This is a genomic window from Pseudoduganella sp. LjRoot289 (assembly GCF_964252925.1).
Classification (GTDB): domain Bacteria; phylum Pseudomonadota; class Gammaproteobacteria; order Burkholderiales; family Burkholderiaceae_D; genus Rugamonas.
Genome location: NZ_CAXUPN020000002.1, coordinates 114858 through 171430, shown reverse-complemented (window position 1 = coordinate 171430; position 56573 = coordinate 114858). Strand labels below are relative to the sequence as shown.

Genomic DNA, 56573 nt, shown 5'->3' with positions numbered 1-56573 from the left:
ATTTATCGTCGACGACGACCCCTCGGTGCGCGACGCGCTCGGCATGCTGCTGGGCGTGCGCGGCTATCGCACCGCCGTGTTCGGCAGCGGCGAAGCGGTGCTGGAAGCGTGGCGGCCGGAGTGGGCCGGCTGCATGCTGATCGACATCCGCATGCACGGCATGGACGGGCTGGAGCTGCAGCAGCGCCTGGCGCAGCTGGGCAACCGGGTGCCGGTGGTGATCGTCACCGGCCACGGCGACGTGGCGCAGGCGCGCGCCGCCTTCAAGGCGCAGGCGCTGGACTTCCTGGAAAAGCCCTTCGACGACGCCAAGCTGATTGCCGCCATCGACGAGGCTTTCTCGTCGGAAGCGCGGCAGCGGCGCCAGAGCAGCGCGCGTGCGGACACGCGCGAGCTGCTGCGCGAGCTCACGCCGCGCGAACGGGAAGTGATGGAGCTGGTGGTGCTGGGGCGGCACAACCGCGAGATTGCGCCGGCGCTGGGCATCAGCGTGCGCACGGTGGAGGTGCACAAGGCGCGGCTGATGAGCAAGCTGGGCGTGGGCAACGTGGCCGACCTGGTGCGCATCGCCATGCTCGACGCCGGCTGAGATGGCGGCTTAGTTGGCGGCTTAGGCGCAGCGCGCCGGGCTGCTTATCCGGCCTGCGCCTCGCGCTGCACGGCGCGGGTGCGCGCCATGCGCTGCCACAGCTTGACCCTGCGGCTGATGGTTTGCTGCAGATGGAACGCCACGCTGCCCGCCACCGCGCTGCGCACCTGGCGCGCGGTGCGCAGGTCGGCCTTGTGGCTGGTCGAGATCAATTGCCCGTCGCTCATGCTGGCCAGCACCTGCCGCAGGGGCGTAAACAGGCCTGCCAGGAAGGCCTGCGTGGCGTCGCTGCGGGCCAGCTTGCCCTGCGCGGCGGGCAGCTGGTAGGAATTCTTGATGGCGCCGATATAGAAGTGGCAGGCGGCCGCGTCGAACTGGGCGCGCACGGCGGCGCTGGCGCCGGCTTGTTCGAAGTCCTGCTTGGCCGAGGCCAGCGCCGAGGCGAAGTCCACGCACCAGCCGGCGCTGATCACGCGCGTGATGCTGAGCGGATGCTGGCGGTAGGCCAGCAGCACGGCCGGCACGTAGTACAGGCTGGCGCAGCGCAGCAGCAGGCGCGGCACCACGGCCACGTCCTCGAACAGGCGGCCGGACGGGAAGACCGGCGCCGGCAGCTGGGCGTAGATGTCGCGGCGGAATATCTTGCACCACACATACATGTGGCGGTCGGCGAAAAAGGTCGCCATCAGGCCGTCGCGCTCGCGCAGCAGGGTTTCCGGCTGGTAGCTCAGCGCGATGTCGCGGTCCTTGCCCGGCGCGTCCGGGTGCCACATGCGGAAACCGGTGGCGATCACGTCCGGCCGCTCGGCGGCGATCACGCGGTCCAGGTGCGCCAGCGCGCCCGCCTGCAGCTCGTCGTCGCTGTCGATGAACAGGATGTATTCGCCGCTGGCCTGTGCCAGGCCGGCGTTGCGGGCGCCGGAAATGCCCTGGTTGGCCTGCGTCAGCACGCGCGCCGCGCAGTGCGGGTTGGCTTCAAACAGGGCGCGCGCGGCGGCTGCGGTGCCGTCGGTCGAGCCGTCGTCGACCACGATCAGTTCGTGGCGCGCGTCCATCTGCGCCAGCACCGGGCCCAGGCAAGCGGCGATAAAGGCTGCCGCGTTGTAGGCCGGAATGATGATGCTGATGCTGTAGGGGCTGGGCATGGCGGCGCTGACGGGAAGGGCGGACGCGGCGTGGGCAGGCGTGGACGGGAACGCCGGCCGCAGGCCCTGCGCCGCCAGCACGGTCTTGTCGGCGGCGCGCTGCAGCACGATGTGGCGGTTGCGGTCTTCCAGGCTGCGCTCGTTTTCCTTGTGCCACAGGTGGTAGACCTCGGTGGCGAAAGCGCCTTCCTTGCGCATCACGCCGGCGTTGAACAGGCGCACCACCAGGTCGGAGTCCTCGTGGCCCCAGCCCTGGAAACTCTCGTCGAAGCCGTTCACGGTGGCCAGGTCGCTGCGCCACACGCCCAGGTTGCAGCTTTTGATGCGGCGCCAGCTGAAGCGGCGGCTTTCGCGGCCGAAGTCCGGCAGGGTCAGCACGGTCTGCAAGTATTTGTTCAGGTCGCCGGCCAGGCGCAGCTTCAGCTTGTCCCAGCAGGTCAGCCCACGCAGGCTGATGCGCTCGGCCAGCAGGCGCAGCGTGTAGCCGGGGCTGAGCAGCACGCGGCTGCCGGTGACCAGGTAGCCCGGCTTGGCCAGCTTGCGGTGCTGGCTGATGAAGCTCGGCTGCGGCATGCAGTCGCCGTCGAGGAAGATCACATAGTCGCCGCTGGCGGCCAGGATGCCCTGGTTGCGGGCGCGCGCGGCGCGGAAGCCCTCGTCCGGCTGCCACACGTGCAGCAGCGGCACCGGCGAGCGCCGCTTCAGGTTCTCTATGCACTGGCGCGTGTTGTGGGTGGAGCCGTCATCAGCGATAATGATTTCGAAATGATTATCATCCTGGCAGAAGCATGCCTCGAGCACCGCCGCTAGCGCGTCGGGCCGGTTGTAGGTCGTGATAATGACGGAAATTTTTGACGCTTGTTGCATGAAGTGGATGCTGCCTGTGCTGATTTTTGCAAGAATAAGCTCACAAAACATTAATGAATAATACTTTTACAAAAAAAAACATTCTGCAAGACAACGCACTATCTTATCTCATCCACAGCCTGGTCTTCCTGTTGCCCACCCTGGCGCTGGTCACGCGCTTCGGCGTGAGCGCGATGGGATTTGGCTTTTTGCTGGCCGCGGCATTCTGCTGGCGCGCCGCCAAACCCCGGTTTGTGCGCCATCTTACTGAGATCCGCTTCGTTTTAACAGCGTTAGCTTGCAGTTTCGCCTTTGCGCTGGCCGGCATGCTGGTGCACGCGGACATCGGTATCCGCGCGCTGGAGAAGCCCAGCCGTATGTTTTTCTGCGTAACCGTGCTGCTGGCGGTGCTGGCCGTGCGGCCCAGCCGCAAGGCCTTGTGGGCCGGCCTGATCGCCGGCACGGTCGGCGGTGCGGTGTTTATTTGCTATCAGCGCTGGGGACTGCGGATCGACCGCCCCGGCGGCTTTATTAATTCTATAACATTCGGCGACATTGAGCTCTGCATGGGCATGATGTGCCTGGCCGGCGTGCTCGATTTCAAGGGCCGGCAGGCGCTGTGGCCGGCGCTGGGCGCGCTGGCCGGCCTGCTCGGGTCGGTGGCCAGCGGCACCCGGGGCGGCTGGATCGCCATCATTTTCGCCGCGCTGCTGTTCCTCAAATACGGCCATTTCCTGCGCTCGCGCGCTGCCAAGGGCTTGCTGGCGGTGGTGCTGGTGCTGCTGGCCGGCAGCTTCCTGGTCGAGCAGACCGGCGTGCGCCAGCGCCTGCGCCAGGGCGTGAGCGACGTCGACAACTACGTCAAGGGCGGCAACGCCTTCACCAACGTCGGCGTGCGCCTGGAATTGTGGAAGGGCGGCCTGGCGCTGGCCGCCGAGCATCCGTGGCGCATCTCCACCACCAGGGAAATCCACGCCGAGCTGGAGCGCGAAGTGGCGGCGGGGCGCTTGAAACCCTTCGTGCTGGACGCCGAGCATTTTCACAACGACATGATGCACGTGCTGGTGTACGGCGGTATTCCCGGGCTGCTGGTCTACCTGCTGTCCATGCTGGCGCCGTTCCTGTTTTTCCTGCGCATCTTGCGCAACCACGAGTCGGCCAGCCCGGCCGTCATCGCCCCCGCGCTGGCCGGCCTGCTGCTGGTGGTCGGCTATTTCAGCTTCGGCCTGACCGAGGTCATCTTCTGGTCCATCCTGAGCACCATGTTCTACGTACAGATGCTGTTCCTGCTGATGGGCTTTTGCCTGAACGCGCAGGACGAAGGAAAAACCGTATGAGCGACCTGGCAGGCCCGCGCACGCTGGTCATTTCACCGAACTGGATAGGCGACGCCGTGATGGCGCAGCCCCTGCTGCGCCTGCTGCGCGCGGCCCATCCGGAGCGCCCCATCGACGTGCTGGCGCCGCCCTCGGTGGCGCCGGTGTGGCGCCAGATGGCCGAGGTGGACGAGGTGCTGGAAACGCCGTTCCGCCACGGCCCGCTGCAGCTGCGCGAGCGCTGGCGCTACGCGCGCCAGTTGCGCCGGCGCGGCTACGCGGCAGCCTACGTGCTGCCGAACACGCTCAAGTACGCGCTCATCCCCTGGCTGGCCGGCATCCGGCAGCGGGTCGGCTACAAGGGCGAAAGCCGTTACGGCCTGATCAACGTGATGCACTTCGACGACGTGCCGCCGCGCCCCATGGTGCCGTTCTACGCGGCGCTGGCGCAGGCGCCGGACGCGGCGCCGCAGACTGTGCCGCGCCCGGCGCTGCAAGCGAGCGGCGAGCAGATCGCCGCCGCCTGCGCGCGCGCCGGGCTGGACCCGCAGCGCCCCATCGTGGCTTTCGCGCCCGGCGCCGAATTCGGTTCCGCCAAGCGCTGGCCGGCCGGCCATTTCGGCGCCCTGGCGCAAGCCATCGTGGCGGCCGATCCGCAAGCCCAGATCGCGCTGCTCGGCTCGCCCAAGGACAAGGAGGTGTGCGCCGAGGTAGTGCAGGCCGCCGGCCCCGCCGCCGCCGCCGTGCACAACCTGGCCGGGGCCACCAGGCTGGCCGAGGCGGTGGCCCTGATCGCGCAGGCCGGCGCCGTGGTCAGCAACGATTCCGGGCTGCTGCACATCGCCTCGGCGCTGAACCGGCCGGTGATCGCCATCTACGGCCCGACCGATCCCGGCCACGCGCCGCCGTTCTCCGACATCGCCGCCTCGATCTCGCTGCGGCTCGAGTGCGCGCCGTGCCGCCAGCGCGAATGCCCGCTGGGCCACCAGGACTGCATGCAAAAGATCGCGCCGGCGCAGGTCTGGCAGACGCTGCAGCCCATGCTGGCTTCGCCTCGCTGAGTGGGGTATATCGTCTATTCCATCCCGGCGCGCGCAGGCCTGGCGTATGCTTACCCGTATGCTTGATCAATTCCTTAAGCAACTCCCTAAGCGGCTCCCTAAGCGACTCCTTAAGCGGCGGCGTGACCGCTTGCCCGACCGGGCGCCCGGCACCAGGCGGTTTCCCCTCACCTTCTGGGCTGCCGTGTTCGTTGCAGTCGTCTGCCTGTCGCTGGTGGCGATCGACGGCTGGCGCAGCCTGAACGCTCGCGCCGAGCTGCTGGGCGCGTCCGAGCGCAACACGTCCAACCTGGCGCGCGCGATGGCGCAGCACGCGGACGACACCATCACCGCCGCCGACACCTGCCTGGCCGACATCGTCGAGCGCATTGAAAGCGACGCCGCCGCGACCGTCCGCGCCTCCGCCCCGGCCATGGAGCGGCTGCACCGGCTCATGGTGGCGCAGGTGAACCGCCTGCCGCAGCTCAATGGCCTGTTCGTGTACGACGAGGCCGGCAACTGGGTGGTCAATTCGCGCCCGGTCATGAACCTGGCCTATAACAACGCCGACCGCGAATACTTCGTGTTCCACCGCACCCACACCGATGCCGGGCCGCACATCGGCGTGCCGGTGGTGAGCCGCTCCACCGGCAAATGGGTACTGCCGGTGTCGCGCCGCCTGAACCGGCCCGACGGCGGTTTCGCCGGCGTGGCGCTGGCCACCATCGACTTCGACTATTTCACCGCCTTCTACCAGAGCCTGGACATCGGCAAGCACGGCGCGGTGGCGCTGCTGCACAACGAAGGCATGATGCTGGTGCGGCGGCCGTTCGACGAAAACCGCATCGGTTCGAGCATCGTCAACACGCCGATCTACCGGCAGTTCCAGAGCACCAGCCGCACCGGCACCGGTTTTTTCCGTTCCACCCAGGACGGCGAACTGCGCCTGAACAGCTACCGCGCGCTGGAGCGCTACCCGCTGTTCGTGACGGCGGCGCTGTCGCGCGACGAGGTGCTCGAAGGCTGGCGCCGCGACACCATGCTGCATTCCTGCGGCGTGCTGTTGCTGGCGGTGCTGCTGGCGCTGTTCGGCAAGCGGCTGATCCAGCAGATCGAGATGCGGCTGGAGGCCGAGAAGGAATTGCTGAAGGCGCGCGACGCGCTCGAGAGCCTGAACCGCAGCCTGGAGAAGCTGGCGCTGCAGGACGGGCTGACCGGGCTGGCCAACCGGCGCCAGTTCGACGTCACCCTGGGCAGCGAGTTCAGCCGCGCGACACGGGCCGGCACCGAGCTGGCCTTCATCATGATCGACGTCGACAGCTTCAAGCAGTTCAACGACCTGTACGGCCACAGCGCGGGCGACGACTGCCTGCGCACGATCAGCAAGGCGATCCGCACGCAGACGCCGAAGCGGCCGGGCGACCTGGCGGCGCGCTACGGCGGCGAGGAGATCGGCATTTTGCTGCCGCTGACCGACTTGGCCGGGGCGCAGGCGGTGGCCGAGCGCGTGCGCAAGGCCATTTTCGAACTGCGCATCCCGCATGCAGGCAGCGCCTTCGGGGTGGTCACCATCAGTGCCGGCGTGGCCGCCGTGCGGCCGCAGCGCGGCGTCGACGAGCCGGGCGCGCTGATCGAAGCGGCCGACCAGGCCCTGTACGCCGCCAAGGCCGCCGGCCGCAACCGCGTGCACAGCGCGCCGGCAGCGCGCGCGGCCTAAGCTGCGCGCCGCGATCAAGCGCTGTCGTGCCTGCGCCGGTCGGCATACTGGATGGTTGCCGCGCCGGCGAGCTGTGGCTCACTCGGGCGCAAAGCCCCGATAACCGTATTGCTGCAGGATGCGTGCGTGCGTGCCGTCTTTTTGCATGTCGGCACATGCTTTTTCCCACCTGGCGGCGCTGGCATCGTCCATGCGGCGCCCGGCCGCCAGATAAACGTGGACCGGCTGCAGCACCGCGCCCAGGCGCAGGCGCAGTGCGGCGGAGCCCAGCTGGCGCTGCTCGTGCTCGGCGATGCTCTGCGCCACCATCCACACGTCGATGCGTCCCCTGGCCAGCTTGCCCGCATTGGCGGCCGAACTGACCGCAGGCTCCATGCGCGTGAACTCCAGCGCGCGGGCCAGTTCCTCCGACGGGCTGCCCATCACCACGCCCAGCCGCAATGCCCGCGCCTCCTCGACCGTGGCGATGCCCACATCGGTCGCCGCGCTGGCCACCAGCAAGATGCGGTCTTCCCACAGCTTGCACAGCCAGCGGTACTGGTTTTCCAGCAGCGGCGAGCGCGCCAGCGTACCTACCGAATCCGGCGCGCCGCTCAGCAACACCAGTTCGCGGCGCAGCGGCACCGCGATGACCGGGCCGGCATGGCCGGTGCGGCTGCGCAGATCGAGCATCATCTCGTACAGCACGCCGCGCGGCACGCCCTTGTCGCGATAAAACAGGGGCGCCACCTCGTAGACGTACATGGCGGACGGCTGGGCGCCCAGCGGCTGGCCGGTCGCCATCAGCAGCGCCGCCAAGGCGGGGAACGTGTGCATGCGTAGCGGCATAAACAGGGAAATTCCGAAGGGATATAACGCCAGCGTAGCACGCCGCGCGATGCTTGCGGCTTAGGCTACGCGGCGCCGCTGCGCGCCGCGTGCGCTGCTATGATGGCGGTAAGCTCTTGACCAACGTCGCCCCGTGCCAAGGTGTGGTGTACGATTTGCTTGCGGCATCGCTCCGGGCTATCATCGCTGCGCGCCTGAGGAGGGCTTCTTTCTTGTACCGGGAAAAAATGTCTAGCTATAAAAAGTTGATCGAAACAATGGCATCGTTGGATTTCAGTAAGTCCACTGCGATGGCGTTCTTGCGGACGATCGACAAGGCTCTCGTTATTGAGGCATTGGCGGATGTCATCGCCAGTGAGGCATTGCTGTCGGCGATTGCGGCGGATTCCTACATTCATCAACTTGAGTTTGAAAAATACGTCATCGGCAAAGTGTCTGCCAACGGATTATGGCTGCGCTTGCATCATTGGCCTTCATCTGTTGTTGAGTCCCGCCAGGATATTCATAGCCATTGCGCATCGTTCGCGTCCCGCGTGCTCAATGGAAGCCTCAGACACGCGCATTATCGGAAGATTCCCGGCGACGGGTATTCCGAGTATCAGTATCGTTTCGATGAATCGACCGGTGTCGGTGGCAGCGTTCTATCGGGCTACACTGGTCTGGAAAAATACTCGTTTGACGAGCATCATGCAGGCAGTGTCTACTGCGTGGATGAAAATCTTTTGCACCAGGTCGTGGCCATAGATGAGGGCACTATTACGCTGTCGCTATGGGCGCGCCGGGCAAAAGATGCGATTGTGCTGAGGCCGAATGGCCCGGACGCGACCAATGCTTCAGCCAAAGCTGGTATCGCTGTCCCGTTACTGCGTTCGAAACTGGACACTATTATAAAAAGACTGGGATGAGTTCATGATTTTGTCCGATGGCGAGATTGCGTTTATTAGTTCGACATTAATCGCCCCGTATTCGGCTGGAAATTTGCGCCGCGCGTCCTATGACTTGACGGTCGGAGCCGAATATCTGATCAGTAAGCCCGGGAACGAAGGCAGCGGAATGCCGCTGGAATCGACGCCACTGCGCGATGGGCAGTCTTTTGATATTCCGCCCCATGCGGTGTGCTATGTGCGATGCAAAGAGAAGATCGCACTGCCGGATGACTTGATCGCCAGAGTATCCCTCAGGATGACCTTTATCAACTCAGGCCTGATGCTGGCGGCTCAGCCGCCATTTGACCCCGGCTACAATGGCTATGTGATTGTGATGTTGCACAACTTGTCCAATCAGCCGTGCCAGCTTCAGGAGGGCTGCCGGATTGTGACGATGGAGTTCAGCAAGGTGACCGGGGTGCTGTGCGGCAACACGGCGCGCTCGAATAATGTCGCGACGTTGGAGCAATCCTTGAAGCGGCGTGTAGTCAGCAGCTTGCAGGATCTGGAGGCCAAGACCAAGCGCACGTGGAAAGTGGTGGTCGGGGCGCTGGGGACGATGCTTGCCGTGACAGCCCTGCTGTTTGCGGTACCGGCGGTCGTTGTGATGACACAGTACGACACGCTGAAAAGCAGAATCGAGTTTGCTGAAGAAAAAGGCAAAAAACAGGAGGATATTCTGGAGGCGCAGAATAAGGCGATTGAAGCGCAAAAGGAGCAACTGGCTGAATTGAAGCGTCAGTTGGATGCCCTGGCGATGCCTTCCCCGAATAAGAAATAGCGTAGCTTGTTTTCGAATTAAAGAGGTCGTATGCCTAGCATGAAATCGATGGGTGAGAAGGAGTTTCTCCGAGGGTTGCTGCCGTCGCTCCGTGTCGACAAAAATTTTGTGAATGGCTTCGGCCATGACGCCAGCATCGTCGACATCGGACTTGAGAAGAACATCGCCTTCAAGATCGACCGTGCCGCCCGCCCGGTCCTGCGTGGCCGGAATCCGGACTGGTTCAAAGTATGGGGCCGTTTGGCGGTGGTGTCGAATCTCAGCGACTTATTGGCGGTGGGTGCTGAACCGAAGTCGTTCATGGTGTCGATCATCGTGCCCGGCGACTATGATGCGGCCGACATCGCCGACATTGTTGCGGGTTGCCAGGGCGCCTGCGAAGAACATGGCGTCAGCTTTGTGGGCGGCGATACGAAGGAGGGCGCTGATGCCCAGGTGGTCGGGTCGGCGTTCGGCGTGGTTGGGCGTGGCCTGGAACTCGGGCGGGGCCGCGCCAAGCCTGGTGACAAGCTGGTCATTGCCGGCCAGGTCGGTGGATTTATGGGGGCCTACGCCCTGTTGCGTGCCAGCGACGATGTTTGTCACTCCGGAGTGAACGAGCGGCTGTGGCGCTATGTTTCTCATCCCTTGCCCCAGATAGGCACCGCCCGCGCCATGTCGACGATGCAGGTCGCGGCGGCGGCGTGTGACCTGAGCGACGGACTGGCGGATGCGATCGACATTTTTTGCGGCGACAGCGTCGGGATTACGATCCAGGGCGCCGCGCTGCCCTTGCATCCGCTGGCGGCGGAAGCGGGGCGGGCGCTCGGCATGGACGCCGTGAAGCTGGCATTCGGCGTGGGAGATTGGGCGCTTGCGTATGTCCTGCCATCGGAAAAAGTCGCGCAGTTTCTTGCCCAGCGTCCGCCCGATCTGGCCATCGCCATCGTCGGCGAATTTACAGCGGGTACGGAGCGCGTTATCGCCGCGCCAAATGGCACTACCGTACCGGCACCGACCGTCATCAACGAACATTTTCGCGATCGCCTGGAGGATGAGGCATCCCGCTATGCCGAAGCGTTTGCGATCGGCGTAGGCTCAAGCAGCGCTGGATAGCGGCGCTATCAGCCTCTTCACATCAGTATCACGTCGTACTGCTCCTGGTGGTAGGAGTTCTCCACCTGCAGCGAGATCTTCTTGCCGATGAAGTCGCCCAGCATCGCCAGGTGCTGGGATTCCTCCTCCAGGAACAGGTCGACCACCTCCTGCGAGGCGAGGATGCGGAATTCGCGCGGGTTGAACTGTTTGGCTTCGCGCAGCAGTTCGCGCAGGATCTCGTAGCAGATCGTGCGCGAGGTCTTCACCTGGCCTTTGCCGGCGCAGGCCGGGCACGGCTCGCACAGGATGTGGGCCAGCGACTCGCGCGTGCGCTTGCGCGTCATTTCCACCAGCCCCAGCGCCGAGAAGCCGCTCACCGACACCTTGGTGCGGTCGCGCGCCAGCGTCTTTTTCAACTCCGTCAGCACCGCGCTGCGGTGCTCGCTGTTCTCCATGTCGATGAAGTCGAGGATGATGATGCCGCCCAGGTTGCGCAGCCGCAGCTGGCGCGCGATGGCGTGCGCCGCCTCCAGGTTGGTCTTGAAGATGGTGTCGGCGAAGTTGCGCCCGCCGACGAAGCCGCCGGTGTTGACGTCGATGGTGGTCATCGCCTCGGTCTGGTCGACGATCAGGTAGCCGCCGGATTTGAGGTCCACGCGCCGGCCCAGCGCGCGCAGGATCTCTTCCTCCACGCCGTACAGGTCGAACAGCGGCCGCTCGCCGGTGTAGTGCTGCAGGCGCGGCAGCACGCTGGGCGTGTAGGTCTGGGCGAAGTCGGTCAGGGCGATGTAGTTCTCGCGCGAGTCGACCTGGATGGTGGCCGTCTCGTCGTGCACGAAGTCGCGCAGCACGCGCTGGGCCAGGCTCAAGTCCTGGTGCAGCAGGCTGGTGGCGGGCAGGGTGCGCCCGCCGTGGCAGATCGCGCCCCAGGTCTTGCGCAGGTAGTCGACGTCGGCGGCCAGGTCGGAATCGGACGCGTCCTCGGCCTGCGTGCGCACGATGTAGCCGCCTTTTTCCTCGGCCGGCAGCAGTTGCTGCAAACGCGTGCGCAGCGATTCGCGCTCGGATTCTTTTTCGATTTTCTGCGACACGCCGATGTGGTTGTCCTGCGGCAGGTAGACCAGCATGCGGCCGGCGATCGAGATCTGCGTCGACAGGCGCGCGCCCTTGGTGCCGATCGGGTCCTTGATCACCTGCACCGTCAGCACCTGGCCGTCGAAGAGGATCTTCTCGATCGGCGTGGGGGCGGCGTTCTGGCCGTCGTGCGGACGGGCTTCCCAGATGTCGGCCACATGCAGGAAGGCGGCCCGTTCCAGGCCGATGTCGATGAAGGCGGACTGCATGCCGGGCAGCACGCGTACCACCTTGCCTGAGTAGACGTTGCCCGCCAGGCCGCGCGTGAGCGTGCGCTCGATGTGCAGTTCCTGCACGGCGCCCTGCAGTATCAGGGCGACCCGGGTCTCTTGCGGGGTGATGTTGATCAGGATGTCTTCGTTCATGGAATGTTGCCGCTATGGTTATGAACGAAGATCATACACGCCCTTAGGGCAACGGCAAACCTGCCTGGCGCAGCAATTGGGCCGTTTCGTACAGCGGCAGGCCCATGATGCCGGAATGGCTGCCTTCGATGTGCTCGACGAACAGCGAGGCCAGGCCCTGGATGCCGTAACCGCCGGCCTTGTCGTAGGGTTCCTGGGTGGCGCAATAGGCTTTGATGGCGCCGGGCGAAAGCGGGCCGAAGCGCACTTCGGACACTTGCGTGAGCTGCAGCGCCAGGTTGTGGTGGTGCACCGCGATGGCCGTCATGACCTGGTGGGTGCGGCCCGACAGCTGTTCCAGCATGGCCACCGCCTCGGCATTGTTGGCCGGCTTGCCGAGGATGGCGCCGTCCACCGTGACGGTGGTGTCGGCCGCCAGCACCGGGCGCGAGACCAGATGGCGCCGCTGCACCAGGTTCCAGGCGAAGGCGGCTTTCTCGGCCGCCACGCGCCCTACGTATTCATAGGCGGTCTCGCCGGGCACCACGGCCTCGGTGACGTCGGCGCCGCGCGGACCGTCGCTGCGCAGCAGCAGCAGTTCGAAATCGATGCCGATCTGGCGCAGCAGTTCACGCCGCCGCGGGCTCTTGGAGGCGAGGTAGATCCGTTTGTCGATCGGTTTCATGGTTTATTCTTTCACCGTTCTACACGCGATGATAAGGGTGGTTCTGCGTGATTGTCCACGCGCGGTACAACTGTTCGGCCAGCATCACGCGCACCATCCCATGGGGGAGCGTCATGCTGGAAATACGGATCAGGCCCTCGGCCCTGGCCTTCAGCGCCGGGTCCAGCCCGTCGGCGCCGCCGATCAGGAAGGCGGTGTCGCGGCCGTCCTGCTGCCACAGCTCCAGCTGCTGGGACAGGCCGACACTGGTCAGGTCCTTGCCGCGTTCGTCAAGCGCAATGATGCGCACCGATTTCGGCAGGGCCGCTTCGATGCGCTCGCGTTCCAGCGCCATGGCGGTGGCGGCCGTCTTGCTGCCCGAGCGCTCCACCGGCTTGATTTCCTTGAGCACGATGCGCAGCTCGGGCGGCATGCGCTTCGTGTACTCGCCGAAGCCGGACTCGATCCAGGCCGGCATCTTGTGTCCGACCGCCGCGATAATGAGCTGCACTGCTTACTCGGCGGCGGCTTTTTTCAGGCGCTTGATGACCGTCTTGGCTGGCGCTTCGGCGGCTGCCTTCAGCTTGGAGGCGACCTTGGCCTTCTCTTCGCGGTTGGCCTTGGTGGAGGCAGTCAGCGATTTGGTCGCGCCCACTTTCACGGTTTTGCCTTCCGGGACCGACGGGTCGATCGGGGTGGCTTTCTTGCGCGGCTTCTTCACTGCCACGTCGTCGCTGGCGGCCGCTTTCGGCTTGGCCTTGGTCACGCCGGGCTTGCGCGCGGCCGGGGCCTTCTTCTCGATGACAGGCTCGGCGGCCTTCTCGGTCTTGCCGGCAGCCAGGTGGCTCGACACTTTCTTGGGCACGCTCGCTTCCGCGCCTTCGGTGGTCGACTTGCGCTTGGCCGCGCCCAGCTTGACCGGCTTGTCGCCCCACAGCTCTTCCAGGCGGTAGTAAGCGCGGATCGGCGCCTGCATGATGTGGACGATCATGTCGCCCAGGTCGACCAGCACCCACTCACCGGTGTCCTCGCCTTCCATGCCGACGACGTCGCCGCCGGCGGCCTTGACCTTGTCGCGCACCGAGGCGGCCAGCGCCTTGGTCTGGCGGTTCGAAGTGCCGGAAACGATGGCGATGCGATCGAACAGGCTGGTCAGGTGGGTGGTGTCGAACAGTGCGATTTCCTGGCCTTTGACATCTTCCAGGGCGTCCACGACGAGGGTTTGCAGTTTTTTAATATCCATTATTTCTTGTAAAGATTATGTTGTTCAATATAGTCTAGCACTACCGGCGGAATAAGTAAGGATAGCGAGCCTGGCTTATTTCCGCGTTGTAATGCCGCACGGATGCCGGTGGCCGACACATCCAGCGCCAGATCGGGCGCCAGACAGGTCAGTCCAGACGGCGTGTTTCTTATCTGCTCGGGCGTAGCCGCGCGCCGGGCGAATTCTTGTGCCACTGCCGGGGGCAGGGCGCCCAGCTCGAAGCCGGGGCGGGCCGCCGCGCACAAGTGCGCCAGCCCGAATAAATCTTGCCAGTCATGCCATGTATCGAGCCGCTGCAGCTGGTCGGCGCCCATCAGGAAAGCGATGGAAGTCTGCGGCCCCAGTTCGGCGCGCAGCTCGCGCAGCGTGTCGACGGTGTAGGTCGGCTGGCCGCGTTGCAGCTCGCGCTTGTCCACCACCACCGGGTAGGGCTGGCCGGCGAAGGCCAGTTCGACCATCTCCGCGCGCTGCTGCGGGCTCGCTGCCAGCGCGGCCTTCTGCCACGGCAGCGCCGGCATCACCCACAGCTCGTCGGCCTGCAGCAGCGCCATGAAATGCGCGCCCAGTGCGACGTGGCCTGCGTGTACCGGATCGAATGTGCCGCCCAGCAGGGCGACGCGGCGTGCCATGGTGTCTTGCATGGGCGCCGGCAAGGTGACGGGCAAGGTGACGGGCACTAAGCCAGCCAGTCCCGGTGCGGCAGGAAGTCGGTGTACAGCGCCGCTTCCGGCGAACCGGGTTCAGGGTGCCAGTCGTAGCGCCATTTCACGACCGGCGGCATCGACATCAGGATGGCCTCGGTGCGTCCGCCCGACTGCAGCCCGAACAGGGTGCCGCGGTCGAACACCAGGTTGAATTCGACGTAGCGGCCGCGCCGGTAAGCCTGGAAATCGCGTTCGCGTTCACCGTATGGGGTGTCCTTGCGGCGCTCCAGCAGCGGCAGGTAGGCGGCCAGGAAGGCGTCGCCCACGCTGCGCACCATGGCGAAGCTTTGCTCGAAACCGGCGGCGTTGAAGTCATCGAAGAAGATGCCGCCCACGCCGCGCGCTTCCTTGCGGTGTTTCAGGTAAAAGTACTCGTCGCACCAGCGCTTGAAGCGCGGGTGCAGTTCGTCGCCGTAGGGCGCCAGCGCGTCGGCGCAGGTCTGGTGGAAATGGCGCGCGTCCTCCTCGAAGCCGTAGTACGGCGTCAGGTCCATGCCGCCGCCGAACCACCACACCGGCGTGCCGTCGGCGGCCGTGGTGCTGAAGAAGCGCACGTTCATGTGCACTGTCGGCGCGTAGGGGTTGCGCGGGTGCAGCACCAGCGAGACGCCGGTCGCCTCCCATGCGCGGCCGCCCAGTTCCGGGCGGGCCGCGGCGGCCGAGGGCGGCAGGGCCGCGCCGGTCACGTGGGAGAAATTGCAGCCGCCGCGCTCGAGCACATTGCCTTCCTCGACCAGGCGCGAAATGCCGCCGCCGCCTTCCGGGCGCTCCCACGCGTCGCGCAGGAAAGGCGTGCCGTCGAGCGTCTCCAGCGCCTGCACGATGCGGTTCTGCAGGTCGAGCAGGTAGTCCTTGACGGCGGCAGGGGAGGGCGAAGACGACATTCGGCGGGAGGGATAAAAAGTGGAAGGACGGGATTGTAGCATGCATGGATTCCCGCTTTCGCGGGAATGACAAGCGGCGTGTCATCCCCGCGCAGGCGGGGATCCATACTTAATGTGCAGTTCGGTTTAGTGCTTGAGCCCGCGCCAGCCGATGTCGCTGCGGTATTGCATGCCGTCGAAGTGGATCTTGTCGACTGTTTCGTAAGCCTGCTTCTGCGCCATCTTGATGCTGTCGCCCAGGCCGACCACGCACAGCACGCGGCCGCCGTTGGTGACCAGCTTGCCGTCCGCGTCGGTGGTGCCGGCGTGGAAGGTGACCGCTTCAGGCGTTTCGGCCGGAATGCCGTCGATGATGTCGCCCTTCTGCGGGCTGTCCGGGTAGCCGCCGGCTGCCAGCACCACGCCCACCGCCGTGCGGCGGTCCCATTCCAGTTCCACCGCGTCCAGCGTGCCGTTGACGGCGTGTTCCATCACCGTCAGCAAGTCCGTCTTCAGGCGCGCCATGATGGGCTGGGTTTCCGGGTCGCCCATGCGGCAGTTGAATTCCAGCGTCTTCGGATTGCCGGCCGCATCGATCATCAGGCCCGCGTACAGGAAGCCGGTGAACGGGATGCCGTCCTTGTGCATGCCTGCGATGGTGGGGTTGATGATCTCGCGCATCACGCGCGCGTGCATGGCCGGGGTGACGATGGGGGCTGGCGAGTAGGCGCCCATGCCGCCGGTGTTCGGGCCCTGGTCGGCGTCCTGCAGGCGCTTGTGGTCCTGCGAAGTGGCCAGCGGCAGGATGTTCTTGCCGTCGCACATGACGATGAAGGACGCTTCCTCGCCGGCCAGGAATTCTTCGATGACGATGCGCGCGCCGGCGTCGCCGAAGCGGTTGTCGGCCAGCATGTGGTCGACCGCCTGGTGCGCTTCTTCCATGGACATCGCCACGACCACGCCCTTGCCGGCGGCCAGGCCGTCGGCCTTGATGACGATGGGCGCGCTCTTGGCGTCCAGGTAGGCGTGCGCCTGCTTGACGTCCGAGAAGGTCTGGTACTCGGCGGTCGGGATGCCGTGGCGCTGCATGAAGGCCTTGGCGAAATCCTTCGACGATTCGAGCTGCGCCGCTTCGCGGGTCGGGCCGAACACCTTCAGGCCGCGTGCGCGGAACAGGTTGACGATGCCGGCCGCCAGCGGCGTTTCCGGACCGACCACGGTCAGCGCGATGTGCTCGTTCTCGCAGAACGCGGCCAGCTCGTGCAGGTCGGTGATGTTGATGTTCTGCAGGCGGCCGTCGCGCGCCGTGCCGCCATTGCCCGGAGCGACGTACACCATCTGCACGCGTTCCGATTGGGCCAATTTCCAGGCCAGTGCGTGTTCGCGGCCGCCTGAGCCGACTACCAAAATTTTCATAGGACCGTTCTCAAATCTAAAACTGGGAGAGCGGCCCTGCGGCCGCCGGGGGAAAGCAAAAAAAAGCGCTGGCCGCGATCAGTCTTCGATCAGGGCGTTGGAGAATACTTCCTGCACGTCGTCCAGGTTTTCCAGCGCGTCGAGCAGCTTTTGCATCTTGGCCGCGTCGTCGCCGGTAAACACCGTTTCGGTGGCGGGCTTCATGATGATCTCGGCCACTTCGGCCTTGAAGCCAGCCGCTTCCAGCGCGTCCTTGACGGTGGAGAAGTCGTGCGGACCGCAGATGACTTCGAAGCCGCCTTCTTCGTCGGCCACCACGTCTTCGGCGCCCGCTTCCAGGGCCGCTTCCATCAGCTTGTCCTCGTTCACGCCGGGCGCGAACAGGAACTGGCCGCAGTGCTTGAACATGAAGGCCACCGAGCCTTCGTTGCCCATGTTGCCGCCGTTCTTGTTGAACACGTTGCGCACTTCGGCCACCGTGCGCACGCGGTTGTCGGTCATGCAGTCGACGATGATGGCCGCGCCGCCGATGCCGTAGCCCTCGTAGCGCACTTCCTCGTAGCTGGCGCCGTCCTCGCCGCCGGTGCCGCGCGTGATCGCGCGTTGCACGTTGTCCTTCGGCATATTGGCGTCGGCCGCCTTGTCCACCGCCAGGCGCAGGCGTGGATTGGAGGTCAGGTCGCCGCCGCCCATGCGGGCCGCAACCGTGATCTCCTTGATCAGGCGGGTCCAGATTTTGCCGCGTTTCGCGTCCGTTGCAGCCTTTTTATGCTTGATATTGGCCCATTTGCTGTGTCCAGCCATGTTCAATCTTCCTTCGACGGTATGCCAGTGAGGCCGATATTTTAACATAAGGCCACCTTCCGGAACCGCCGTGGCGCCGCGGCTGGCTCCGTGGGTCATGTAATTTAGGCCACGCGTGTCACCTTTGTGAAATAAGTTTTTGCTAAGATTTCCGTCCAAACTTTATTACTGGCGGGAACGAAATGGATAGAAGGCAATTTCTGAAATTCGGGGGTTTCATCACCGTCTCGGCGGCGACCGGCGGCCTGGCGGGCTGCGGCGGCAGCGCCGAGTATGTCGAGCCCGGGCTCCCGCCGGCGGCCGGCACGGCCTGGAAATTCCCGCAAAGCGTGGCCTCGGGCGATCCGCGCGCCGATTCCATCCTGCTGTGGACGCGCGTGGTGGCGGCCGCGCTGGATCCGGTGGCCAGCGTCGCCGCCGGCGAGGACGTGGTGCTGCGCCTGCTCGTCAGCAGCGAGGACAACAGCAAGGCCATCGGCAGCAATGCTGCGCTGGCGGGCAGCCTGCTGGTCAACATCAAGGTCGCCGCGCAAGGGCAATACGACAACACCGTGCGCCACAAGCTGACCGGGCTGCAGCCGGGCACCACCTATTACTACCAGTTCGCCGCCGGCGAGGTACGCTCCAACGTGGCGCGCTTCAAGACCGCGCCGGCCGCCTCGGCCAGCGTGGCGCAGCTGCAGTTCGCCTATCTGACCTGCCAGGACTGGAGCATCAACCACTGGGGCGCGCTGGGCCATATCGCCGCCAACGAGACGCTGGACTTCATCGTCCACCTGGGCGACTACATTTACGAGACGGTGGGCGAGGCCTTCCAGGCTGGCGCGGTGGAAAGCCGCCACGACGCGCTCGTGCTGCCGGACGGCACCTTCAAGAGCGGCGCGTCCGGCGTCAAGTACGCCAGTTCGCTGGCCGACTACCGCTACCTGTACAAGAAATACCGCACCGACGCGCGCCTGCAGGCGGTGCACGAGCGCTTCGCCTTCATCGCCATCTGGGACGACCACGAATTCTCGGACGACGCCTGGCAGGACGTGCAGACCTACGAATCCCAGGCCGGTTCGAACGACGTGCGCGCCACGCAGCGGCGCCGCAACGCCAACCAGGCCTGGTTCGAATTCATGCCAGCCGACGTCAGCCTGGATACGGCCGGCAGCGGCTTCCAGAATATCCAGATCTACCGCGATTTCCAGTTCGGCACGCTGATGCAGCTGGTGATGACGGACCAGCGCCTGTACCGCGCCGACCACATGATTCCCGAATCGACGCCGAATCCGGCCACCGGCCAGCCGCTGGGCAGCGTGGGCGCGCGCTACCTGGTGGCGCAGGACCTGTGCAGCGGCGCCGAGGCGCAGAAGATGGCGGCCGCCGTGAAGGCCGGGGCCGATCCGCTGACGCCGGTCAGCATGCTGGGCAACGCGCAGCGCGCCTGGTGGATGGACAAGATGAAGGGCGCCACCGCGACCTGGAAGCTGTGGGGCAATGAAGTATCGTTGCTGCGCATGGGCTTGAACGGCACCGACGCCATCGCCACCCTGCTGGCGCTGAACGCGGTGACGCCGCTGGCCACCTCCATCGTCACGACTGCGCCGCTGGCCGGCGGCAGCCTGCCGGTGGCAGCTGCCATCGTGGCTGCCGCCACGGCCGGTGCGGCGCCCGCGCAGGCGCAGGCCGGCGCCATGGCCATCGCGGGTGCGGCGGCCGCCGCAAAAGACACCAGCGCCCAGCTTACGGCTGCTGTCGCCGCCGGGCTGTCCGCCGGCGCCGCCAGCGTCGCCGTGGCCGCGTTCGGCGCCGCGGTCAATGCGGCGGCGGCCGGCGGGACCGCCGCCGCCGTGGCCGGAGCGGCAGCGCAATACATCGCCTTCGGCTGGATCAAGCCCGACATCATCGCCAAGAAGGTCGAATCGCCGTATGTGACCGCGTCCGGCAAGCAGGCCGCGCTGGCGCCGTACTTCCGCCGTTTCCTGCTCAACTGCGACCAATGGGACGGCTACAACGGCGAGCGCAAGGCGCTGATGGCGCACCTGAAAGCGAACAGCGTGGGCAACGTGGTGGCGCTGACGGGCGACATCCACTCCTTCTTCGCCGGCGCCGTGCACGACGACTTCGACGCGGCCGGCGGCGGCATGCCGGTGATGGTGGACCTGGTGTCGGCCGGCCTCAGCTCGGATTCCTTCTTCACCTATTTGAAGGACGCCGCCGCCAGCCTGGGCGACCTGGCGACGCTGGTGTCGTTCCCGCTGACGCTGCCGGTGCCGGGGCTGGGATCGGTCGGCATCAGCGTCAACCTGCTCGACTACACGATGGGCAAGGCCGCGCCGACGGTGGACAGCCTGCTCGAGCAAGTGCGGGTGCAGCTGCGCGGCGTGCTGGCGCGCAGCCTGCCCGAAGCCCAGCTCGAGGCAACGGTGGCGGCCCTGTTGGCCGGCCTCAAAGCCAACAGCGACTTCAGCGGGCAGCTCCTGCCGCTGGCCCAGCAGCTGGCCGGCCTGGGCAACAACCCCTGGCTCAAGCACGTCAACACCGACGCCCAAGGCTACACGGTGGTGACGCTCACGGCGGAGAAATTGGTCGCGCAATTCAAGCAAGTGAACAAGCTGGTCGGCGGCGCCGCCCCGGCCAGCGTGATCGCCCGCAGCACGACCGCCACGGTAGCGGCCGGCATTCCCGCTGTAACGATAGGCTAGTCCCAAGCAGCCTGAGCCGCACTGGAGGACCCTGCGACACCGTCGGACCCTGATGCCGTTAAGTTAAGCGATTGGCGCCGTGCATTTGGCTCAGTATGGGTTCCCGCCTGCGCGGGAACGACAAGCAAACTGTCGTTCTCGCGGAAGCGGGAACCCATACCTCGCACGCTTTCGAAGTGCGATTGCCCGACTTAATGGCATTAGGGGCCGACGGGGACGGCGGGTACCCCATGCGGCTCAGGCCGCCGCCAGCGGGCTGGGGCGATTCGCTTTACAATCGCATATGGATAAAAGCGCAACCGGCCTGTCTCAACCTCCCTTGCATCGTTCGGCTTACCTCGGCGGCTTGGCCATCGCCGTGGGCGGGGCGGTGCTGTTCTCGACCAAGGCGGTGGTCGCCAAGCTGCTGTACCGCTACCACATCGACGCGGTCACCTTGATCGCTTTCCGCATGATTTTCTCGCTGCCGGTGTTCGCCGCCGTGGCGCTGTGGAAGATGCGCACCGAGGCGCCGCTGTCGAACGCGGACCGCTGGCGCCTGGTCGGCCTGGGCCTGATCGGCTATTACCTGTCCAGCTTCCTCGACTTCCTCGGCCTGCAGTACATCTCGGTCGGCCTGGAGCGTTTGATCCTGTTCCTGACGCCGACCTTCGTGCTGATCATCTCCACCCTGTTCCTCAAGCAGCACATCAGCCGCAGGCAGTGGCTGGCGCTGGCCTTGTCGTACGCGGGCATCGTGCTGGTGTTCCTGCACGACTTGAAGGGCGGCGGGCCGAATATCGGCCTGGGCTCGCTGCTGGTGCTGGGCTCGGCCAGCTCTTACGCGCTCTACCTGCTGTCCTCCGGCGAGATGGTAAAGCGCCTGGGCTCGCTGCGCCTGGTGGCCTACGCGATGTGCGTCTCCAGCGCGGCCTGCATCGCCCAGTTCTTCCTCCTGCGCCCGGCCTCGCTGCTGGTGCAGCCGGCGCCGGTGTACTGGCTGTCGCTGGTGAACGGCATCTTTTGCACGGTGTTGCCGGTGTTTATGACCATGAGCGCGGTGCAACGCATCGGCGCCGGCACCGCCTCGCAGGCCGGCATGATAGGCCCGGTCTCGACCCTGTTCCTCGGCGCGCTCATCCTGGGCGAGCCGGTGACCAACTGGCAACTGGGCGGCACCGCGCTGGTGCTGGCCGGGATTTATATGCTGTCGAAGAAGTAGTATTGTTCCTCCATCCATACGAACGAAAGTCCACATGAAACCCCGCATCGCCCTGATCGCCCACGACAAGAAAAAAGACGACATGATCGCGCTGGCCACCGAATACGCGGCCTTCCTGAAAACCTGCACGCTGACGGCGACCGGCACCACCGGCGGCCGTCTGATCAACGAGGTGGGACTGGCGGTGGACCGCAAGCATTCCGGCCCCTTCGGCGGCGACCTGCAGATCGGCTCCATGCTGGTGGAGGGCGGCATCGACGCGGTGATCTTCCTGCGCGACCCGATGACGCCGCAGCCGCACGAACCGGACATCAACGCGCTGGTCCGCGCCTGCGACGTGCACAATGTGGCTTGCGCCACCAATCTGTCGACGGCGCACCTGGTTCTGTCCCAATTGCAAGCAAAGGAGGCCTCATGAGCAAAGCGATTATCATGACCCGCACCGGCGGGCCGGAGGTGATGGAGTATGTGGACGTGGAGGTCGGCGCGCCCGGCCCCGGCGAGGCGACCGTGCGCCACGCGGCCATCGGCCTCAATTTCATCGACGTGTATTTCCGCACCGGCCTGTATCCGCAGCCGCTGCCGGCCGGCCTGGGCATGGAGGGCGCGGGCGTGGTGGAGGCGGTCGGCGAGGGCGTCACCGAAGTGAAGGTGGGCGACCGCGTGGCTTACGCGGGCCGCCCTAACGGCGCCTACGCGCAGGTGCGCAACATGCCGTCCGAGCAGTTGCTGGTACTGCCGGATAAGATCGACTTCGACACCGCCGCCGCCATGATGCTGCAGGGCCTGACGGTGCAGTATCTGTTCCATCGCACGGTGGCGTTGAAGGCGGGCGACACGGTGCTGTTCCACGCGGCGGCCGGCGGCGTCGGGCTGATCGCCTGCCAGTGGGCCAAGGTGCTGGGTGTGAACCTGATCGGCACCGTCGGCTCGGACGAGAAGGCGGCGCTGGCCATCGAGCACGGCGCGGCGCATGTCATCAACTACAACAAGGAGAACTTCACCGAACGGGTGAAGGAGATCACCGGCGGCAAGGGCGTGTCCGTGGTCTACGATTCGATCGGCAAGGATACCTTCTTCGGCTCGCTGGACTGCCTGGCGCCGCTGGGCATGATGGTCAGTTTCGGCAACGCGTCCGGGCCGGTGCCGCCGTTCAACCTGGGCGAGCTGGCTTCGCGCGGTTCGCTCTACATCACCCGTCCCACCCTGATGGCGCACACCGCCAAGCGTGAGAACCTGGAGGCGATGGCCAAGTCGCTGTTCGGCGTGGTCAGCAGCGGCGAGGTTCAGGTCGCCGTCAAGCAGCGCTATAATCTGGCCGATGTGGCGCAGGCCCACATCGATCTGGAGTCGCGCAAGACCAGCGGCTCGTCCATCCTTATTCCGTGAAACCCATGAACAACAGCGCAGACGACCAGGCCAACGACGACGACGGCTCCCCTAAATTCGGGCGCCTGCTCGTCGTGCTGGTGCTGGCTGTGCTGCTGGTGGTGGCGATTACCTTCGCCTCCGAGGCTTACTTCAGTTGACGGCTGGCGGGTTAGCGGGCTTGGCCCGCGTAACCCGCCACCACGCCTCACTTCAGTTCCAGCTCAACCTGCCTGACCTGCCCGTTCTGCGCCGGGAAGCCGGTGAAGGCGCTTTGCACCAGCGCCGGCATGATTTCCGGGGTGGACTTGCGGCGGCTGGTATTTTGCACCGTCACGTCGTACAGTTTCTGCCCGGTGACGGTGTTGATCGCTACGCGCAGCTGGCGTTCGAAGTTGTGGCGTATGGTTTCGCGCACTTCCAGCGGACCGTGGAACCAGGGGTCATAGTAGGGGCCGAAACCGCCCCAGCGCGAACCCCAGTACGGGCGGTAGTAGCCCCGCCCGAAATAGCCGCGCCCGAAATAGGGCGAACCGGTCATCCAGAACGGGTCGGTGGCCTCGAGCACGCGGGTCGGACGGTCTACCACGCTGACGAAGACGCCTACTTTCAGCTTGGCGCTGTTGGCGTCGGCCGCCGGCGTGAAGCCCAGCTTGGCCAGCTCGTTGCCGACCATGGCCTGGTAGGTGCGCAGCTCGAGCGTGTCGTCCGGCGCGCGTGCCTGGTCGAACACATAGGTCTTCTCCGGCAAGCTGGCGGGCCAGGCCTGGAAGGTGGTGACGTCGCTACGGATGGTGGTGGCGCAACCGCTGAGCAGCAAACTGGCCGCCGCCACCAGTATGGCTATGGATTTCATGGTATTGCTCTCCCGCAATGAAAAAGGCATACGAATGGTAATGCTAATAGTGTAAGGCGGCAGTGAAAGTTGCGCTTAACTATTACAGAATGTTACGGCGGCGGGGAGAGCGGAAAAGAAAGGGCCGAAAGCGCGCGTCGCCCCCGCCTGGTGTTGGTAAAATACCTTTTTTCCCCTAGTCCGATCGAATTCCCATGCGCACCGACAGCCCTCAGACGATCTTCCGCAAAGACTATACCCCTCCCAGCTACCTGGTACATACCGTGGAACTCGGTTTCGATCTCGATCCGGCGCGCACCATCGTGGCCAACCGGATTACGCTGAGCCGCAATCCGGCAAGCAAGAGCAAGGACATCGTGCTGCACGGCGAGGAAATAGAACTGGTGGCGCTGCGCATGAACGGCAAGACGCTGGCGCCGGGGCAGTATCTGCTGGGCTCCCACTCGCTGACCATCCCCAAGGCGCCGGCCGAGGTGACGCTGGAAATCGAGACCCTGTGCGCGCCCGAGCTCAACACCACGCTGTCGGGCCTGTACGTGTCGAACGGCAGCTTCTACACCCAGTGCGAGGCCGAGGGCTTCCGCCGCATCACCTATTTCCCGGACCGCCCGGACGTGATGGCCAAGTACACGGTGATGCTGCGCGCCGACAAGCAGCGCTTCCCCGTGCTGCTGTCGAACGGCAACCTGCTCGAGCAGGGCGACCTGGACGACGGCCGCCACTACGCCAAGTGGGAAGACCCGTTCAAGAAGCCGTCCTATCTGTTCGCGCTGGTGGCCGCGCGCCTGGTGTGCCAGGAGGAGACCTACACCCTGAAGTCGGGCCGCGAGGTGCTGCTGCAGGTGTGGGTGGAGGAGGGCAACCTGGACAAGACCGACTACGCGATGGAGTCGCTGAAGAATTCCATCCGCTGGGACGAGGAGCGTTTCGGCCTGGAGCTGGACCTGGACCGCTTCATGATTGTCGCCGTGGGCGACTTCAACATGGGCGCGATGGAGAACAAGGGCCTGAACATTTTCAACACCAAGTTCGTGCTGGCCAATGCGCGCGTGGCCACCGACATCGACTACGCCGGCATCGAGGCCGTGGTCGGCCACGAGTACTTCCACAACTGGACCGGCAACCGCGTGACGTGCCGCGACTGGTTCCAGCTGTCGCTGAAGGAAGGCCTGACCGTGTTCCGCGACCAGGAGTTCAGCGCCGACATGATAGGCACGGCCAGCGGCCGCGCCGTCACCCGCATCGACCAGGTGCGTACCCTGCGCCAGGCCCAGTTCCCGGAGGACGCGGGCCCGATGGCGCACCCGGTGCGGCCCGACTCCTTCGTCGAGATCAACAACTTCTACACCGTCACCGTGTACGAAAAGGGCGCGGAGGTGGTGCGCATGTACCAGACCTTGCTGGGCCGCGAGGGCTTCCGCAAGGGCATGGACCTGTACTTCGAGCGGCATGACGGCCAGGCCGTCGAGTGCGACGATTTCCGCGCCGCGATGTCCGACGCCAACGGCCGCGACCTGGGCCAGTTCGAGCGCTGGTACAGCCAGGCCGGCACGCCCATCGTCACCGCCAGCACCCGCTACGACGCGCAGGCCCGGACCTACGACATCACGCTGAGCCAGCGCTGCCCGGACACGCCGGGCCAGACCGGCAAGCTGCCCTTCCACATCCCCGTCGCGGTCGGCCTGCTGGGCGCGGACGGCAAGGACATGGGGCTGGCGCTGGACGGCGAAGTGGTGGGCGCCACCACCGCAGTGCTGGAACTGAAAGAGGCGCAGCAGACCTTCCGCTTCACCGGCGTGGCCGAGGAACCGGTGCCGTCCATCCTGCGCGACTTCTCCGCCCCCATCGTGCTGGAGTACCCGTACACCGACGAGGAACTGCTGCACCTGTTCCGCTACGACAGCGACGCCGTGAACCGCTGGGAAGCGGGCCAGCGCCTGGCCATGGAGCGCCTGCTGAAACTGACGGCGGCCGTCGCCGCCGGCGCCGCGCTGGAGCTAGACGACACCTTCATCGCCGCACAGCGCGCCGTGCTGGTGGACGAGACGCTGGACGCGGCCTTCCGCGAACTGGCGCTGGTGCTGCCGTCCGAGACCATCATCGCCGAGCAGATGGAGGTGGTCGACCCGCACGCCATCCACGCCGCGCGCCAGTTCATGCGCCGCACCATCGCGCGCGAGCTTGCGCCCGAGCTGCTGGCGCAGTACCAGGCCAACCAGACGCCCGGCCCGTACAGCCCGGACGCGCAGTCGGCCGGCAAGCGCGGCCTGAAAAACCTGGCGCTGGCCTATCTGCTGATCGACCCGGGTTCTGCCGAATTGAAGCTGGCGCAGCAGCAGTTCAAGCAGGCCACGAACATGACCGACCGCGCCGCGGCGCTGGTGGCCTTGATCCACAGCGGGGAGGATGCACGCACCTATCTGCAAAGCTTCTACGACGATTTCGCCAACGAGGCACTGGTGGTCGACAAGTGGTTCGCCATGCAGGCGGCCGCGCCGCAAACAGGCGTGGCCGCCGTGCGCGAGCTGATGGGCCATCCGGCCTTCACCTTGAAGAACCCGAACCGCGCGCGCAGCCTGATCTTCAGCTTCTGCAACGCCAACCCGTCGCAATTCCACGCCAGGGACGGCAGCGCCTACGAGTTCTGGGCCGAACACGTGATCGCGCTCGACGCGCTCAATCCGCAGGTGGCGGCGCGCCTGGCGCGCAGCATGGACCGCTGGCGCCGTTACGCGCCCGAGCTGCAGGAGCAGATGCGCCGCGCGCTGGAAAGAGTGGCGCGCGCCGCGCCGCTGTCGAACGACGTGATGGAAGTCGTCAGCAAAGCGCTCGCCAACTAATTATTCGCATTAAATTGACTGCTAATTATCTGCATTAACCAAAGGGAACCAATGAAACGCATCAGCTTGACCCAGTACCTGGTCGAAGAACAACGCCTGCACAACACCATTCCGGCCGAACTGCGCCTGCTGATCGAAGTGGTCGCGCGCTCCTGCAAAACCATCGCGCACAGCGTGGGCAAGGGCGCCTTGGGCGACGTGCTGGGCGCGCTGGAGACGGAAAACGTCCAGGGCGAAGTGCAGAAGAAGCTGGACGTGATCTCGAACGAGATCCTGCTCGAAGCGAACGAATGGGGCGGCCATCTGGCGGCGATGGCGTCGGAAGAGATGGAAACCATCCACCCGATCCCGAACCGCTACCCGATGGGCGAATACCTGCTGGTGTTCGACCCGCTGGACGGCTCTTCCAACATCGACGTCAACGTCTCCATCGGCACCATCTTCTCCGTGCTGAAAGCGCCGGAAGGCATGGTTACGCCGTCCGAACAGGACTTCCTGCAGCCGGGCGCGCAGCAAGTGGCGGCAGGCTACGCGGTCTACGGCCCGCAGACGCAGCTGGTGCTGACCACCGGCCAGGGCGTCAACTGCTTCACGCTGGACCGCGAGATGGGTTCCTGGGTGCTGACCCAGCGCGACATGCAGATTCCCGCGACGACCAAGGAATTCGCCATCAACATGTCCAACGCGCGCCACTGGCACGCGCCGGTCACGCGCTACGTCGACGAACTGCTGGCGGGCGACACCGGCCCGCGCGGCAAGAACTTCAACATGCGCTGGATCGCCTCCATGGTGGCCGACGTGCACCGCATCCTGAACCGGGGCGGCGTCTTCATGTACCCGGCCGACACGCGCGACACCTCGATGCCGGGCAAGCTGCGCCTGATGTACGAAGCGAACCCGATGGCCTTCATCGTCGAGCAGGCCGGCGGCGCCGCCACCGACGGCAAGCAGCGCATCATGGAGATCCAGCCGCACAAGCTGCACCAGCGCGTGCCGGTGTTCCTGGGCTCGCGCGACGAGGTGGCGGTGGTCACGGGCTACCACGCGGAGTAAGCTACAACTAAATATTTCAAAAAAGCCCTAGCGCATTACAACTAAATATTGATAGAATGCGATCCTCTTCGCCGTAGCCGGTACACACCGCTACCGGGATGAGAAAGTTTCGCCGCTGTAGCTCAGTTGGTAGAGCAGCGCATTCGTAATGCGAAGGTCGCCAGTTCGATTCCGGCCAGCGGCACCAGTAGGAAGAAAAAGGGTTGTATGCGCGAGCATGCAGCCCTTTTTCCATTTCCTCGCACATAACGAGCCTAAAGGCAGGGCTTCATCTTCGTTTAGACAGCATGCGCTGTACGGGTTCCCGTCTGCAGGGGAACGGCAGTTCGCTTGTCTTTCCCGCGAAAGCGGGAATCCATGCTGAGCCAAACTATGGGTTGCGATCTGCACCGGAGCGGAAGTTTGCTTGTCATTCCCGCGAAAGCGGGAATCCATGCTGAGCCAAAATGAATAGCAACTGCCGCGTCCTGGATCCGCCAACGACTTTCGTCAGTACAGCGCGCAATGATTCGATTTAATTGGATGCGATTAGTGTCCTGCTCAGAACAAGCGCACGCTTGCAGCCAGCAGTACCCCGCTTGCTTCATTGCCAATTGATCTAGCCGTAAAATTGCCGTGTCTCGCTACTCCCCGCCGTGCGTATGGGCAGGTTTGCCGTGGATGCCGTTCGCCAGCGACAAGGAATAGGCGGCGCTTTGCTGGTCGACGCTTTCACCCGTGTTCGTCACTTGGAAATCGCTGCGTATGTCTTCCCCGTAATCGGGAAAAAGCCCATTGCCAATATCAAGCCGCGTGACGTGCTGGCCGCCGTGCAGAAAATGGAAGCGCGAGGTGCCGTCGAGTCCGCACATCGGGTCAAACAAGTCTGCGGCCAGATTTTCCGGTTCGCCGTGGCGCTCGACTTGGTGGAGCGCGATATCACCGCCGACTTGCGTGGTGCCCTCGCGCCGACCGTGAAGGGCAATTTCGCTGCGTTCTCAATGACTCCCGGACGATCTTCTGGTGGCTTGATGAGCGCGGCGCTAAGTCCGCGATCAACTCGTCAAGCATAGCCTTAGCGCGAAACAAAGGCCAGCTGCGACGAGGAGCATGATCGCACGGAACTACACAACTCCCCCCACTTGGCCGCTGTCGATGTATGTTCCATTCTCGCCGCTGATGATATGTTAAATTGCAACGTTTCAGAGCGCTGGAACAGGGGGTGTTGTCACCGGACTTGGTGGGTGGCTGGTGATCGCTGATAGGGACTTGGTCCGGGCAAGCACCGAGACCATCCGTAACGTGGATGCCGAGACCTGCCGCCATACGTCGTTGGCCATTGGAACTTATCGTGGCGGGAGGTCATATGGATGCGATTGAACATGACGATGCCATTGACGTGTTTATCGGCGTCGACGTTGGCAAGGGAGAGCATCACGCGGTTGCGCTTGATCGTTCGGGAAAGCGCCTATTTGACAAGGCACTGCCTAATGATGAGGGCAGGCTTCGGGAGCTTATTTCCGAACTCAAGAAGCATGGCCGGCTCTTGCTGGTCGTTGACCAGCCCTCGACAATCGGTGCCCTACCGGTCACGGTTGCCCGATCCGAAGGCATTCTTGTCGCGTATCTTCCCGGCCTTGCCATGCGCCGGATTGCCGATTTGCATGCTGGCGAAGCCAAGACCGATGCGCGGGATGCCGCATCATCGCCGAAGCGGCGCGCTCCATGCCGCATGCGCTGCGCTCGCTTCGGCTCGACGATGAACAACTCGCCGAATTGACCATGCTGTGCGGGTTTGATGATGACTTGGCCGATCAAATCACACAGACCAGTAACCGCATTCGCGGGCTTCTGACGCAAATTCATCCCGCGCTGGAGCGGGTGCTTGGTCCTCGACTTGACCATCCCGCCGTGCTGGATTTGCTGCAGCGATACCCCTCTCCATCCAGGCTCGCCTCGGTGAGCGAGGCGAGCCTGGCGAATCGGCTCGGCAAGCTTGCACCGCGCCTTGGGAAAACCCTGGCGCACGCCATCGTGCAAGCACTTTCTGCGCAAACTGTCGTGGTGCCCGGAACCAACGCCGCCACCGTCGTACTACCACGCCTGGCCCATCAGCTTGCCGGACTGCGTGGCCAACGGGAGGAAGTCGCGTTGGCGGTTGAAGGCTTGGTGCGCGCCCACCCTCTTCTCGGTCCTGACCAGCAGCATGCCAGGAGTCGGCATCAGGACAGCAGCCCGACTCCTGACTGAAGTCGCGGCCAAGGCTTTCGCCTCATCCGCGCACTTAGCGGCCTACGCGGGATTGGCACCTGTCACGCGCCGGTCCGGCTCTTCAATTCGAGGCGAGCACCCATCCCGGCGTGGAAACAAAGTGCTCAAACGCGCGCTGTTTCTTTCGGCTTTTGCGGCCCTGCGCGATCCAGTTGCACGCGCTTACTATGCCCGCAAAATTTGCCAAGGCAAACGGCACAACCAAGCGCTAATTGCGCTCGCTAGGCGGCGCTGCGATGTGCTGTACGCCATGATGCGCGACGGGACGCTGTATTGCGCTATGCAGATTAAAAACACTTGACGAACTACATAGGGACACCCCCTGGGTACTCCCTCCGTGCCTTGGCAAGGGCCGCCAAGATAGGGTGTTGGCGCTTACCAAAGGGCTCAATTAAAGCGCTTGCAGTGCCGAGCTAGTCGCCAACGACCGTAGCGAACTGCAAAAAAAATGCCCGCACGAGGCGGGCCTGAGGAGTGCGGTACTTGAGTTATTTGGCGCTTACCTTGCGGCGGCGCGCCACGGCGAAGCCGAGGATGCCAAGTCCCAGCAGGGCCGTCGTGCCTGGCTCAGGAACTGCTGCTGCAGCTGTTGCCCTCAAGGAGAAATTGTCGCCCACAAAGTAGCCCTGGCCCGTGTAGTACTGCGGACTACGGCGGTCAATCGTCATTGTGACGGCACCGTCTGGCAGTGCATTGAGCAGTTCAGCAACGTTCAGGCTTACCGTCTGAAGGGGGTGTACGCCGAGCGCACCATCAGGAACGATGTAGGTGTACGCCGTAGCGGAACTTCCTCCGGACGAAAAAATAATCGACAGCGTACGTGCCAAGATCGATGGATTGTTGGTGGAGCCATATTGGCCGTTGGCCACTTGGAATTGGAACGACAGATCGGCCGCAGAAAAATCGCTCGTCTTGGTAAATGTCTGGCTGAGGAAAATGTCGGTCGCGGAGGAGGCAGCGCCGTCAATTCCGCCATCGAAGTCGCCGAATGCCGAGTAACTACCACCGATCTTTGTTAAGCTGCCCGTGCCGGTAGTCGAAACGCCAGTACCTACCGTGAAGCGCCCGTCGCAGCAAAGTGAGCTGCCGGCGGTTTTGGATGCAGTCCACCCAGTCAAATTACCAGTTTCAAAATTACCATTGACCAGCAGCTCGATGGGAGCAGCCTGGGCGCTCGAAAAAATCAGGCCGCTAGCCAGGAAAAGTGCAACATTGCTTAAAAGTTTCATATTTTTCCTAAAGATCATAATTCTTTTTTATAAGCAATATTTATGCCAGTAAATGTTTAGCTAATGGAATCAATGACTTGCAAAAATGCAAGCAAACGCCTGGAGAAGAGTGTAAATATTTTCGACAGTATTGCCCAACACTGTTGAGGCCAAATCATTTCGCTTGATGGCGCGGCTCATGCCGGGCACTGCCCCGTTCCAATAGCTCACCTCGATCCCTCAGTGTCGGTGACGATCGGTCGCGACGCGCTTTTGCCTCACGACGGCGATGGCACGCCCCGCACTTTCAACTATCGTGTGCACGGCCGCACCATCGTTCTTGAAGACTCCGAACGCCCCGTGATCGGCTGGCTTTTATGGACATGCGCATCAACGACACCGTCTTAAATGTAGAGGTTGAACGCGCGCTCGCAGAGGCCGAGGTGTTGACGCTGACCGAAAATTGAGTCACCGGGGCAATATCGGTCGGCCTCAACAATAGGGCAAGCTTGCATCACCAGGCGCATCTGTTCATTGCGCTCCAGGACCGCATCAGGCAGGCCGTAGCGGTCGATCAGGCCCGCCTTGATGACTTCGCCCACCTTGTCGTCCAGCGCGGCGCTAGCGATCTTCTCCAGCACGCGGAAGGCACCACGCCACACGGCATGGATGCCGGGCTTCTGCCAAGCGATGCGCAACGGCGTGTCCAGCGGGCCAATCTTCGGCGACAGGGCAGGGGCGTGGCGGCGCCGCAGCGGATCGGCGCATCCGTTTACAGCTTGTCACCCACCAAGCGGAATGATGGCTTGCCGGCCCCCACCACCACGCCGCCATGCGGATGCATGGTCACGCCTGGCGCCGCGCTCGACGCTAGGGCATCTGCAGCTTCCGCACCAACTTCCGGGCGCGCTGGCATGTCCATGCCGCGGATGAATTAAAACAGGGCCGTTGATGAATAATCGCGGCGCTGGGCGCGATGCTATCCTGACTGCGGACCGCCGGATGCGGCCAACAGCGGACTTCCGTAAGCAAACAATAATCAGGCTCCCTATGAATGAATTGCCAAGCGCACGCACGGCCCACGACGACGCAGCACGAAAAAAAATCGACGCGGCTGTCGCTGCTAGAAACTTGGGATGTGTGTCAAACAACACGCGTTGGGATGAGCTAATCAATCATTTCCGCCGGCTGAGTGGATGGCGCCCGTCGTATCGATCAAAATCAGTCACAGGGCATATTTCGGCATGGGATGTCGAGTGGTTTTACCATTTACCCTTTCCGTTTGCCTCCGTCGAGTGGTTTGATATCGGCTTGTGGGAGGACGTTCCCGCACAGGGCCGACTACTTGCGCCTTCGATCATTGACCATACGGACGAAGTGTCGATAGTCGTTGAACAAATCGGTTTCGAATTTGAAGTGCGCGGCGACGTTCTTCGGATTTGGGGTTACATGCCTAAATCGTACGAGGACTTTCCGCCTGCCTAATTGATTGGCGATGGTCGGCTTTGGGGCGCAAACAGACTGTCGTTTTATCTGTTACCGCTGGGGGGCAAAAGTCGGGCCAGCATCGCCAAGGAGGGCCTGCTTCAAGTCGTAGGTCATCTACCTAAATAAATCGAAGTGACCTGTTCGCGGAAATGCCCCATCTCCGCCGACAACTGTAGCCGCACTGCTTGATCGACAGATTTTCTGGTCGCATCCAGCTGTTTGGACGAGTGCCCGCCGCTCGCCGGGCAGGGCCAGCCGGTCAACTCGGCGTACCGGCGCTGCGCATACTCATGGCGCAGCCCATGCACGCCATGGATGCCGGCCTTGTCGCACTGTGCCCGAAACCGGTTCAACAGGCCCCGATAGCGCATCTCCGCCGGAATCAGGCTGCCTTTTCCCGCCAGCGCCTTGGCCGCATTCAGCACGGCCCGCTGCTGGGCAGTCGTAATCGGCACCTCGCGATACTTGCCGCCTTTGGTCCAGCTATCCTGCAAGCGCAAGAAGGTCCCGCAATCGGCCCACCCAGGCTTGATCTTGATGCTTTCCTCCCGCCGCAATCCAAACGCGGCCTGCAGCTGCAAGGACATCCGGGTATAGGGATCGGTCACGCGGGCGAGCATGTCGGCATCGAGCACCTTGGCCTTCGCACATTGGTGACAAACACCCGCTCCGCGATGCCATACGCGTCGTTGGTGCGCGCAATGATGTTGTCCTTGCCGATCTTCTCGGCCCACCAGCGCAGGGCGCTCATGCGGTTCTTGAGCGTCCCCGTGCCTACGCCGTCCTGCTTCCACTTCTTGAGCAGCGCCGCCACATGCTTCGGCTTCAGGCTGTCCGCGCCCATATGCTGGAAGCCGCGTGCCGCCAGGTCGTTCGCGCACAGGTTCAACAAACGCTCGCGGTCGGCCTGCGTCGCAAAGCTGCCATCGCGGTTGCGGTGACAAAGCTGTTTGAGCTGGTAGTTCAAGTCGCACATGGCAAAGTTCCTCCTTCCGATCTTTGGTTTCAACATCAATGCCGCGTGGTGTGGGTTTGTCAGGTAAGTGTTTCTGGCCTCCCGTACTGCCGCAGCAGGACGAGTTGAACTAGGGCCTCGGGACACCACTCCCGTGTATGCGGTTTCTGATACTGCTTGCCTGCGCCGCATTCGCTTGTGGCACCGCTGCGCGGTCCCGGAGGGAACTGCCGCAGCGGGGACCAATCACCCAGGGTCCATGGAGTGCACCTCGTGCACGGATCAACTTCAACCAATCAGCCCGTAGCGGGCAAAGGACATCGCAAGGACTTGCCTGCGATGCGGGGCGCCTGGCCCCGTCACTGAACACCATCACGCGGAAGTGAGCCGCTTGCCGCCTGAGGCTATGCCGTCGGCGGCGCGTCGTCACTGGCAGCACGCCGCCAGTAACGACGCGCGTGCTCGCATCCGCGACAACCAGCTTTGGTGACGCCGCTATCGCAAGGTGTGCGATGGTCACGGCGATTCGGAAGCGCCTGCGTTGGCGGTTCGTGCGCGATGCCGGCCACCAGCGATACCGCTGCTGGTGCTGCCGGCCGGTCGCGCAGAGTGCAACGCAGGGCTTTGTAGCGGCCCGCAACCACGAGGAGTTCGCGGGCCAATCCAGGCAAGGAGCTTGCCCTTGCCATGTGCGCCGTCTGGCGCTATCGGGAGCGTATGCTTCCCCGATTCTGTGGCGTGAAGCTCAGGCCACGTTGCCGTGCAATGACGGCTTAATTTGCTGGACAACTGGGACGCGCTTGGCGCCCGATACGGAGGCGGGTAACGACCGCAACGCCCATGCTCTGTGCACGGGACCACGCTCGACTGCGTGGGGGCGGGAGCGATTCCCACCACTTGAGAAACTTCATTCTATGCCGGCCGCCGGCATTTACAAGGCGTTCGCCGTGGGCGCCCAGCCTGAAAATTCCGGGCAGGGAGCACCGGCGGATGTGGCGGTATCTTTGGCGGTACTTTTAAAAAAACGGCAGAAATTTCGCTCTGTAGTTGGGTTCCGGCCAGCGCACCAGTAGGAAGAAAAAGGGTTGTATGCGCGAGCATGCAGCCCTTTTTCCATTTTTGGGACAGCTTGTGCGGTATGGGTTTCCGTCTGCACGGGAACGGCAGTTTGCTTGTCGTTTCGCATCGGCGAACCGCCTTGAAAGCGGGAACCCATGCTGAGCCCCATGTACGCCCAGCTTGGCGCCATCTATCTCGCGAGAGGCGAAAGTCGGGGCAGCGCTTTGCGTTCTGTCATCGGCGCACCGAACGAAGTGCCGTAAAATGAAGCAGGAGGAATTCACCATGCTCATCGACACCACAGCGGTTCGGCTCGACGCGGCTATCAGTCCGGAGCTACACGCATTGCTGAAGATGGCGGCCGAGCTACAGGGCCGATCCATCGACGAGTTTGTCGTCGCGGCCCTGGACAGTGCAGCCAGGCAGACGATAGCCTTGACGGACACTCTCCAACTGTCAGCCCGGGATCAGGAAAGTCTCGCCCGTGCGCTGATCGATCCCCCCCCGCTTACACAGGCAATGAAGCGCGCCATTCAGACGCATCGTAAATTGATCCGGTCTGAATGACCTCGCTGGCGTTGCGGGTCGTGCGGCTTGAAAGAGATCACGATCGCCGCCCTTTTTGTTCTGGTTCTCCTGCGTTGGACGAGTATTTCAGACAGCAGGTTGCCCAGGATGTGCGCCGCAGCGTGTTAAATTAAGCAAGACCGCACTTTATTTTTTGACATCGGCCTATCCCGTTTACTGCCCTAAAATGAGGCAGGGCGATTTTTCAGGCCGGCGCCTTTGCTTGTGCTGAAAAGCCTTTCCGTATTATGGGAAATTCGAGTAAATGCTCTAGGCCCTTCCATTCCATTTTTTGAAAATTTGTTCCACATCATGGAATTCACAGCCTAAGTCATTGAAATAAAAGGTGTCGTATATTAGTCCTATGTCTTATATAAGACTTGTATCGCTCCTCAGTTAGGCCTACTATTTAGTCATGCAGTTTGCTTCGAAAACAGACGCAGCAAGGAAACGAAACGATTAATTTTGCCTTACCAACTTAGGAGAGTCACATGTCCCAGTATCAAGACGACATCAAAGCCATCGCCAGCCTGAAAGAAACGCAAGGCAGCGCCTGGAACGCGATCAATCCGGAGTCCGCTGCCCGCATGCGCGCTCAGAACAAGTTCAAGACCGGCCTGGACATCGCCCGCTACACCGCCAAGATCATGCGCGCCGACATGGCGAACTACGACGCCGACTCCTCCAAGTACACCCAGTCGCTGGGCTGCTGGCACGGTTTCATCGGCCAGCAGAAGATGATCTCGATCAAGAAGCACTTCAACAACACCGACCGCCGCTACCTCTACCTGTCGGGCTGGATGGTTGCCGCGCTGCGTTCCGAGTTCGGCCCGCTGCCGGACCAGTCGATGCACGAGAAGACCGCCGTCTCCGCGCTGATCAAAGAGCTGTACACCTTCCTGCGCCAGGCCGACGCGCGTGAACTGGGCGGCCTGTTCCGCCAGCTGGATGCCGCCGACGGCGCCGCCAAGGCAGCCATCCAGGCCCAGATCGACGGCCACGTGACCCACGTCGTGCCTATCATCGCCGACATCGACGCCGGTTTCGGCAACGCCGAAGCGACCTATCTGCTGGCCAAGCAGTTCATCGAAGCGGGCGCTTGCTGCATCCAGATCGAAAACCAGGTGTCCGACGAGAAGCAGTGCGGCCACCAGGACGGCAAAGTCACCGTACCGCACGAAGACTTCCTCGCCAAGATCCGCGCCATCCGCTACGCCTTCCTGGAACTGGGTGTGGACGACGGCATCATCGTCGCACGTACCGACTCGCTGGGCGCCGGCCTGACCAAGCAGATCGCCGTGACCAATGAACCGGGCGACCTGGGCGACAAATACAACTCCTTCCTCGACTGCGAAGAAGTGTCGGCCGACGCGCTGGGCAACGGCGACGTCATCATCAAGCGCGAAGGCAAGCTGCTGCGTCCCAAGCGCCTGCCGAGCAACCTGTTCCAGTTCCGCGAAGGCACCGGCGAAGCGCGCTGCGTGCTCGACTGCATCACCTCGCTGCAGAACGGCGCCGACCTGCTGTGGATCGAAACCGAAAAACCGCATATCGCGCAGATCGGCGGCATGGTCAGCGAAATTCGCAAGGTCATCCCGAACGCCAAGCTGGTGTACAACAACAGCCCGTCGTTCAACTGGACCCTGAACTTCCGCCAACAGGTGTACGACACGATGAAAGCGGCCGGCAAGGACGTTTCCTCGTACGACCGCGCCAAGCTGATGAGCGTCGAGTACGACAGCACCGAACTGGCGGTCACCGCCGACGAGAAGATCCGCACCTTCCAGGCCGACGCGGCCCGCGAAGCCGGCATCTTCCATCACCTGATCACGCTGCCGACCTACCACACCGCCGCGCTGTCGACCGACAACCTGGCCAAGGACTACTTCGGCGAGCAGGGCATGCTGGGCTACGTGGCTGGCGTGCAGCGCAAAGAGATCCGTCAAGGCATCGCTTGCGTCAAGCACCAGAACATGTCCGGCTCGGACCTGGGCGACGACCACAAGGACTACTTCAGCGGCGAAGCTGCGCTGAAGGCGGCCGGTAAAGACAACACCATGAACCAGTTCTAATACCGGACTGCTTCAATGAAAAACCCCAGGAGCCAGCGATGGCTCCTGGGGTTTTTTGCCGTTCAACGCCGGCACCAACGGGACCGGAGATCGTAATCCGTCAGGCTGCTAGCGGAACGCGTAGCTGGCGCTGGCGTAGAAGCGCCGGCCGCGCGGGTCGGTATAGGTCGGGTCGTAGCCGGAGATGAAGTAGTAGGCCTGGTTCGAGTAGGGCGGGCTCTTGTCGAACAGGTTCTGCACGCCCACGCGCAGTTTGAGCTCCTTGCTGAACGCGTAGGCGCCCGACATGTCCCACAGCGAGTACGTTTTCACCCGGTTGGCCGCGACCACGCTGCCGTCATCGATGTTGATGGCGGAGTTCTGGTCTTCGTAGCCGCTGGAGTAGGTGTTCTGCAAATTGGCCGACAGCGCGCCTTGCTCCCAGTCGAAGCTCACCGTGTGGCGCCAGCGCTGCACCACGCTGTCAGTGACGAACTTGTTCAGGTTGCTGACGTAGGCGTCGCCCGGGCTGTTCTGGATCTTCGAGCTGAGCACATAGGTGCCGTTCAGGCGGGCGCCGAATTTGCCCACCGGCGTGGCCATGCCGCGCAGGTCCAGCGCCAGGTCCAGGCCCTTGGCCAGCTGTGCACCGCGGTTCTCCTTGCGCAGTTCGATGTACTCGATCAGGCCGTCCTCGTCGCGGTGCACCAGGCTGCCGTACTTGGCCAGGTTGCCGAGGATGATGTCGTCGCCGATTTCGCTGATCAGGTCCGTGCGCTTGATGTTCCAGTAGTCCAGCGTGACGTTGACGCTGCGGCTGGGCGCGAACGCGGCGCCGAGCGAGAACTGGCGGCTGCGTTCGGGCTTCAGCTTGGCGTTGCTGTAGCGCCGCGTGTCCCAGTTGTCGGCGCAGTCCGAGTAGTTGTTGTCCACCTCGGCGCAGTAGACCGGGTCGGGCAGCGTGGCCGTCATGCTGTAGACGGTGGGGCGGAACAGGTCCGTCATCGACGGCGCGCGGAAGCCGCGTCCGGCCGAGCCGCGCAGCAGCAGCGCGTCGGTCGGGCGGTAGCTCAGTCCCAGCTTGGGACTGGCCGACCCGCCCACCACCTGGTAATGGTCGTAGCGCGCCGACAGCTGCGCTTCCCACTGCTTGCTGAAGGGGACCAGCACTTCGCCGTACACGGCGGCGATGTTGCGCTTGTCGCTGGTGGCCCTGCCGCCTTCTGGCGCGGCGTCGTTGTTGATGTTGTCGCTCAACAGCAGCGCCGACGGCGTGAAGTCGGTGCGCTCGCGGCGCGCCTCGCCGCCCACGGCCAGCGCCAGGTTGCCGCCGGCCATGGGCATCAGCGCGCGCGAGAACTTGAAGTCGAAGGAATCCATGATGCCGCGCGCGTGGCGCACGTCGTCGTTTACCTGGATGCTGTCGAGCAGCGCCACGCCGGCCGCGCCGGAAGGGCCGAATGGGTTGATGCGGCCATCCGCTATGCCTGCCAGCAGTTCGTTGTAGAGCACATAGCCGTGCGTGTCCTTGTCCTTGACGGTGTTGGTGCTGTGGTTCAGCGCCACGTCGTAGTCCCAGCCGCCGACCACGCCGGTCAGGCCGGCCACCACGCGCACGCCGTCGCTGGTCAATTCGCTGGTGCGCCGTCCCGCCTCGTTCAATCGCATGCGCAGCACCAGCTCGCCGGGCACGTCGTCGTCCAGCTGATCGAGCCCGGTGTTGGCCAGTTGCGGCACCTTGCGGTAGTCGATGAAGCCGGTCACGCGTGCCGACGAGCCGACATAGTGCGTTTTCGCGCGGCTCAGCGCCGCCTCGGCGTAGAGCTGGTGGCCGCCGTCCAGTTTCAGCACGCCGCGCGTCAGGAAGCTGGCTTTTTCGGACTTGGGATAGAGCTCGGTGTCGCCCATGTAGTTGTAGGTGCAGGCGTCCACGCCGCCGGTGCCGTTGGGCAGGTAGACATTGGCCGGCGGCGCGCAGCCCGGCACGGACAGGTTGATCTGGCGGTTGTTGATGGGCTTGCCGTTGAGGGTGAAGCCGATGTCCTGCAGGTGGTCGCGCTGGGCCGACGAGAGGCGGATGTTGGCCGGGCTGGTGAAGCTGGACAGCAGATGGCCGAGGCGCTGCTCGATCTGCAGGCCGGGAATGAAGCCGCGCTGCGAAGTGCTGAGCGCGTCGGTGCGCTGGTAATCGAGCACGCCGAACACGTTGTAGCCGTCGCGCGCCAGGTCGCCCGTGCCGGCGCTGATGCTGGCGGTGCGCTTGCCGGCGCCGCCTTCCCTGGCCTTGCCGGCGTAGGCGTTCAGTTCCACGCCCTGGAAATCCTTGCGGGTGATGAAGTTGACCACGCCGCCGATGGCGTCGGTGCCGTACAGCGAGGAGGCGCCGTCCAGCAGCACTTCCACGCGCTGCAGCGCGGCGGCGGGGATGTTGTTCAGGTCGACGCCGCTGTCGTCGCCGGGCGAGGCGAAGTTGGCCATGCGGCGGCCGTTCAGCAAGATCAGCGTGGAGGAGGTGCCGATGCCGCGCAGGTTGGCGCTGTTGAAACCGCGCTGGTCGCCGCCGACGTTGATGCTGGCGCCGTCGGTCAGCCCGCCGACGTTGGCGGACACGCGCGCCATCAGCTCGGCGGCCGTGGTGACGCCGGCCTTTTCGATCTCGGCGCGGGTGATGATCTGCACCGGCAGCGAGGTTTCCGCCTCCAGGCGCTTGATGGCCGAGCCGGTGATTTCCACCGTCGGCATGCCTTGCTGCTGCGCCCACGCGTTGCTGCCGCCCAGCGCGGCGCCGGCCAGTATTACGTTGCGGACCGCTCGCGCGGCCGTTTTCATCCTGATAGTCATTAGCTCTCCATTGGTTTGCCGCCATTGTTGGCTAATTCTTCAGCGGGCACAAGGAGCATGCTGGCAGTGTTGCCAATTTGTATCTTGCGCCAAGGATGACGCCGCTGTTTTAGACTGCGGACATGAGCAGACGCGTGGATGTAACAACGGCGGAGAAAATTTCCGTCGCATTGCTGACCCGGGCCGCCTTCGGGATCGGCACGGCGCTCAACTACGCCGAATTGTCCGGCTTGTCCAAGCCGCTGATCTGCGCGGTGCTGGCGCGGCCGCTGTCCGACGTGCGGACCTATACCGCCTTGCTGACCGGGCAGAACGACCGCCGCGGCCACGCGCGATAGGGACGGAACCTGGCGAAATTTGGAAGGGCCTGGCGCGGCCCCGGCGTCAGGGCCGCAGCACGATCTTGCGGCAGTTGTCTTCCTTCCTGTCGAACATGCGGTAGCCCTCGGCGGCCTGCTCCAGCGCCAGCCGGTGCGAGACGATCACTTCCGGATGCAGCTTTTCCTCCTCGATAAAGCGCAGCAGCTCGGGCATGTAGTGCTGCACGTGGGTCTGGCCGGCGCGCACGCTGAGCCCTTTCTCGAAGATGTCGCCGAACAGGAAGCCGTGGATGAAACCGGAATACACGCCCGGCACGCTGACCGTGCCGCCGCGCCGCACGGCGGCGATGCACTGGCGCAGCGCCTTGCCGCTGCTGCCTTCAAGCTTCAGGTTGGTCAGCGCCGTCTCCAGCGCGCTGCCTTTCGCTTCGAAGCCCACCGCGTCGACCACGCCGTCCACGCCCCGGAAGCTGGTCGCTTCGATGATGGTTTCGGCGGCGTCCACCTCGTCGAAATTGATCGGGATCACGCCGTAGGTGGCGCGCGCGAACTCGAGCCGGTAGGGATGGTGGTCAACCATGAAGATGCGCTCGGCGCCCAGCATGCGCGCGCACGCCGCCGCCATCTGCCCCACCGGCCCGGCGCCGAAAATGGCCACCGTCGCGCCGCGCGTGATGCCCGCGTTGAGCACGGCCTGGTAGCCTGTCGGCAGTATGTCGCTGAGGAAGAGCACCTTCTCGTCGGCCAGCGCGTCCGGGATCTTGATGGGGCCGACGTTGGCCTTGGGCACGCGCACGTACTCGGCCTGGCCGCCCGGCACGCCGCCGTACAGGTGGCTGAAGCCGAACAGCGCCGCGCCGGAGCGCAAGTCCTTCCTGTTCATGATGGCGCCCCGGTCAGGGTTGGTGGTTTCGCACGCGGAGTACAAATGCATGTCGCAAAAGAAGCAGCTGCCGCAGGCGATGACGAAGGGCACCACCACGCGGTCGCCCTTGCGCAGCCTGGTCACGGCCGGCCCGGCCTCGGCCACCACGCCCATGAACTCGTGACCCATGATGTCGCCTTCCTTCATGCCGGGCACCTTGCCCCGGTAGAGATGCAGGTCCGAACCGCAGATGGCGGTGGCGGTGATTTTCAGGATGATGTCGTCCGGCTCCTCGATGATGGGATCGGGGACGGTGTCGACCTGGACGTCGTGGGCGGAGTGGTAGACGAGCGCGCGCATGGGAGTCTCCTGAGCGGTGTAGGCGTTCAGGGTAGTGCGGCTTTTGGAAGGCGGGGAGCGGTGTTCTGCTGAATCCACGGTAGGACTTGACCTACACCGGCTCCCTTGCTGCGGCTGCTCAGTAGCTGGTGACCGGCACAGGCTGCCCGCCCTTGAAGGTGAAGATCGTCACCGGCGATTCCTTCATGTCGCCCTTGGCGTCGAAGGCGTAGGTGCCGGCCACGCCCTTGTAGGCGGTCGACGAGATCACCGCGCCGACCTTGGCCGGATCGATCGAGTTCGCCTTCTGCATCGCTTGCGCATACATCATCGTGGCGTCGTAGTAGGACGCCGCGTAGACGTCGGCGTCGCGGTTGTAGCGCTTCTTGAACGCCGCCTTGAACACCGGACCGCTGGCGGCCTTGTCCAGGATGGCGCCGCCCTGCGAACACAGCACGTTGTCGCCCACGGCGTCGCCGCCGAGTTTGCCCATTTCGGCGGTGCAGATGGTGTCGCCGCCCAGCAGCTTGGCATTGATGCCCAGCTGCTTCATCTGGCGCGCCATCGGTGCGCCCTGCGGCGCGTAGCCGCCGAAGAAGACCGCTTCCACCTTCTTCGCTTTCAGCTTGGTCAGGATGGCGGTGAAGTCGAACGCCTTGTCGGTGGTGAACTCGTGGCCGGCCACGGTCATGCCGGAGGCCTTGGCCTGCTTCTTGAATTCCTCGGCCACGCCCTGGCCGAAGGCGGTGCGGTCGTCGATCACGGCCACGTTCTTCAGCTTGAGTTCCTGCGCGGCGTACATCGCCATCTTCGAGCCGAGCTGGGTGTCGCTGGCGTTCACGCGGTACAGGCCCTTGTAGCCCTGCTGCGTGATCTTCGGGTTGGTGGCGACGGTGGCGAACAGGACGCCGGCGTCGTTGTAGGCGCGCGAGGCGGGTATGGCCACGCCGGAGTTGTAGGGGCCGACCACGTATTTGATGCCGCTGTCGATGAATTTCTGCGCCACCTGCACGCCGGCTTTCGGGTCGCCCTGGTCGTCCTCGGACTGCAGTTCGAATTTGATCTTTTTCCCGCCGACGGTGATCGGCTTGGCGTTGAGTTCCTCGACTGCGAGGCGGGCGCCGTTCTCGTTGTCCTTGCCGGAAAACGCCTGGGCGCCGGACAAGGGGCCGCTATGGCCGATTTTGACGATGGTCTCTTGTGCCGCCGCGCTACCCATGGCGCTTATGGCGCCCAGCAGGGCCAGCGCGCCCGTGGTCAGTTTCAAATTCAATTGCGTCTCCTTGTGGTCGATGTGCGGTTGCATTATCGCCAAGTGGGCGGGGCAGGGCAACTGAAACTTGCCGGGCCGTTTTCCTCAGCGCTGCGCCACTTTACGTTGCCGGGCCAGGGCGCCGTTGATGCGCTCGATCAGGCCGTCGTCATGCGCGCGCGCGACGGCGAAAAACTGGCCGGTGTCCGCATGCAGTGGCTTGGGCCGCACGCTCAGGGTGACGCCGGGCGGCACGGACAGGTCCTTCAGGTAGGGCTGGATGAAGGTTTGCAGCTGGGCTTCGATCTCGGGCTGGCTTTCGCCGCTGGGCTGGTACAGCAGCACGGCGTCCACCCGTTTGAGCAGCAGGCGCTGCAAGCGCGTGGCGCGCGAGGCGATTTCGTCGTCCACCCGGAACAGCTTGTTGCGCTCGCGTTCGAACTCGTCGCCATAGCTGTAGCCGCGCACGGCGCCCAGGGTTTTGCCGCGCAAATCCTGGATGCCCTGGAAGGGGAAGGTGGCGTCGCTGCGGGTCACCAGCCACAGCGTGTTGCTGGATGCGGCGTCGGAGTAGTGCAGTTCGCGCAGGCGGTCGGCGGTTTTCGGCAGGCCGAAAATCAGGCCTGTGCCGTTCAGGGCATTGCGCTCGGCGCGCGGCCAGGGATAGATTTTGATCTCGAAGCGGATGTTCAGCTCCTGCTCCAGATAGTCGAACAGCTTGCGGCGCCAGGGCGGCAGCGGTTTCTGCTTACCCTTGGCGTCGAGCGTGTCGCCCAGTAGCAGCGTCACCGTCTGCGGCGCGGAGTGCGCCGCCGGCAGGCGCATGGCCTGGCTGGCTAGCAGGGCGCAACTCAGCAGGAAAGCGCGTTTGCTGGTATTCGGCATGCGGGGCGCTCGCGTGGTCGATTGAAGGTCAATTGATGGTCGATTATTGCAGAAAACCCCCAGGGTGGTCGATTCGGGCGATGGAGGCGGGCCTTCATCGTTGCGTGCGCGCCGTGTCGCCGCCGCCGATGTCGGCTGGCTGCACGGGCGTGACCGCGCTGGCTGGCGCTACCGGGGCGACGCGGTCGGCACGGAGCTGGGGCGGGCCGGGGTGGGCGCCCGCTGCGGCGGCCATGTTGGCGGCGCCGTAGGCGGCGATGGCGGCGGCGAGAGCCGGATCGGCAGCGTTGGGCGCCTGCGGCCGGTTGGCGGCTTGGGCGGCGGCTGCGCGCTGTTGGGCGGCAAGTTGGGCGGAGGCCTGGGCAGCGGCATCGGCTGCGGCTTCGGCAGCTTCGGCGGACGCGCTGGCGCCCGCTGCCAATGTGGCGGCCTGCTCGGCCTGGGTCCTGAACGCGGCTTGGCGGGTGGCGGGCTGGCCGGGCAGGTTTTGCGCAATAGCAGTCTGGGCACGGGCGGTTTGCTGTTCGGCTGCCAGGCGGGCCTCGGCGGCGCGCTGGGTGGCGGGGGCGGCTGCGTTGGCCTGGTCTTCGGGCAGCGTCGCGCGCGCCTGGCTTTCGGTGGCCAGGCGGTCGGATTCGGTGCGCTGCGCCGAGAGGCGGGCGGCCTCCGTTGCGGTGTCGCGCGGCCGGGTTGCCGCTTGCTGGCGCTGGACGGCAACGCGTTCGTTGTCGAGACGGTCGTTCAGGATGGCCTGCGCCGTGGCGGCGTCCTCGCGCTGTTGGGCCAGCCGTTCGTTCTCCATGCGGTCCGCCAGCGCTGTGGCCGCGAGGTCTTCTTCCACTGTGCTGTTGAGCTGACGCTCTTGCGCCGCGCGGTTCGCGGCCAGCCGCCCGGCCTGCGTTTCGTCGAGCGCACTCCTGCTCTGCTCAGCCAGCGCCTGGCGCGCGGCATCAAGCTGCTGCTGGCGCAGCAGCTCGGTTTGCGTCTGCGCGAGCGTATCAGCTGGCGCCGCGCCGGAACTGGCCGGTTCGGTGGACTGGGCGATGGCGTCACGCAGCGCCTGGTCAGCCAGCCTGGTTTGCGATGCGGCTGTCGCCGGCTGCAGGTCGCCACTCTCGCCGTTGCTCAGCGCAGCTTCCGCAGAGGCGGCGGCTGCGGCGGCTGCAGCTTCGCCATTGGCGGCTATCGCGCTGGCCTGGCGTGCAAGGGTGCTGCCAAGAGCGCTGAACTGGTCGTTGGTGCGCGTCAGCAGGTCCAGCGTCCCTTCCCGGTCGATATTGAAAGCGGCCGCCAGCACCTGCTCGTCCACGTTCAGGATATCGGCGGCCGAAGCCGGCGCCAGCGGATCGAGGGTGATGCCGATTCCGGCCAGCGTGCCCGCCGTCAGCGGGCCGCCGCGGCCTGCGGCGGCGCCTTGCCGGCGCAGCGTGTCGAGCAGGCTCTCGGTCAGCGTGCTGCCGCTGCCGTCAGCATTGGTCAGCAGCGGCGTCAGGTCCGTCGAGGCGGCCGGCAACTGGTTGAATGACAGCCGCAGGTTGCCGGCGGCCTCGCTCAGCAGCAGCAACTGCGCGGCGGTCGGCTCGGGCGCGTCGGGTGTGCCCTGCAGTTCCAGCAGCTGCCTGCGCGTCAGCCCCACGGTGGAGATGAACTGCGCCAGGTCGGAGAACTCGACAGTGGCGGCGGGGGACAGGGAAATGGCGGTGGCTGCGGTAGCCGCGTCGGCGGCATTGGCCGCGTCAACGGCGCTCGCGGCGGCGGCTTGCTGGACAGGCGGAACGGCGTTGGATTCCGCGTTCGAAACAGGGGGGAGCATGGCGGCACTTTCAAGGGGATGGTCCCGCCGAGGATGCGCCCTTGCGCCGCCGCTGTCTGTGAGCTGGCGAACACAAGGGCGGCTTGCTTCAGCTCACCATCAGTTTCACCGATTTCAACTCCGCGCTGTTCGGGCCCGCGTGGATGGTGAACGACCCCGGCTCGACCACGCGCTTCATCTCCATGTTGTAGAACCACAGGTCGGACGGCTTGATGTCGAACGTCAGCGTGCGCGATTCGCCCGGCGCCAGCGTCACGCGCTTGAAGGCCTTCAGTTCCAGCACCGGCCGCGTGACGGAACTGACGTCGTCGCGGATGTAGATCTGCACCACTTCATCGCCCGCCACGGCGCCGGTGTTGCGCACGTCCACCAGCACTTGCGTGGCGTCGCCAACGCGGATGGCCGCTTTCGACAAGCGCGGCTCGGAAATCGCAAATGTCGTGTAGCTGAGGCCAAAACCGAAGGGATACAGCGGTTTGGTGGAGCCGTCGATATAGCCGCGCCGCGCCGACGGCTTGTGGTTGTAGAAGATGGGCAGCTGGCCCACGCTGCGCGCGATCGACACCGGCAGCTTGCCGCCCGGGTTGGCACGGCCGAACAGCAGGTCCGCCGCGGCGTGGCCGGTTTCCTGGCCCAGGTACCAGCCTTCGATCAGCGCCGGCGCGCGCTCGGCCAGCAGGTTGACCGACAGCGGCCGGCCGTTCAGCAGGAACACCACGGTGGGTTTGCCCAGGTCGAAGATGGCTTTCGCCAGGTCGTTCTGCTGGCCCAGCATGTCCAGCGTCTCGCGGTCGCCCAGGTGGGTGTCGGCCCAGGCTTCGCGGCTGGTCTGCTCGTTGTCGCCCAGGACCATGATGATGGTGTCGGCCGTCCTGGCCGCCTCCAGCGCCTCGGCGATCAGCTGCGCGTTCTTTTCCTTCGGGGTGAAGTCGATCTTGTCCGCGCCCCATACCCGGCTTTCGGTGATGCGCACGCCCTCGGCGTAGGCCAGCGCGAAGCCTTGCGCTTCGCTTTCCGCCTTCAGGCCTTCGTAGATGGAGACCACGTGGCGCGGCACGTCCGAATAGCCGCCGATGGGCGTGTCCTTGGCGTGGGTGCCCAGCAGCAGCACCTTGCCCACTTTTTTCGGGTCGAGCGGCAGCACGCCCTTGTCGTTTTTCAGCAGCACCGCGCAGCGGCGCGCCGTCTCGCGCGCCAGCGCCACGGCGTCCGGCGTGGCGGTCAGCTGGTCCGCAATGCCCGCGTCCACATACGGGTTCTCGAACAGGCCGGCGTTGAATTTGAGCTCCAGGATGCGGGCCACCATGGCGTCGATCTCCGCCATCGAGACGCGCTTCTCCTTCACCAGCGCGGCCAGTTCCTTGTAGCCGAAGCCGTCCGGCGTTTCGATGTCCACGCCGGCCTTGATGGCGCGCAGCGCCGCCTCTTTGGCGTCGGCGGCCAGCTTGTGGCGCGTGACCAGTTCCTTGATGCCGAAGTAGTCGGACACCATCAGCCCCTTGAAGCCCCATTCCTCGCGCGTGACCTTGTGCAGCAGCCAGCGGTTGGCGTGCGAGGGCACGCCGCCGATCTCGTTATACGAGGGCATGATGGCGGCGACGTTGGTCTCCTTCACCAGCTTTTCGAACGGCGGGAAGAAGTCCTCGCGCAGCGTGCGCTCGGTGATCTCGGCCGGCCCGATGTTGGTGCCGCTTTCCGGCTGGCCGTGGCCCGTCATGTGCTTGAGCGTGGTGTAGACCTTGTCCCTGGCCAGCTGCTTGCTCTCGCCCTGGAAACCCAGCACGGCGGCCTTGCCGATCTCGCCGCACAGGTGCGGGTCTTCGCCGTAAGTCTCCTCGATGCGGCCCCAGCGCGGTTCGCGCGCCACATCCACCACCGGCGCCAGCGCGAAATTCGAGCCCCGCGCGCGCATCTCGCGCGCCGCCACGCCGTACACCTTGCGCACCATGTCCGGATCGAAGGACGAGGCCAGCGCGATCGACTGCGGGAAGCTGGTGGCGTCGCGCGCGGCGTAGCCGTGCAGCGCTTCCTCGTGCGTAAACATCGGGATGCCGAGACGGGTCTGCTCCATCGCCCACTTCTGCGCCGCGTTCACATAGGTCGCCGTTTCCAGTGCGTTGCGGTTGACGCGGCGGCCGCTGTCGCCTGCGGCGCCGTCCGGCGCGGCGTCGCCCTGGCGGTCGGACGGGCGGCCCAGCATGCCGATGCCGTGCGGGTGCAGCTGGCTGGCCTTGGCGGGCGAGAATTCGCCGCCATCTTCTATCCTTCTCTTGTCGTACCAGACGCATTGCATCTGCTCGATTTTTTCCTCCAGCGTCATGCGGCCCAGCAGGTCCTGCACGCGCTTGGCCACGGGGGCGGCCGGGTTCTTGTACAGCGGGCCCGCCGCCGCCGCGAATGCCATTGGCGCGGGCAGGGCGGCCATGCCGGCCAGGCCGCCCACCGTGGAAAGGAATTGCCTGCGCTTGTATGTCGGTTTGTTCATCACAGTGTTGTATCCGTCGTTGTTATAGTTTTTTAGCGTTTGCCGGAGCGCGTGCTGACGTCGATCCACACGGCCAGCGTGAGGATGAAGCCCTTGACGATCATCTGCCAGTAAGTGTCCACGTCGAGCATGGACATGCCGTTATCGAGGCTGGCCATCACCAGTGCGCCGATCAGCGCGCCGTACACGGTGCCGGAACCGCCGCGCATCGACGTGCCGCCGATGAAGCAGGCCGCGATCGCATCGAGTTCGCCCGAGGTACCGGCCGAAGGCGAGCCGGCAGCCAGGCGCGCGGTGTTGATCACGCCGGCCAGCGCGCACATCAAGCCCATGATGCCGAAGATCCACAGCTTGACCGCCTTCACATTGATGCCGGACAGCCGGGTCGCCTCCATATTGCTGCCCACCGCGTAGACGCGGCGGCCGAACACGGTCTGCGTGGTCATGTAGGTGAAGATGCCCAGCAGCGCGAGCAGCAGCAGCACCGGCAGCGGAATGCCCTCGTAGGAATTGAGCGTGACGACGAAGGCGGCCACGATGGCGCCGATGGCCGCGACCTTGGCCGCGTCGCGCCACAGCGGTGCCGTCTCCAGGCCGTGCAGCGCGCGGTTGCGGCGCTGCTGCCAGGTGAGGGCGATCGCGATGGCGAACAGGGCGAGGCCGAGCAGCACGCCCAGCTGCGCCGGCAGATAGCCCTGGCCCAGGTAGACCAGGTCGTCCGACACCGGCGCCACGGTGGTGCCGCCGGTTACGCCGAGCACGATGCCGCGATAGGCCAGCATGCCGCCCAGGCCGACGATGAAGGAGGGGATGCTGAGGTAGGCCGTCAGGTAGCCGTTGAACAGGCCGATGAGCAGGCCGAAGGCCAGCACCAGCAGCAGGTTGAGGGGCAGCGGCAGATGGTGCGTCACGTCCAGCACGGCGGCGACGCCGCCCAGCAGGCCGAGCAGCGAGCCGACCGAGAGGTCGATCTCGCCGGCGATGATCACCAGCGACATGCCGCAGGCGACGATGCCGGTGATGGCCATCTGGCGCATCAGGTTCGACAGGTTGCGCGGCGAGATGAAGCCGCCGTCGGTCTTCATGCTGAAGTAACCCCAGATCAGCGCGATGGCGATCAGCAGGGCCAGCATCTTGTACTGCGTGAATAGCTTTTTGATGTTCATGGCTTGTCTCTTGTTTTGTCGGCGGCGCCTGGCGGGTCGCGCTTCGCTAACCCGTCCTACGGTGCCTCGTCGATTCATGTAGGGCGGGTTAGGAGCGCAGCGACGTAACCCGCCATGGCCGTTATGCCTGGTCGAGCGCGGCGGCCAGCACGGTTTCCTGGCTGAGGTTGTCGTTGTCGAAATTGCCGCGCAGTTTGCCTTCGCCTATCACCAGCACGCGGTCGGAGATGCCCAGCACTTCGGCCAGCTCGGACGACACCATGATGATGGACATGCCTTGTTTGGCCAGGTCGAACATCAGCTGGTAGATCTCGAACTTGGCACCGACGTCGACGCCGCGCGTGGGCTCGTCCAGGATCAGGATCTTGGGCCGCGTCAGCAGCATCTTCGACAGCACCGCCTTCTGCTGGTTTCCTCCCGACAGGCCGGTGATCGGCAGGAAGGGACTGGCCGTCTTCAGGCGCACGCTGGCGATCTCGCTCTTGATGGTCTTCAGCTCCGCTTCCTGGTCTATCCTGGTGCCGCGCGCGTACTCGCCCAGCACCGACAGCGTGATGTTCTGCCCCACGCTCAGGTCCGGCACGATGCCGTGCTGCTTGCGGTCTTCCGGCACCATCGCCAGCCCGGCCTTGATCGCCTTCTGCGGCGTGGCGGTGTCCAGCTGGCGGCCTTCCAGCCACACCTCGCCCTCGTGCGCGCCGGGGTAGGCGCCGAAGATGGCCGACACCAGTTCCGTGCGCCCCGCGCCGACCAGGCCGGCGATGCCGAGTATCTCGCCCTTGCGCAGCGAGAAGGAGATGTTGTCGACCCGCTTGCGCGCCGGGTTGTCGGCGTCGTAGCAGCTGATGTTGCGGGCCTCGAACACCACTTCGCCGGGCGCATGCTGCCGCTGCGGGTAAAGCTGGTTCATCTCGCGCCCCACCATCTGCGCGATGATGCGGTCGACGTTCATCTCGCTCATCGGCGTGGTGGCGATGTGCTGGCCGTCGCGTATCACCACGATGGTGTCGCAGATCGCTTCGACCTCGTCGAGCTTGTGCGAGATGTAGACGCAGGTCACGCCTTCGGCCTTGAGCTTGCGGATGATACGGAGCAGCACTTCGATCTCGGAGGCCGTCAGCGACGACGACGGTTCGTCCAGGATCAGCAACTGCGCCCGCTTGTTGAGCGCCTTGGCGATCTCGATCAGCTGCTGGTGGCCGCCGCCGTACTGCTTCACCGGTTCCACCACGTTCACGTCGTGGATGTTGAGGAAGGCCAGCAGCTCGCCGGCGCGGCGGTTCATGGCCGCGTAGTCCATGCGTCCGCCGGGCAGCGTGATCTCGTTGCCGAGGAAGATATTCTCCGCCACCGACAACTCGGGCACCAGCATCAGCTCCTGGTGGATGATGACGATGCCGGCGTCCTCCGTGTCGCGGATCGACTGGGCGCGCAGCGGCTCGCCCTTCCACAGGATTTCGCCGTCCCAGGTGCCGTGCGGGTAGACCCCGGACAGCACCTTCATCAGCGTTGATTTGCCGGCGCCGTTTTCGCCGCAGAGGCCGATGCATTCACCGGCCTTCATCTTTATGTCTATGCCATTTAACGCCCGGACACCGTCGAACTGCTTGACGATGCCCTTCATCTCCAGAAGATAGTCGGCCATGCTCGTCGCCGTCAGTTGGTGGAGAGCTGGGCTTTGGTGTAGAAGCCGTCTTCCACCAGGAGGTTGACGTTGGCCTTGTTCAGCGGCACGGGCTTGAGCAGCAGCGTGTCGACCTTCTTCATGCCGTTGTCGTAAGCCGAGTTGTAGGACGGTTTCTCGTTGCGCACCAGTTGCACGGCCAGCTTGGCCGCCTCCTGCGCGATCAGCTTGAGCGGCTTGTAGACCGTCATGGCCTGGGTGCCGGCGATGACGCGCTTGACGGCAGCCAGGTCGGCGTCCTGGCCGGACACCGGCACCTTGCCGCTCAGCTTCTGCGCCGTCAGCGCCTGGATGGCGCCGCCGGCCGTGCCGTCGTTGGAGGCGACGATGGCGTCGATCTTGTTGCCGTTGGCGGTGAGCGCGTTTTCGACGATGGTCAGCGCCTCGGACGCGCTCCAGTCCTTCACCCACTGCTTGCCGACGATCTTGATGTCGCCCTTGTCCACCAGCGGCTGCAGCACCTTCATCTGGCCTTCGCGCAGCATCTTGGCGTTGTTGTCGGTCGGCGCGCCGCCCAGCAGGTAGTAATTGCCCTTCGGTTTCAGCGCCACCACGGCCTGCGCCTGCAGCTCGCCGACCTTGGCGTTGTCGAAGGAGATGTAGGCGTCGATGTCGGCGTTGAGGATCAGGCGGTCGTAAGAGAGCACCTTGATCTTGGCCTTCTTCGCCTCGCGGATGGCATTGTTCAGCACGGTCGCGTTGTAGGGGACGATGACCAGCACGTCCACGCCGCGCGAAATCAGGTTCTCGATCTGGGCGATCTGGCGCTGCTCGCTGGCGTCGGCAGATTGCACGAATACCTTGGCGCCCAGCTTCTCCGCTTCCGCGTTGAAGTAGTCGCGGTCGCGCGCCCAGCGCTCAACGCGCAGGTCGTCGATCGAGAAACCGATCTTGGGATTCTTCGCGTCGGCGTGGGCCAGGCCGCTGCTCAGTGCGAACAGCGCGCCCAGGACTGCGGCTTTCAGTTTCGAGTTCATCATTTCGGTCTCCTCAAGGATAAGGTGGTTTTATTATTGACGACTTATTCTGCGGCTTGCTTGGTTGCCTGCTTAGTGATTGTGGCGCGGCAGGGTCTCCGCTACACCACGGTATTTCACCGCCAGTTCCATGCAGGCGCCATCCTCCATCTGGCCCACGGTGGAACGGTACAGCTCCTGCCACGGCGTCTGGCTGGCCGGGATCGCAGGTATGCCTTCGGCCTTGCGCGCCGCCAGCACATCTTCGGTGACCAGCATATCGCACTGGCCCGTGTTCAGGTCGACGCGGATGGTGTCTCCGGTGCGCAGGTAGGCCAGGCCGCCGCCCACGGCGCTTTCCGGCGACGCGTTCAGGATGGACGGGCTGTCCGAGGTGCCGGACTGGCGGCCGTCGCCCAGCGTCGGCAGGTTCAGGATGCCGCGCTTGATCAGCGCATCCGGCGGTTGCATGTTCACCACCTCGGCCGAGCCGGGCCAGCCGACGGGACCTGCGCCGCGGATCACGAGGATGCAGTCCTCGTCGATATTCAGCGCCGGATCGTTGATGCGTGCGTGATAGTCGCCGGAGCCGTCGAACACCACGGCGCGGCATTCAAAGACGTTTTCCGAACCGGCGCGCTGCAGGTAGCGGGCGCGGAAGTCCGGGGAAATGACGCAGGTCTTCATGATGGCGAAGTCGAACAGGTTGCCCTTCAGGACGAAGAAGCCGGCCTTGGTTTTCAGCGGCTCGGCGAACGGCGTGATCATCTCGCGGTCGTTCGATTCGCGGCCCGCCAGGTTTTCCGCCATGGTCTTGCCGGTGACGGTGGGGCGCTCGGCGCGCAGCTTGCCCGCCTGCTGCAGTTCCCACATGATGGCGGGCACGCCGCCTGCGCGGTGGAAGCGCTCGCCGAGGTATTTGCCGGACGGCTGCATGTTGAGCAGCAGCGGCACGTCGTGGCCGTATTCCATCCAGTCGGACGAATGCAGCTCCACGCCGGCGTGGCGCGCCATCGCCACGATGTGCTGCTGCGCGTTGGTGGAGCCGCCGATGGCGGCGTTGACCACGATCGCGTCCAGGAAGGCTTCGCGCGACAGGATGCTGGACGGGCGGATGTCGAGTTTCGCCATCTCGACGATGCGGCGGCCGGTCTCGTAGGCCATCTGGCCGCGTTCGCGGTAGGGCGCCGGAATCGCCGAGCAGCCGGTGAGGGACATGCCCAGCGCTTCGGCCATGGCGTTCATGGTGGAGGCGGTGCCCATGGTGTTGCAATGGCCTGCCGACGGCGCCGAGGCGGCGCCGATCTGCAGGAATTTCTCGTTGTCGATTTCGCCCGCGGCCAGGCGGCGGCGCGCTTTCCAGATGGCCGAGCCGGAGCCTACCAGCTCGCCGTCCAGCCAGCCGTCCAGCATCGGGCCGCCGGACAGCACGATGGCCGGGATGTCCACGGTGGACGCGGCCATGATCTGGGCCGGCGTGGTCTTGTCGCAGCCGGTGGTCAGCACCACCGCGTCGATCGGGTAGCCGTGCAGGATTTCCACCAGGCCCATATAGGCCAGGTTGCGGTCGATGGCGGCGGTCGGGCGGCGGCAGTTTTCAAAAATCGGGTGCAGCGGGAATTCCATGGCGATGCCGCCCGCGTCGCGGATACCGTCGCGCACGCGCTTGGCCAGCTCCAGGTGGATGCGGTTGCACGGGCTGATGTCGCTGCCCGACTGCGCGATGCCGATGATGGGGCGGCCGCTGCGCAGTTCTTCCGGCGTGATGCCGTAGTTCATGAAGCGCTCCAGGTACAGCGCGGTCATGTCGATATGGTCTGGATTGTCGAACCAGTCTTGCGAGCGGTAGCGGCGATTGGTGTTCACTGCATTCGTCATTGCGAACTTCCTTTGTATTGATATTGCGGCTGTCCAGGGGTCTCCACCCGGAACGAGAATACACCGCCGGCCTGCGGCTGTGCGGCGCGTTCTTCGTCGGACAGGCCTTTCCAGGCGGTGGACACGAAGGCGGTGCGCAGGTCGGCGCCGCCAAAAGCCACTTTGGTGATGTTGGAACAGGGGAAGGCGATGGATGCCAGCAGCTCGCCGGCCGGCGAGTAGCGGTCCACGCGCGCGCCCCTGAACATGGCTACCCATACGCAGCCGTCGGCATCGACCACGGAGCCGTCCGGGTGGCCCGGTGCGGCCGTGTGCACGAACACGCGCTTGTTCGACAGCGTGCCGTCCGGCTCCGCATCGTAGGCGTAGACCGTTTTGCCCAGCGTGTCGGTGTGGTAGAAGGTGCTGCCGTCCGGGCTGTGGCAAGGGCCGTTGGTGATGACGATGCCGCTGTCCTTGCGCTGCAGGGCGCCGCTGCCGTTGATGCGGTACAGCGAGCCGGTGGGTTCGCTTTCGCCGTTGTCCATGGAGCCGAACCACAGCGCCCCGTGGCTGTCCACGTAGCCGTCGTTCAGGCGGTTGCCCGGCAGGTCGGCTTCCAGTTCCAGCAGCGGCTTGAATTCACCCGTGGCCGGCGTGAAGCGCAGCAGCTTGCCGGGCAGGCCGCATACCAGGTCCCCGTTCGGGCCTCCGCCGTGCATGGGCAGGGCGAAGCCGATCGCTTCGGGCATGTCCCAGCTCTGGCGCGCGCTGCCGTCCTCGGCGCAGCGGTGCAGGCGGTGGCTCTTGATATCCACCAGGTACAGGGCCGCTTCGGCGGCGTGCCAGAACGGCCCCTCGCCGAGGTGCGCGCCCAGCTCCCAGATGCACTGTGCTTGCATTATGCTTGCCTCCGGCTTCATGCGCCGTACCATCCGGCGTCGACGAAGTAGTCGCGGCCCGAGCAGCGCGCGGCGTTGTCGGAGGCCAGGAACAGCGCCAGCGCGGCCACGTCCTCGGTCTCCACGCGCTCGTGCAGACACTGCGCCTTCAGGATCGCCGCTTCATCTTCCGGCGAGTGCCACAGCGCCATCTGGCGCGGCGTTTTCACCGAGCCGGGGATGACGGTGTTGACGCGGATGCCGTCCGGGCCGAGGTCGCGCGCCAGGCCGCGCGTCAAGCCTTCGATGGCGGCCTTGGCCGTCATGTACAGCGACAGCTGCGGCAGCGCGAGGTGCCAGGAGATCGAGCCGAAGTTGAGGATGGCGCCGCCGCCCTTGGCCTTCATGCCCGGCGCCACGGCTTGGGCGCAGAAGAACTGGTGGCGCAGGTTTACGGCCAGGCTGTCGTCCCAGTACTTTTCGGTGACGTCCTTGACGTTGTGGCGGTTGTCGTTGGCCGCGTTGTTGATCAATACGTCGACCGTGCCGAATTCGCGCTCGATGGCGGTAAAGGTCGCGCCCAGCGCCTCCACGTCGGTCAGGTCGCAGCGCAGGAACTTCGGCGGGCGCGCCACGCCGGCCAGGCTTTGCTCCAGCTCGCGCGAGGCTTCCTCGGCGATGTCGAGGAACACCACTTGCGCGCCCTGTTTGGCGAAAGCGTCCACCATGGTGGCGCCGATGCCTGTGCCGCCGCCGGTGACGACCACGGTCTTTTCAGCCAGGTCGTGGTAGGTGGCGTACACCATTGCTTTGCGCGCAGCTTGATTTTGAGACGCCATCTTATTTCTCTCCGTTCGCGTTGCCCAGCAGGCCACGCGCCGCCAGGTTTTTATACAGGGCGCGTACGCCGAAAGTCCATGGTGCGATCTGGTCGCTGCGGTGCACGTGGTTGACCAGCGAGCCCAGTGCCGGGCTGGAGATGGTCACGCGGTCGCCCAAGTGGTGGGTGAAGCCGGCGCCGGCCGCACCACGGTCCTGGATAGGCGAGAACATGGTGCCGAGGAAGAGCATGAAGCCGTCCGGATACTGGTGGTGGGCGCCGCTGGTCTGGGCGACCAGGTCGAGCGGGTCGCGGCTGATCTGGCGCATCATGCTGGCGCCGTCCAGGCGGAAACCGTCGTCCTCGCCTTCGATGGCCAGGCGCACCTCGGCGTTGCGCACGGTGTCGATCGTGAAGTCGCCGTCGAACAGGCGGATGAAGGGGCCGATGGAGCAGGAACCGTTGTTGTCCTTGGCTTTGCCGAGCAGCAGCGCGCTGCGGCCTTCGATGTCGCGCAGGTTGACGTCGTTGCCCAGCGCGGCGCCGACCACTTCGCGGCGGCTGTTCACTGCCAGTACGATCTCCGGCTCGGGGTTGTTCCACTTCGAATCCGGGTGCAGGCCCACGTCGGCGCCGTAACCCACGGCGGACATCGGCTGCGACTTGGAAAACACTTCCGCGTAGGGGCCGATGCCCACTTCCATGTACTGCGACCATGCGCCGCGGGCGATGAAGGCCTGTTTCAGCTGCTCCGCTTCCGGCGAGCCGGGACGGATGCTCGACAAGTCCGAGCCGATCGATTCGAGCAGGGAGGCGCGCAGCGTGTCGGCGCGGGCTTTGTCGCCGCCGGCCTGTTCCTCGATCACGCGTTCCAGCAGGCTGACCGCGAAGGTGACGCCGCAGGCCTTGAGGGCCTGCAGGTCGCACGGCGCCAGCAACTGCGGCACTTCGGCGTCCGGCTGGGCCGCGAGCGCATTGTCGGTCAGGCGCTGGACGGGACCGAGCGCCTCGCCCTGCACGTTGCGGACGAAGGCCGGCAAGTCCGCGCGTTCGAACAGTTCGGACACCGTCGGCACCTGCGCCGTGATGTCGAACACCTGGCCTTCACGTACGACGACGACGCATGGGCCGTTGATTTCGCCGCCGCGCCATACGCGGCCGACCAGCAGGGCGCCGGCCAGGTCGGCAGGCAGGGGAGCGCTTACAGGAGTATGTGTCATTGTCTATCCTCGATGATTATTGGTTGCGGCCCAGGCTGGGCAGCTTGGGCGAATAAGTCCAGCCGGGAACCAGGTAGCGCATGGCCATCGCGTCGTCGCGTGCGCCGGTGGCGACCTTCTGGTACAGCGTGTGGGCGGCCATGAT

The 56573-nt window shown here is 64.7% G+C and carries 46 protein-coding genes, 1 tRNA gene and 2 pseudogenes (2 of these 49 cut by a window edge); 21 read left to right on the top strand and 28 right to left on the bottom strand.

The genetic code is table 11. The annotated features are described in order from the left end of the window. On the top strand, window positions 1–589 hold the 3' portion of the coding sequence (locus tag ACSQ8Y_RS29025; protein ID WP_436270047.1) for a response regulator transcription factor. 20 nt of this gene lie to the left of the window's left edge; 589 of the gene's 609 nt are visible here — the last part of the coding sequence; its start codon lies off the left edge, out of view; its stop codon occupies window positions 587–589. 44 nt (window positions 590–633) lie between these two features. On the opposite strand, the gene ACSQ8Y_RS29020 is transcribed toward ACSQ8Y_RS29025, so the two are convergent. Then, window positions 634–2601 carry a glycosyltransferase gene (locus tag ACSQ8Y_RS29020; protein ID WP_436270046.1) on the bottom strand — a complete coding sequence of 656 codons (1968 nt, stop codon included), beginning with the start codon at window positions 2599–2601 and terminating at the stop codon, window positions 634–636. Window positions 2602–2654: 53 nt separating this feature from the next. Here ACSQ8Y_RS29020 and ACSQ8Y_RS29015 point away from each other — a divergent pair, with 53 nt between their 5' ends. The 3 genes from ACSQ8Y_RS29015 to ACSQ8Y_RS29005 all read left to right on the top strand — a co-directional run bounded on the left by ACSQ8Y_RS29015 (window position 2655) and on the right by ACSQ8Y_RS29005 (window position 6653). After that, the gene (locus ACSQ8Y_RS29015) at window positions 2655–3917 is read left to right on the top strand and encodes an O-antigen ligase family protein (RefSeq protein ID WP_436270045.1); all 1263 of its coding nucleotides are present in this window, start codon (window positions 2655–2657) and stop codon (window positions 3915–3917) included. Continuing rightward, complete coding sequence (gene waaF / locus ACSQ8Y_RS29010; protein WP_436270044.1) at window positions 3914–4957, top strand: lipopolysaccharide heptosyltransferase II; 1044 nt, start codon at window positions 3914–3916, stop codon at window positions 4955–4957. Before ACSQ8Y_RS29015 ends, waaF begins: the two co-directional genes overlap by 4 nt. A 184-nt stretch (window positions 4958–5141) precedes the next feature. Further along, the gene (locus ACSQ8Y_RS29005) at window positions 5142–6653 is read left to right on the top strand and encodes a diguanylate cyclase domain-containing protein (RefSeq protein ID WP_436270043.1); all 1512 of its coding nucleotides are present in this window, start codon (window positions 5142–5144) and stop codon (window positions 6651–6653) included. Between the two features lie 78 nt (window positions 6654–6731). On the opposite strand, the gene ACSQ8Y_RS29000 is transcribed toward ACSQ8Y_RS29005, so the two are convergent. After that, window positions 6732–7469, bottom strand: coding sequence for a substrate-binding periplasmic protein (locus ACSQ8Y_RS29000; RefSeq protein WP_436270042.1), 738 nt, complete (start codon window positions 7467–7469; stop codon window positions 6732–6734). Window positions 7470–7597: 128 nt separating this feature from the next. Here ACSQ8Y_RS29000 and ACSQ8Y_RS28995 point away from each other — a divergent pair, with 128 nt between their 5' ends. From ACSQ8Y_RS28995 to ACSQ8Y_RS28985, 3 genes are read left to right on the top strand one after another with little or no spacing between them, the layout of a single operon-like run. Further along, window positions 7598–8386 (top strand): hypothetical protein, encoded by a 789-nt coding sequence (locus tag ACSQ8Y_RS28995; RefSeq protein ID WP_436270041.1) that lies wholly within the window; start codon window positions 7598–7600, stop codon window positions 8384–8386. 4 nt (window positions 8387–8390) lie between these two features. After that, on the top strand, window positions 8391–9188 hold the full coding sequence (locus tag ACSQ8Y_RS28990; RefSeq protein WP_436270040.1) for a dCTP deaminase domain-containing protein: 798 nt from the start codon (window positions 8391–8393) through the stop codon (window positions 9186–9188). 30 nt (window positions 9189–9218) lie between these two features. Further along, window positions 9219–10283: a thiamine-phosphate kinase gene (locus ACSQ8Y_RS28985; protein WP_436270039.1), complete on the top strand. Its 1065-nt coding sequence runs from the start codon at window positions 9219–9221 to the stop codon at window positions 10281–10283. A gap of 17 nt (window positions 10284–10300) precedes the next feature. Here the strand turns inward: ACSQ8Y_RS28985 and rng are convergent, their stop codons facing one another. The 8 genes from rng to ACSQ8Y_RS28945 form a co-directional block, all read right to left on the bottom strand. Then, a complete protein-coding gene (gene rng / locus ACSQ8Y_RS28980) occupies window positions 10301–11764 on the bottom strand; it encodes a ribonuclease G (RefSeq protein ID WP_436270038.1) in 1464 nt (487 codons plus the stop codon). Window positions 11765–11807: 43 nt separating this feature from the next. Further along, window positions 11808–12428 (bottom strand): Maf family protein, encoded by a 621-nt coding sequence (locus ACSQ8Y_RS28975; RefSeq protein ID WP_436270037.1) that lies wholly within the window; start codon window positions 12426–12428, stop codon window positions 11808–11810. A gap of 19 nt (window positions 12429–12447) precedes the next feature. After that, entirely contained in the window at window positions 12448–12918 is a 471-nt protein-coding gene (rlmH, locus tag ACSQ8Y_RS28970) for a 23S rRNA (pseudouridine(1915)-N(3))-methyltransferase RlmH (protein WP_436270036.1), read from the bottom strand. A gap of 3 nt (window positions 12919–12921) precedes the next feature. Next, the gene (gene rsfS / locus ACSQ8Y_RS28965; protein ID WP_436270035.1) at window positions 12922–13650 is read right to left on the bottom strand and encodes a ribosome silencing factor; all 729 of its coding nucleotides are present in this window, start codon (window positions 13648–13650) and stop codon (window positions 12922–12924) included. Continuing rightward, entirely contained in the window at window positions 13650–14312 is a 663-nt protein-coding gene (locus ACSQ8Y_RS28960) for a nicotinate-nucleotide adenylyltransferase (protein WP_436270034.1), read from the bottom strand. Before ACSQ8Y_RS28960 ends, rsfS begins: the two co-directional genes overlap by 1 nt. Before the next feature lie 35 nt (window positions 14313–14347). Continuing rightward, entirely contained in the window at window positions 14348–15259 is a 912-nt protein-coding gene (gene hemF, locus ACSQ8Y_RS28955) for an oxygen-dependent coproporphyrinogen oxidase (RefSeq protein ID WP_436270033.1), read from the bottom strand. A gap of 126 nt (window positions 15260–15385) precedes the next feature. Then, window positions 15386–16654 (bottom strand): phosphoribosylamine--glycine ligase, encoded by a 1269-nt coding sequence (gene purD, locus ACSQ8Y_RS28950; RefSeq protein WP_436270032.1) that lies wholly within the window; start codon window positions 16652–16654, stop codon window positions 15386–15388. A 78-nt stretch (window positions 16655–16732) separates the two neighbouring features. Then, window positions 16733–17458, bottom strand: coding sequence for a YebC/PmpR family DNA-binding transcriptional regulator (locus tag ACSQ8Y_RS28945; RefSeq protein WP_436270031.1), 726 nt, complete (start codon window positions 17456–17458; stop codon window positions 16733–16735). A 182-nt stretch (window positions 17459–17640) separates the two neighbouring features. Between ACSQ8Y_RS28945 and ACSQ8Y_RS28940 the strand changes: the two genes are divergently transcribed. The 5 genes from ACSQ8Y_RS28940 to ACSQ8Y_RS28920 all read left to right on the top strand — a co-directional run bounded on the left by ACSQ8Y_RS28940 (window position 17641) and on the right by ACSQ8Y_RS28920 (window position 22878). Beyond that, a complete protein-coding gene (locus ACSQ8Y_RS28940) occupies window positions 17641–20148 on the top strand; it encodes an alkaline phosphatase D family protein (protein WP_436270030.1) in 2508 nt (835 codons plus the stop codon). Window positions 20149–20431: 283 nt separating this feature from the next. Then, window positions 20432–21349, top strand: a complete 918-nt coding sequence (locus ACSQ8Y_RS28935) for a DMT family transporter (protein WP_436270029.1) — start codon at window positions 20432–20434, stop codon at window positions 21347–21349. A gap of 34 nt (window positions 21350–21383) precedes the next feature. After that, the gene (locus tag ACSQ8Y_RS28930; protein ID WP_436270028.1) at window positions 21384–21767 is read left to right on the top strand and encodes a methylglyoxal synthase; all 384 of its coding nucleotides are present in this window, start codon (window positions 21384–21386) and stop codon (window positions 21765–21767) included. After that, window positions 21764–22738, top strand: coding sequence for a quinone oxidoreductase family protein (locus ACSQ8Y_RS28925; RefSeq protein WP_436270027.1), 975 nt, complete (start codon window positions 21764–21766; stop codon window positions 22736–22738). The genes ACSQ8Y_RS28930 and ACSQ8Y_RS28925 overlap by 4 nt, the downstream gene beginning before the upstream one ends. Before the next feature lie 5 nt (window positions 22739–22743). Further along, window positions 22744–22878, top strand: a complete 135-nt coding sequence (locus tag ACSQ8Y_RS28920; RefSeq protein WP_436270026.1) for a hypothetical protein — start codon at window positions 22744–22746, stop codon at window positions 22876–22878. 47 nt (window positions 22879–22925) lie between these two features. On the opposite strand, the gene ACSQ8Y_RS28915 is transcribed toward ACSQ8Y_RS28920, so the two are convergent. Further along, on the bottom strand, window positions 22926–23573 hold the full coding sequence (locus ACSQ8Y_RS28915; RefSeq protein ID WP_436270025.1) for a DUF4136 domain-containing protein: 648 nt from the start codon (window positions 23571–23573) through the stop codon (window positions 22926–22928). Between the two features lie 194 nt (window positions 23574–23767). Here ACSQ8Y_RS28915 and pepN point away from each other — a divergent pair, with 194 nt between their 5' ends. The 5 genes and pseudogenes from pepN to ACSQ8Y_RS28890 all read left to right on the top strand — a co-directional run bounded on the left by pepN (window position 23768) and on the right by ACSQ8Y_RS28890 (window position 30017). Further along, entirely contained in the window at window positions 23768–26413 is a 2646-nt protein-coding gene (pepN, locus tag ACSQ8Y_RS28910; RefSeq protein WP_436270024.1) for an aminopeptidase N, read from the top strand. Window positions 26414–26464: 51 nt separating this feature from the next. After that, entirely contained in the window at window positions 26465–27466 is a 1002-nt protein-coding gene (locus ACSQ8Y_RS28905; protein ID WP_436270023.1) for a class 1 fructose-bisphosphatase, read from the top strand. Between the two features lie 111 nt (window positions 27467–27577). Continuing rightward, window positions 27578–27653: transfer RNA gene (locus ACSQ8Y_RS28900), tRNA-Thr, on the top strand. A gap of 508 nt (window positions 27654–28161) precedes the next feature. Next, on the top strand, window positions 28162–28518 hold the full coding sequence (locus tag ACSQ8Y_RS28895) for a tyrosine-type recombinase/integrase (protein ID WP_436270022.1): 357 nt from the start codon (window positions 28162–28164) through the stop codon (window positions 28516–28518). A gap of 293 nt (window positions 28519–28811) precedes the next feature. After that, window positions 28812–30017 (top strand): annotated as a pseudogene (locus ACSQ8Y_RS28890) (IS110 family transposase). Window positions 30018–30204: 187 nt separating this feature from the next. On the opposite strand, the gene ACSQ8Y_RS28885 reads toward ACSQ8Y_RS28890, so the two are convergent. Then, window positions 30205–30945: a PEP-CTERM sorting domain-containing protein gene (locus ACSQ8Y_RS28885; protein WP_436270021.1), complete on the bottom strand. Its 741-nt coding sequence runs from the start codon at window positions 30943–30945 to the stop codon at window positions 30205–30207. 383 nt (window positions 30946–31328) lie between these two features. Continuing rightward, complete coding sequence (locus tag ACSQ8Y_RS28880; RefSeq protein ID WP_436270020.1) at window positions 31329–31622, bottom strand: hypothetical protein; 294 nt, start codon at window positions 31620–31622, stop codon at window positions 31329–31331. Between the two features lie 352 nt (window positions 31623–31974). On the opposite strand from ACSQ8Y_RS28880, the gene ACSQ8Y_RS28875 reads away from it, so the two are divergent. Beyond that, window positions 31975–32409 (top strand): DUF6678 family protein, encoded by a 435-nt coding sequence (locus tag ACSQ8Y_RS28875; RefSeq protein ID WP_436270019.1) that lies wholly within the window; start codon window positions 31975–31977, stop codon window positions 32407–32409. A gap of 113 nt (window positions 32410–32522) precedes the next feature. On the opposite strand, the pseudogene ACSQ8Y_RS28870 reads toward ACSQ8Y_RS28875, so the two are convergent. After that, window positions 32523–33388, bottom strand: a pseudogene (locus tag ACSQ8Y_RS28870) (phage integrase N-terminal domain-containing protein). Window positions 33389–34711: 1323 nt separating this feature from the next. Here ACSQ8Y_RS28870 and ACSQ8Y_RS28865 point away from each other — a divergent pair. Continuing rightward, the gene (locus ACSQ8Y_RS28865; protein WP_436270018.1) at window positions 34712–34993 is read left to right on the top strand and encodes a DUF1778 domain-containing protein; all 282 of its coding nucleotides are present in this window, start codon (window positions 34712–34714) and stop codon (window positions 34991–34993) included. 491 nt (window positions 34994–35484) lie between these two features. Further along, complete coding sequence (locus tag ACSQ8Y_RS28860) at window positions 35485–37065, top strand: isocitrate lyase (protein WP_436270017.1); 1581 nt, start codon at window positions 35485–35487, stop codon at window positions 37063–37065. A 108-nt stretch (window positions 37066–37173) separates the two neighbouring features. On the opposite strand, the gene ACSQ8Y_RS28855 is transcribed toward ACSQ8Y_RS28860, so the two are convergent. Continuing rightward, window positions 37174–39885 (bottom strand): TonB-dependent receptor, encoded by a 2712-nt coding sequence (locus ACSQ8Y_RS28855; protein ID WP_436270016.1) that lies wholly within the window; start codon window positions 39883–39885, stop codon window positions 37174–37176. A 122-nt stretch (window positions 39886–40007) separates the two neighbouring features. Here ACSQ8Y_RS28855 and ACSQ8Y_RS28850 point away from each other — a divergent pair, with 122 nt between their 5' ends. Continuing rightward, complete coding sequence (locus tag ACSQ8Y_RS28850) at window positions 40008–40223, top strand: hypothetical protein (RefSeq protein WP_436270015.1); 216 nt, start codon at window positions 40008–40010, stop codon at window positions 40221–40223. Between the two features lie 46 nt (window positions 40224–40269). Here ACSQ8Y_RS28850 and ACSQ8Y_RS28845 read toward each other — a convergent pair whose 3' ends face one another. The 13 genes from ACSQ8Y_RS28845 to ACSQ8Y_RS28785 form a co-directional block, all read right to left on the bottom strand. Next, complete coding sequence (locus ACSQ8Y_RS28845; RefSeq protein WP_436270014.1) at window positions 40270–41430, bottom strand: zinc-dependent alcohol dehydrogenase; 1161 nt, start codon at window positions 41428–41430, stop codon at window positions 40270–40272. Between the two features lie 118 nt (window positions 41431–41548). Beyond that, window positions 41549–42628 (bottom strand): branched-chain amino acid ABC transporter substrate-binding protein, encoded by a 1080-nt coding sequence (locus ACSQ8Y_RS28840; protein ID WP_436270117.1) that lies wholly within the window; start codon window positions 42626–42628, stop codon window positions 41549–41551. 138 nt (window positions 42629–42766) lie between these two features. Further along, window positions 42767–43546: a substrate-binding periplasmic protein gene (locus ACSQ8Y_RS28835; RefSeq protein ID WP_436270013.1), complete on the bottom strand. Its 780-nt coding sequence runs from the start codon at window positions 43544–43546 to the stop codon at window positions 42767–42769. A 94-nt stretch (window positions 43547–43640) separates the two neighbouring features. After that, window positions 43641–45359: a hypothetical protein gene (locus ACSQ8Y_RS28830; protein WP_436270012.1), complete on the bottom strand. Its 1719-nt coding sequence runs from the start codon at window positions 45357–45359 to the stop codon at window positions 43641–43643. Window positions 45360–45447: 88 nt separating this feature from the next. Further along, a complete protein-coding gene (locus ACSQ8Y_RS28825) occupies window positions 45448–47844 on the bottom strand; it encodes a glycoside hydrolase family 3 N-terminal domain-containing protein (RefSeq protein WP_436270011.1) in 2397 nt (798 codons plus the stop codon). Window positions 47845–47876: 32 nt separating this feature from the next. Further along, window positions 47877–49010, bottom strand: a complete 1134-nt coding sequence (locus tag ACSQ8Y_RS28820; RefSeq protein ID WP_436270010.1) for a sugar ABC transporter permease — start codon at window positions 49008–49010, stop codon at window positions 47877–47879. Window positions 49011–49131: 121 nt separating this feature from the next. Continuing rightward, window positions 49132–50655 carry a D-xylose ABC transporter ATP-binding protein gene (gene xylG, locus ACSQ8Y_RS28815; protein ID WP_436270009.1) on the bottom strand — a complete coding sequence of 508 codons (1524 nt, stop codon included), beginning with the start codon at window positions 50653–50655 and terminating at the stop codon, window positions 49132–49134. Window positions 50656–50666: 11 nt separating this feature from the next. Continuing rightward, complete coding sequence (gene xylF / locus ACSQ8Y_RS28810) at window positions 50667–51671, bottom strand: D-xylose ABC transporter substrate-binding protein (RefSeq protein WP_436270116.1); 1005 nt, start codon at window positions 51669–51671, stop codon at window positions 50667–50669. A 72-nt stretch (window positions 51672–51743) separates the two neighbouring features. Next, window positions 51744–53528 carry an IlvD/Edd family dehydratase gene (locus ACSQ8Y_RS28805; protein ID WP_436270008.1) on the bottom strand — a complete coding sequence of 595 codons (1785 nt, stop codon included), beginning with the start codon at window positions 53526–53528 and terminating at the stop codon, window positions 51744–51746. Beyond that, window positions 53525–54409: an SMP-30/gluconolactonase/LRE family protein gene (locus ACSQ8Y_RS28800; RefSeq protein ID WP_436270007.1), complete on the bottom strand. Its 885-nt coding sequence runs from the start codon at window positions 54407–54409 to the stop codon at window positions 53525–53527. The genes ACSQ8Y_RS28805 and ACSQ8Y_RS28800 overlap by 4 nt, the downstream gene beginning before the upstream one ends. Before the next feature lie 17 nt (window positions 54410–54426). Further along, window positions 54427–55194 carry an SDR family NAD(P)-dependent oxidoreductase gene (locus tag ACSQ8Y_RS28795; protein WP_436270115.1) on the bottom strand — a complete coding sequence of 256 codons (768 nt, stop codon included), beginning with the start codon at window positions 55192–55194 and terminating at the stop codon, window positions 54427–54429. 34 nt (window positions 55195–55228) lie between these two features. Next, window positions 55229–56428 carry a fumarylacetoacetate hydrolase family protein gene (locus ACSQ8Y_RS28790; protein WP_436270006.1) on the bottom strand — a complete coding sequence of 400 codons (1200 nt, stop codon included), beginning with the start codon at window positions 56426–56428 and terminating at the stop codon, window positions 55229–55231. Between the two features lie 16 nt (window positions 56429–56444). Continuing rightward, window positions 56445–56573, bottom strand: partial view of an enolase C-terminal domain-like protein gene (locus ACSQ8Y_RS28785; RefSeq protein ID WP_436270005.1) — the final stretch only. It continues 1275 nt past the right edge of the window; the window shows 129 of its 1404 coding nt (coding positions 1276–1404); the start codon falls outside the window, past its right edge; its stop codon occupies window positions 56445–56447.

What these genes read in the sequence shown, in the direction of transcription:
- ACSQ8Y_RS29020 (WP_436270046.1), bottom strand. Translation starts at nt 2,601, where the DNA reads ATGCAACAAGCGTCAAAAATTTCCGTCATTATCACGACCTACAACCGG.
- ACSQ8Y_RS29015 (WP_436270045.1), top strand. Translation starts at nt 2,655, where the DNA reads ATGAATAATACTTTTACAAAAAAAAACATTCTGCAAGACAACGCACTA.
- waaF (WP_436270044.1), top strand. Translation starts at nt 3,914, where the DNA reads ATGAGCGACCTGGCAGGCCCGCGCACGCTGGTCATTTCACCGAACTGG.
- ACSQ8Y_RS29000 (WP_436270042.1), bottom strand. Translation starts at nt 7,469, where the DNA reads ATGCACACGTTCCCCGCCTTGGCGGCGCTGCTGATGGCGACCGGCCAG.
- ACSQ8Y_RS28990 (WP_436270040.1), top strand. Translation starts at nt 8,391, where the DNA reads ATGATTTTGTCCGATGGCGAGATTGCGTTTATTAGTTCGACATTAATC.
- ACSQ8Y_RS28985 (WP_436270039.1), top strand. Translation starts at nt 9,219, where the DNA reads ATGCCTAGCATGAAATCGATGGGTGAGAAGGAGTTTCTCCGAGGGTTG.
- rng (WP_436270038.1), bottom strand. Translation starts at nt 11,764, where the DNA reads ATGAACGAAGACATCCTGATCAACATCACCCCGCAAGAGACCCGGGTC.
- ACSQ8Y_RS28975 (WP_436270037.1), bottom strand. Translation starts at nt 12,428, where the DNA reads ATGAAACCGATCGACAAACGGATCTACCTCGCCTCCAAGAGCCCGCGG.
- rsfS (WP_436270035.1), bottom strand. Translation starts at nt 13,650, where the DNA reads ATGGATATTAAAAAACTGCAAACCCTCGTCGTGGACGCCCTGGAAGAT.
- ACSQ8Y_RS28960 (WP_436270034.1), bottom strand. Translation starts at nt 14,312, where the DNA reads ATGCAAGACACCATGGCACGCCGCGTCGCCCTGCTGGGCGGCACATTC.
- hemF (WP_436270033.1), bottom strand. Translation starts at nt 15,259, where the DNA reads ATGTCGTCTTCGCCCTCCCCTGCCGCCGTCAAGGACTACCTGCTCGAC.
- purD (WP_436270032.1), bottom strand. Translation starts at nt 16,654, where the DNA reads ATGAAAATTTTGGTAGTCGGCTCAGGCGGCCGCGAACACGCACTGGCC.
- ACSQ8Y_RS28945 (WP_436270031.1), bottom strand. Translation starts at nt 17,458, where the DNA reads ATGGCTGGACACAGCAAATGGGCCAATATCAAGCATAAAAAGGCTGCA.
- ACSQ8Y_RS28940 (WP_436270030.1), top strand. Translation starts at nt 17,641, where the DNA reads ATGGATAGAAGGCAATTTCTGAAATTCGGGGGTTTCATCACCGTCTCG.
- ACSQ8Y_RS28935 (WP_436270029.1), top strand. Translation starts at nt 20,432, where the DNA reads ATGGATAAAAGCGCAACCGGCCTGTCTCAACCTCCCTTGCATCGTTCG.
- ACSQ8Y_RS28930 (WP_436270028.1), top strand. Translation starts at nt 21,384, where the DNA reads ATGAAACCCCGCATCGCCCTGATCGCCCACGACAAGAAAAAAGACGAC.
- ACSQ8Y_RS28925 (WP_436270027.1), top strand. Translation starts at nt 21,764, where the DNA reads ATGAGCAAAGCGATTATCATGACCCGCACCGGCGGGCCGGAGGTGATG.
- ACSQ8Y_RS28920 (WP_436270026.1), top strand. Translation starts at nt 22,744, where the DNA reads ATGAACAACAGCGCAGACGACCAGGCCAACGACGACGACGGCTCCCCT.
- ACSQ8Y_RS28915 (WP_436270025.1), bottom strand. Translation starts at nt 23,573, where the DNA reads ATGAAATCCATAGCCATACTGGTGGCGGCGGCCAGTTTGCTGCTCAGC.
- pepN (WP_436270024.1), top strand. Translation starts at nt 23,768, where the DNA reads ATGCGCACCGACAGCCCTCAGACGATCTTCCGCAAAGACTATACCCCT.
- ACSQ8Y_RS28905 (WP_436270023.1), top strand. Translation starts at nt 26,465, where the DNA reads ATGAAACGCATCAGCTTGACCCAGTACCTGGTCGAAGAACAACGCCTG.
- ACSQ8Y_RS28885 (WP_436270021.1), bottom strand. Translation starts at nt 30,945, where the DNA reads ATGAAACTTTTAAGCAATGTTGCACTTTTCCTGGCTAGCGGCCTGATT.
- ACSQ8Y_RS28875 (WP_436270019.1), top strand. Translation starts at nt 31,975, where the DNA reads ATGAATGAATTGCCAAGCGCACGCACGGCCCACGACGACGCAGCACGA.
- ACSQ8Y_RS28865 (WP_436270018.1), top strand. Translation starts at nt 34,712, where the DNA reads ATGCTCATCGACACCACAGCGGTTCGGCTCGACGCGGCTATCAGTCCG.
- ACSQ8Y_RS28860 (WP_436270017.1), top strand. Translation starts at nt 35,485, where the DNA reads ATGTCCCAGTATCAAGACGACATCAAAGCCATCGCCAGCCTGAAAGAA.
- ACSQ8Y_RS28855 (WP_436270016.1), bottom strand. Translation starts at nt 39,885, where the DNA reads ATGACTATCAGGATGAAAACGGCCGCGCGAGCGGTCCGCAACGTAATA.
- ACSQ8Y_RS28850 (WP_436270015.1), top strand. Translation starts at nt 40,008, where the DNA reads ATGAGCAGACGCGTGGATGTAACAACGGCGGAGAAAATTTCCGTCGCA.
- ACSQ8Y_RS28845 (WP_436270014.1), bottom strand. Translation starts at nt 41,430, where the DNA reads ATGCGCGCGCTCGTCTACCACTCCGCCCACGACGTCCAGGTCGACACC.
- ACSQ8Y_RS28840 (WP_436270117.1), bottom strand. Translation starts at nt 42,628, where the DNA reads ATGGGTAGCGCGGCGGCACAAGAGACCATCGTCAAAATCGGCCATAGC.
- ACSQ8Y_RS28835 (WP_436270013.1), bottom strand. Translation starts at nt 43,546, where the DNA reads ATGCCGAATACCAGCAAACGCGCTTTCCTGCTGAGTTGCGCCCTGCTA.
- ACSQ8Y_RS28830 (WP_436270012.1), bottom strand. Translation starts at nt 45,359, where the DNA reads ATGCTCCCCCCTGTTTCGAACGCGGAATCCAACGCCGTTCCGCCTGTC.
- ACSQ8Y_RS28825 (WP_436270011.1), bottom strand. Translation starts at nt 47,844, where the DNA reads ATGAACAAACCGACATACAAGCGCAGGCAATTCCTTTCCACGGTGGGC.
- ACSQ8Y_RS28820 (WP_436270010.1), bottom strand. Translation starts at nt 49,010, where the DNA reads ATGAACATCAAAAAGCTATTCACGCAGTACAAGATGCTGGCCCTGCTG.
- xylG (WP_436270009.1), bottom strand. Translation starts at nt 50,655, where the DNA reads ATGGCCGACTATCTTCTGGAGATGAAGGGCATCGTCAAGCAGTTCGAC.
- xylF (WP_436270116.1), bottom strand. Translation starts at nt 51,671, where the DNA reads ATGAACTCGAAACTGAAAGCCGCAGTCCTGGGCGCGCTGTTCGCACTG.
- ACSQ8Y_RS28805 (WP_436270008.1), bottom strand. Translation starts at nt 53,528, where the DNA reads ATGACGAATGCAGTGAACACCAATCGCCGCTACCGCTCGCAAGACTGG.
- ACSQ8Y_RS28800 (WP_436270007.1), bottom strand. Translation starts at nt 54,409, where the DNA reads ATGCAAGCACAGTGCATCTGGGAGCTGGGCGCGCACCTCGGCGAGGGG.
- ACSQ8Y_RS28795 (WP_436270115.1), bottom strand. Translation starts at nt 55,194, where the DNA reads ATGGTGTACGCCACCTACCACGACCTGGCTGAAAAGACCGTGGTCGTC.
- ACSQ8Y_RS28790 (WP_436270006.1), bottom strand. Translation starts at nt 56,428, where the DNA reads ATGACACATACTCCTGTAAGCGCTCCCCTGCCTGCCGACCTGGCCGGC.